Annotated in this window: 53 protein-coding genes and 2 pseudogenes (2 of these 55 only partly in view); 21 read left to right on the forward strand and 34 right to left on the reverse strand. The window is 50.4% G+C overall.

Features of this window, described 5'->3' with window-relative positions; all coding sequences use genetic code 11:
- From cyoE to IPJ88_07645, 7 genes are all read right to left on the reverse strand, one after another.
- On the reverse strand, nt 1–164 hold the 5' portion of the coding sequence (gene cyoE / locus IPJ88_07615; GenBank protein QQR91579.1) for a protoheme IX farnesyltransferase. Its footprint begins 721 nt before the window's first position; 164 of the gene's 885 nt are visible here — the first part of the coding sequence; it begins with the start codon at nt 162–164; its stop codon lies beyond the left edge, outside the window.
- Nucleotides 164–1,150 carry a heme A synthase gene (locus IPJ88_07620; protein ID QQR91580.1) on the reverse strand — a complete coding sequence of 329 codons (987 nt, stop codon included), beginning with the start codon at nt 1,148–1,150 and terminating at the stop codon, nt 164–166. Before IPJ88_07620 ends, cyoE begins: the two co-directional genes overlap by 1 nt.
- 472 nt (nt 1,151–1,622) lie before the next feature.
- A complete protein-coding gene (gene atpC, locus IPJ88_07625; protein ID QQR91581.1) occupies nt 1,623–2,048 on the reverse strand; it encodes an ATP synthase F1 subunit epsilon in 426 nt (141 codons plus the stop codon).
- Between the two features lie 2 nt (nt 2,049–2,050).
- Entirely contained in the window at nt 2,051–3,493 is a 1,443-nt protein-coding gene (atpD, locus tag IPJ88_07630) for a F0F1 ATP synthase subunit beta (protein ID QQR91582.1), read from the reverse strand.
- Between the two features lie 317 nt (nt 3,494–3,810).
- Nucleotides 3,811–4,596, reverse strand: a complete 786-nt coding sequence (locus IPJ88_07635; GenBank protein ID QQR91583.1) for a hypothetical protein — start codon at nt 4,594–4,596, stop codon at nt 3,811–3,813.
- 301 nt (nt 4,597–4,897) lie between these two features.
- Complete coding sequence (locus tag IPJ88_07640; GenBank protein QQR91584.1) at nt 4,898–5,482, reverse strand: hypothetical protein; 585 nt, start codon at nt 5,480–5,482, stop codon at nt 4,898–4,900.
- Between the two features lie 331 nt (nt 5,483–5,813).
- Nucleotides 5,814–6,089, reverse strand: coding sequence for a hypothetical protein (locus IPJ88_07645; GenBank protein QQR91585.1), 276 nt, complete (start codon nt 6,087–6,089; stop codon nt 5,814–5,816).
- A gap of 371 nt (nt 6,090–6,460) precedes the next feature.
- Between IPJ88_07645 and IPJ88_07650 the strand changes: the two genes are divergently transcribed.
- On the forward strand, nt 6,461–7,345 hold the full coding sequence (locus tag IPJ88_07650; GenBank protein ID QQR91586.1) for an alpha/beta hydrolase: 885 nt from the start codon (nt 6,461–6,463) through the stop codon (nt 7,343–7,345).
- A gap of 175 nt (nt 7,346–7,520) precedes the next feature.
- Here IPJ88_07650 and IPJ88_07655 read toward each other — a convergent pair whose 3' ends face one another.
- From IPJ88_07655 to IPJ88_07665, 3 genes are read right to left on the reverse strand one after another with little or no spacing between them, the layout of a single operon-like run.
- Nucleotides 7,521–8,114 carry a DedA family protein gene (locus IPJ88_07655; GenBank protein ID QQR91587.1) on the reverse strand — a complete coding sequence of 198 codons (594 nt, stop codon included), beginning with the start codon at nt 8,112–8,114 and terminating at the stop codon, nt 7,521–7,523.
- 25 nt (nt 8,115–8,139) lie between these two features.
- Nucleotides 8,140–8,856 (reverse strand): DUF1003 domain-containing protein, encoded by a 717-nt coding sequence (locus IPJ88_07660; GenBank protein ID QQR91588.1) that lies wholly within the window; start codon nt 8,854–8,856, stop codon nt 8,140–8,142.
- Between the two features lie 3 nt (nt 8,857–8,859).
- Nucleotides 8,860–9,471 (reverse strand): hypothetical protein, encoded by a 612-nt coding sequence (locus tag IPJ88_07665; protein QQR91589.1) that lies wholly within the window; start codon nt 9,469–9,471, stop codon nt 8,860–8,862.
- Between the two features lie 121 nt (nt 9,472–9,592).
- Between IPJ88_07665 and IPJ88_07670 the strand changes: the two are divergent.
- From IPJ88_07670 to IPJ88_07685, 4 genes and pseudogenes are all read left to right on the forward strand, one after another.
- Nucleotides 9,593–10,544, forward strand: a pseudogene (locus IPJ88_07670) (Gfo/Idh/MocA family oxidoreductase).
- Nucleotides 10,545–10,630: 86 nt separating this feature from the next.
- On the forward strand, nt 10,631–11,368 hold the full coding sequence (locus tag IPJ88_07675) for a glycosyltransferase family 2 protein (protein QQR91989.1): 738 nt from the start codon (nt 10,631–10,633) through the stop codon (nt 11,366–11,368).
- Nucleotides 11,365–11,730: a DUF2304 domain-containing protein gene (locus IPJ88_07680; protein QQR91590.1), complete on the forward strand. Its 366-nt coding sequence runs from the start codon at nt 11,365–11,367 to the stop codon at nt 11,728–11,730. Before IPJ88_07675 ends, IPJ88_07680 begins: the two co-directional genes overlap by 4 nt.
- Before the next feature lie 11 nt (nt 11,731–11,741).
- Entirely contained in the window at nt 11,742–12,725 is a 984-nt protein-coding gene (locus IPJ88_07685; GenBank protein ID QQR91591.1) for a glycosyltransferase, read from the forward strand.
- 21 nt (nt 12,726–12,746) lie between these two features.
- On the opposite strand, the gene IPJ88_07690 is transcribed toward IPJ88_07685, so the two are convergent.
- The 12 genes from IPJ88_07690 to IPJ88_07745 all read right to left on the reverse strand — a co-directional run bounded on the left by IPJ88_07690 (nt 12,747) and on the right by IPJ88_07745 (nt 25,678).
- Nucleotides 12,747–15,362, reverse strand: coding sequence for a hypothetical protein (locus IPJ88_07690; GenBank protein QQR91592.1), 2,616 nt, complete (start codon nt 15,360–15,362; stop codon nt 12,747–12,749).
- On the reverse strand, nt 15,359–16,240 hold the full coding sequence (locus IPJ88_07695; protein ID QQR91593.1) for a PD-(D/E)XK nuclease family protein: 882 nt from the start codon (nt 16,238–16,240) through the stop codon (nt 15,359–15,361). The genes IPJ88_07690 and IPJ88_07695 overlap by 4 nt, the downstream gene beginning before the upstream one ends.
- Nucleotides 16,141–16,902, reverse strand: coding sequence for a hypothetical protein (locus IPJ88_07700; protein QQR91594.1), 762 nt, complete (start codon nt 16,900–16,902; stop codon nt 16,141–16,143). Before IPJ88_07700 ends, IPJ88_07695 begins: the two co-directional genes overlap by 100 nt.
- Nucleotides 16,869–17,963, reverse strand: a complete 1,095-nt coding sequence (locus IPJ88_07705) for a hypothetical protein (GenBank protein ID QQR91595.1) — start codon at nt 17,961–17,963, stop codon at nt 16,869–16,871. Before IPJ88_07705 ends, IPJ88_07700 begins: the two co-directional genes overlap by 34 nt.
- An 82-nt stretch (nt 17,964–18,045) precedes the next feature.
- Nucleotides 18,046–18,843, reverse strand: coding sequence for a hypothetical protein (locus IPJ88_07710; protein ID QQR91596.1), 798 nt, complete (start codon nt 18,841–18,843; stop codon nt 18,046–18,048).
- Between the two features lie 113 nt (nt 18,844–18,956).
- Nucleotides 18,957–19,883 (reverse strand): ATP synthase F1 subunit gamma, encoded by a 927-nt coding sequence (gene atpG / locus IPJ88_07715; protein ID QQR91597.1) that lies wholly within the window; start codon nt 19,881–19,883, stop codon nt 18,957–18,959.
- Complete coding sequence (locus tag IPJ88_07720) at nt 19,880–21,538, reverse strand: F0F1 ATP synthase subunit alpha (protein ID QQR91598.1); 1,659 nt, start codon at nt 21,536–21,538, stop codon at nt 19,880–19,882. Before IPJ88_07720 ends, atpG begins: the two co-directional genes overlap by 4 nt.
- A 25-nt stretch (nt 21,539–21,563) precedes the next feature.
- On the reverse strand, nt 21,564–22,109 hold the full coding sequence (gene atpH, locus IPJ88_07725; GenBank protein QQR91599.1) for an ATP synthase F1 subunit delta: 546 nt from the start codon (nt 22,107–22,109) through the stop codon (nt 21,564–21,566).
- A 42-nt stretch (nt 22,110–22,151) separates the two neighbouring features.
- Complete coding sequence (locus IPJ88_07730) at nt 22,152–22,781, reverse strand: ATP synthase F0 subunit B (GenBank protein ID QQR91600.1); 630 nt, start codon at nt 22,779–22,781, stop codon at nt 22,152–22,154.
- Entirely contained in the window at nt 22,778–23,242 is a 465-nt protein-coding gene (locus IPJ88_07735; GenBank protein ID QQR91601.1) for an ATP synthase F0 subunit B, read from the reverse strand. Before IPJ88_07735 ends, IPJ88_07730 begins: the two co-directional genes overlap by 4 nt.
- A gap of 629 nt (nt 23,243–23,871) precedes the next feature.
- The gene (locus IPJ88_07740; GenBank protein ID QQR91602.1) at nt 23,872–24,276 is read right to left on the reverse strand and encodes a polymer-forming cytoskeletal protein; all 405 of its coding nucleotides are present in this window, start codon (nt 24,274–24,276) and stop codon (nt 23,872–23,874) included.
- Nucleotides 24,277–24,361: 85 nt separating this feature from the next.
- Entirely contained in the window at nt 24,362–25,678 is a 1,317-nt protein-coding gene (locus IPJ88_07745; protein QQR91603.1) for a homoserine dehydrogenase, read from the reverse strand.
- A gap of 114 nt (nt 25,679–25,792) precedes the next feature.
- Here IPJ88_07745 and IPJ88_07750 point away from each other — a divergent pair, with 114 nt between their 5' ends.
- The 4 genes from IPJ88_07750 (at nt 25,793) to IPJ88_07765 (ending at nt 29,854) form a co-directional block, all read left to right on the forward strand.
- Nucleotides 25,793–26,032: a hypothetical protein gene (locus IPJ88_07750; GenBank protein ID QQR91604.1), complete on the forward strand. Its 240-nt coding sequence runs from the start codon at nt 25,793–25,795 to the stop codon at nt 26,030–26,032.
- A 33-nt stretch (nt 26,033–26,065) separates the two neighbouring features.
- Nucleotides 26,066–26,911 carry a 50S ribosomal protein L11 methyltransferase gene (locus tag IPJ88_07755; protein QQR91605.1) on the forward strand — a complete coding sequence of 282 codons (846 nt, stop codon included), beginning with the start codon at nt 26,066–26,068 and terminating at the stop codon, nt 26,909–26,911.
- Nucleotides 26,912–26,913: 2 nt separating this feature from the next.
- A complete protein-coding gene (locus IPJ88_07760) occupies nt 26,914–27,666 on the forward strand; it encodes a 16S rRNA (uracil(1498)-N(3))-methyltransferase (protein ID QQR91606.1) in 753 nt (250 codons plus the stop codon).
- A 274-nt stretch (nt 27,667–27,940) separates the two neighbouring features.
- The gene (locus IPJ88_07765) at nt 27,941–29,854 is read left to right on the forward strand and encodes a hypothetical protein (GenBank protein QQR91607.1); all 1,914 of its coding nucleotides are present in this window, start codon (nt 27,941–27,943) and stop codon (nt 29,852–29,854) included.
- A 401-nt stretch (nt 29,855–30,255) separates the two neighbouring features.
- Here IPJ88_07765 and IPJ88_07770 read toward each other — a convergent pair whose 3' ends face one another.
- The 8 genes from IPJ88_07770 to recN all read right to left on the reverse strand — a co-directional run bounded on the left by IPJ88_07770 (nt 30,256) and on the right by recN (nt 40,014).
- Nucleotides 30,256–31,203 carry an EAL domain-containing protein gene (locus tag IPJ88_07770; protein QQR91608.1) on the reverse strand — a complete coding sequence of 316 codons (948 nt, stop codon included), beginning with the start codon at nt 31,201–31,203 and terminating at the stop codon, nt 30,256–30,258.
- A gap of 45 nt (nt 31,204–31,248) precedes the next feature.
- Nucleotides 31,249–32,451, reverse strand: a complete 1,203-nt coding sequence (locus IPJ88_07775) for a GGDEF domain-containing protein (GenBank protein QQR91609.1) — start codon at nt 32,449–32,451, stop codon at nt 31,249–31,251.
- Between the two features lie 329 nt (nt 32,452–32,780).
- The gene (locus IPJ88_07780) at nt 32,781–33,362 is read right to left on the reverse strand and encodes a M23 family metallopeptidase (protein ID QQR91610.1); all 582 of its coding nucleotides are present in this window, start codon (nt 33,360–33,362) and stop codon (nt 32,781–32,783) included.
- Nucleotides 33,363–33,709: 347 nt separating this feature from the next.
- The gene (locus IPJ88_07785; protein QQR91611.1) at nt 33,710–35,401 is read right to left on the reverse strand and encodes a S8 family peptidase; all 1,692 of its coding nucleotides are present in this window, start codon (nt 35,399–35,401) and stop codon (nt 33,710–33,712) included.
- A gap of 284 nt (nt 35,402–35,685) precedes the next feature.
- Nucleotides 35,686–36,513 carry a hypothetical protein gene (locus IPJ88_07790; GenBank protein ID QQR91612.1) on the reverse strand — a complete coding sequence of 276 codons (828 nt, stop codon included), beginning with the start codon at nt 36,511–36,513 and terminating at the stop codon, nt 35,686–35,688.
- Entirely contained in the window at nt 36,513–37,355 is an 843-nt protein-coding gene (locus tag IPJ88_07795; GenBank protein QQR91613.1) for a hypothetical protein, read from the reverse strand. Before IPJ88_07795 ends, IPJ88_07790 begins: the two co-directional genes overlap by 1 nt.
- Nucleotides 37,356–37,432: 77 nt before the next feature.
- Nucleotides 37,433–38,194, reverse strand: coding sequence for a hypothetical protein (locus IPJ88_07800; GenBank protein QQR91614.1), 762 nt, complete (start codon nt 38,192–38,194; stop codon nt 37,433–37,435).
- A gap of 101 nt (nt 38,195–38,295) precedes the next feature.
- On the reverse strand, nt 38,296–40,014 hold the full coding sequence (recN, locus tag IPJ88_07805) for a DNA repair protein RecN (GenBank protein QQR91615.1): 1,719 nt from the start codon (nt 40,012–40,014) through the stop codon (nt 38,296–38,298).
- Between the two features lie 113 nt (nt 40,015–40,127).
- Between recN and IPJ88_07810 the strand changes: the two genes are divergently transcribed.
- From IPJ88_07810 to alaS, 3 genes and pseudogenes are all read left to right on the forward strand, one after another.
- Complete coding sequence (locus IPJ88_07810) at nt 40,128–41,306, forward strand: hypothetical protein (protein QQR91616.1); 1,179 nt, start codon at nt 40,128–40,130, stop codon at nt 41,304–41,306.
- 8 nt (nt 41,307–41,314) lie between these two features.
- Complete coding sequence (locus tag IPJ88_07815; GenBank protein QQR91617.1) at nt 41,315–41,683, forward strand: hypothetical protein; 369 nt, start codon at nt 41,315–41,317, stop codon at nt 41,681–41,683.
- A 17-nt stretch (nt 41,684–41,700) separates the two neighbouring features.
- Nucleotides 41,701–44,380 (forward strand): annotated as a pseudogene (gene alaS, locus IPJ88_07820) (alanine--tRNA ligase).
- Here the strand turns inward: alaS and IPJ88_07825 are convergent.
- Nucleotides 44,375–45,346 (reverse strand): PD40 domain-containing protein, encoded by a 972-nt coding sequence (locus IPJ88_07825; protein QQR91618.1) that lies wholly within the window; start codon nt 45,344–45,346, stop codon nt 44,375–44,377. The pseudogene alaS and the gene IPJ88_07825 sit on opposite strands and share 6 nt — an antisense overlap.
- 219 nt (nt 45,347–45,565) lie before the next feature.
- Here IPJ88_07825 and IPJ88_07830 point away from each other — a divergent pair, with 219 nt between their 5' ends.
- On the forward strand, nt 45,566–47,212 hold the full coding sequence (locus IPJ88_07830; GenBank protein ID QQR91619.1) for a hypothetical protein: 1,647 nt from the start codon (nt 45,566–45,568) through the stop codon (nt 47,210–47,212).
- Between the two features lie 85 nt (nt 47,213–47,297).
- Here the strand turns inward: IPJ88_07830 and bioB are convergent, their stop codons facing one another.
- Nucleotides 47,298–48,284, reverse strand: coding sequence for a biotin synthase BioB (gene bioB / locus IPJ88_07835; protein ID QQR91620.1), 987 nt, complete (start codon nt 48,282–48,284; stop codon nt 47,298–47,300).
- Nucleotides 48,285–48,486: 202 nt separating this feature from the next.
- On the opposite strand from bioB, the gene IPJ88_07840 reads away from it, so the two are divergent.
- Both IPJ88_07840 and IPJ88_07845 read left to right on the forward strand, forming a co-directional pair.
- Nucleotides 48,487–49,104, forward strand: a complete 618-nt coding sequence (locus IPJ88_07840; GenBank protein ID QQR91621.1) for a hypothetical protein — start codon at nt 48,487–48,489, stop codon at nt 49,102–49,104.
- Nucleotides 49,097–49,486, forward strand: a complete 390-nt coding sequence (locus IPJ88_07845; protein QQR91622.1) for a hypothetical protein — start codon at nt 49,097–49,099, stop codon at nt 49,484–49,486. The genes IPJ88_07840 and IPJ88_07845 overlap by 8 nt, the downstream gene beginning before the upstream one ends.
- A gap of 12 nt (nt 49,487–49,498) precedes the next feature.
- Here IPJ88_07845 and IPJ88_07850 read toward each other — a convergent pair whose 3' ends face one another.
- The gene (locus IPJ88_07850; protein ID QQR91623.1) at nt 49,499–50,698 is read right to left on the reverse strand and encodes a pyridoxal phosphate-dependent aminotransferase; all 1,200 of its coding nucleotides are present in this window, start codon (nt 50,696–50,698) and stop codon (nt 49,499–49,501) included.
- A 225-nt stretch (nt 50,699–50,923) separates the two neighbouring features.
- On the opposite strand from IPJ88_07850, the gene IPJ88_07855 reads away from it, so the two are divergent.
- The 5 genes from IPJ88_07855 (at nt 50,924) to IPJ88_07875 (ending at nt 55,660) form a co-directional block, all read left to right on the forward strand.
- Nucleotides 50,924–51,442, forward strand: a complete 519-nt coding sequence (locus tag IPJ88_07855; GenBank protein QQR91624.1) for an OmpA family protein — start codon at nt 50,924–50,926, stop codon at nt 51,440–51,442.
- Nucleotides 51,443–51,610: 168 nt separating this feature from the next.
- Nucleotides 51,611–52,429 (forward strand): tetratricopeptide repeat protein, encoded by an 819-nt coding sequence (locus tag IPJ88_07860; protein ID QQR91625.1) that lies wholly within the window; start codon nt 51,611–51,613, stop codon nt 52,427–52,429.
- Nucleotides 52,430–52,647: 218 nt separating this feature from the next.
- Nucleotides 52,648–54,510, forward strand: a complete 1,863-nt coding sequence (locus IPJ88_07865; protein QQR91626.1) for a PEGA domain-containing protein — start codon at nt 52,648–52,650, stop codon at nt 54,508–54,510.
- A gap of 32 nt (nt 54,511–54,542) precedes the next feature.
- Nucleotides 54,543–55,196: a dTMP kinase gene (gene tmk, locus IPJ88_07870; protein QQR91627.1), complete on the forward strand. Its 654-nt coding sequence runs from the start codon at nt 54,543–54,545 to the stop codon at nt 55,194–55,196.
- On the forward strand, nt 55,193–55,660 hold the full coding sequence (locus tag IPJ88_07875; protein ID QQR91628.1) for a hypothetical protein: 468 nt from the start codon (nt 55,193–55,195) through the stop codon (nt 55,658–55,660). The genes tmk and IPJ88_07875 overlap by 4 nt, the downstream gene beginning before the upstream one ends.
- A gap of 11 nt (nt 55,661–55,671) precedes the next feature.
- On the opposite strand, the gene IPJ88_07880 is transcribed toward IPJ88_07875, so the two are convergent.
- A complete protein-coding gene (locus IPJ88_07880) occupies nt 55,672–56,268 on the reverse strand; it encodes a FliM/FliN family flagellar motor switch protein (protein QQR91629.1) in 597 nt (198 codons plus the stop codon).
- Between the two features lie 748 nt (nt 56,269–57,016).
- Between IPJ88_07880 and IPJ88_07885 the strand changes: the two genes are divergently transcribed.
- A protein-coding gene (locus IPJ88_07885; GenBank protein QQR91990.1) for a serine/threonine protein kinase crosses the window boundary here: on the forward strand, nt 57,017–57,671 show its 5' portion. Its footprint extends 245 nt past the window's final position; only the first 655 of its 900 coding nucleotides appear in the window; it begins with the start codon at nt 57,017–57,019; the stop codon falls past the right edge of the window.

Raw genomic sequence — 57,671 nt, forward strand, 5'->3', positions numbered from 1 at the left:
AGGAGTGTGGCTAAGGAAGTGATCAGCGAGACTTCGACAGGCGCAAGCCCCCAGCCGCAAGCCGTGGTCAAAAGACCCATGCTGGAAATGCGAGGTTTACTACGCGCAAATAAGTCTCGTAGGGAAAGACTCCTAGAGTTTTCAGAAACGAGTGTATTGTCCATTAACTAACCACCTTTGCCGTGTGAGGCATTGGAAAAGACTCTGGGCGGATTGTGCTTGGCGTAGCCGCCTGACGCAAGGCCCTAAGCCAAAGAAATATCCAGACGGAATTAGCCAATAAAAGCGTGCCAACAGAGAGGTGTGCTGAGACGGAATGAAGGTTGAGCGCGTATTTGACGTTGCTTATTCCGAGGGTGATTTGCAGCGCTAGCAGTGCGAATTGCATCCATGCGAAGCGTTGTAGGGCTTTGATTTTAGGCTGTTTTTTTAGTGACCACAGGATATTGCTTGCTGAGATGAGCACAACAAGCGAGACCAAAACTGCTGTAAAGCGATGAAGCATGTGCAAACGCGCGGGTGCCCATGCAGGCCAAAGTTGACCATCGCATAAGATCACATCGGTGCCGCAGGCCATTCCAGAGCCGGTGTGGCGGACCAACGCGCCAACTATCATCTGCAGATAGATAAGCAGGACAGCAAGCGCAGACCAGGCGTAGGGAGCGGAAAGGTCGCGTTTGATGCTATCTTTAAGCTGCTCGCCCTTACTTTCAAAGGCAATCCACAAGATGATTGATAGAAACAAAAGAGAGGTGGCTAGATGAGCTGAGGATACCAGGAGCGGTAAGTGGTAGATGACCGTAAGTCCGCCCAGAACACCTTGAAAAATCACCAAGAAAAGCGCGAAAAATCCCAAACGATGCAGAGTGAATCCCTGTGTTTGCTCTTTTTTCTTAGCGCTACGACGATTTGTCCAAAGTAGGACAGTTAAAACGATCGTGAGAAAGCCCACCAAGGTCGCTAGCATGCGATGTCCGTGCTCAATCGCAACGTGGCCTTTCATTTCTGGGAAGAGTTCACTAAAGCACAGAGGCCAGTCGGGGCAGGCTAAGGACGAGCCGGTACTGTGAACGATTCCACCCCAGGTAATAAGTACCCATACGATAAATGCGGTCGCTAGTGCTAAATGGCGTGTAAGGGATCGGGTCATGGCCACGCAGTGATACACCACGCAGAAAAATTGTCACGGGCAACTATGTCAACTATCCGTAAATATTATGAATTTAAATCATAGCATTGGCTGAGTGTTGTGTTGGCAGGCGTAGCGTGGATCAGAGCTGCTGCATCCGAGCCTTCAAGACTAACAGCTGCGGATGGCATAAGACTCACTTACTCCTGTTAGACTACTGTGCGCTACATGCAGACGCTCGGATGCAGCAGCTCTGATCCACGCTTACAAGACTAGACCGTTCTTCCGTTGGGAACGGTTCATCGTAGTTAGTACATGCTTTGCAGTGGTGGGTTTCGAAGGAGGGCACTGCGCAGGAGCGTCTGCATGTGGCGCACTAAGATCATCTCGGGAATGAATAGCGTTTATGGCATCCGCAGTGTGTGGTCTTGAAAGGTCCGGAGCGCTGCCCTCCTTCGAAACCCACGCCTTTGCTAACAAGCATAAATCACGCCTAGTTCGATCCAATATCCAACCTGGCTTGGCACCATGCGATGTCATGTTCCAACGCTTCGATCTTGTTGGGGTCGCTATCGGAATGAGCGAGCAAATCTTTTAGCTCCAAGCTGGCTTTTTCGTGTTCTGTTCGCACGTTCTTGGCGTCAATTTCTTCTTGAGCAGAGAAACGGTCGGTGATGATACGAACGCGATCGGGACCCGCCTCAGCAAAGCCGGCACCAATTGCTGCGCGATGCACATGACCACCTTGCCTGTAGCTAATAATGCCAATCTTCAAAGAGGCCAAAAGAGGTAAATGCCCCGGGAAAACGCCAAACTGTCCCCAGACGCTGGGTGCTTCGATGTAGTCGACCTCAAGCGATAGTGCTTGGCCGAGCGGCGTAGCAACTTCCAGATGCAAGCTTGTGGGAAGTCCGTTCATGTTTAGTTTGCCGATTTGGTGAGTCGTTCTGCTTTGGCGCGAACTTCATCGATGTTGCCGACCAAGTGGAAGGCCTGCTCGGGAAGATCGTCGAGTTTGCCGCTGAGAATCTCTTCAAAAGCTGAAAGCGTTTCCTCCAATGGAACGTACTTTCCTTCTAGGCCGGTGAACTGATGAGCCACGAAGAAGGGTTGCGATAGGAATTTTTGAATCTTACGTGCGCGATCCACCACCATGCGATCGTCTTCACTAAGCTCGTCCATACCAAGGATTGCAATAATGTCTTGGAGATCTTTGTACTTCTGCAGGGTTTGCTGCACTTCACGCGCCACTCTGTAGTGTCGTTCGCCAAGAACATGAGGATCGAGCAGGGTTGAGGTTGAATCAAGTGGATCCACAGCAGGGTAGATGCCCATTTCAGCAATCTGGCGACTAAGCACGGTGGTTGCATCCAAGTGAGCAAAGGTCGTAGCAGGGGCAGGGTCGGTCAAATCGTCCGCAGGCACGTAAATCGCTTGCACTGAGGTAATGGAACCTTTGGTGGTTGAAGTAATGCGCTCTTGCAGAGCGCCCATTTCCGTTGAAAGGGTTGGCTGGTAGCCCACTGCGCTTGGGATACGTCCGAGAAGCGCGGAGACTTCGGAGCCGGCCTGGGTGAAGCGGAAAATATTATCCACGAAGAGAAGCACGTCCTGGCCTTCTTCATCCCGGAAGTGCTCGGCGACGGTAAGTGCACTAAGTGCAACGCGGGCGCGCGCACCAGGCGGCTCGTTCATCTGGCCGTAAACGAGAGCGGTTTTTGAAACAACGGGCTCACCGCTTTCAAGCTTGGATTCACTCATCTCCAAAAAGAGATCGTTTCCTTCACGGGTACGTTCACCAACGCCGGCAAAGCAAGAGACGCCGCCATGTGCTTTAGCCACGTTGTTGATGAGCTCCATGATAAGTACTGTTTTACCAACGCCAGCACCACCGAAGAGACCGATTTTTCCGCCCTTACGATAAGGAGCAAGCAAATCGATAACTTTGATGCCCGTTTCGAACATTTCAACTTTGGTGCTCTGCTCAACAAACTTAGGTGGCTCACGGTGAATGGGTGCATACTTGGTTGCATTGACGGGACCGCCACCGTCGACGGGTTCGCCCACGACATTGAGGATACGTCCCAAGGTTTCTTTGCCAACTGGCATGGCAATGGGGCTGCCTGTGTTTGTGACGAGCATGCCGCGAACCAGGCCTTCAGTTGCATCCATTGCGATCGCACGAACGGTGCTTTCGCCCAGATGCTGTGAAACCTCCAAGACGAGATTGTGCTCTTTATCGTTGATTGAAGGGTTTGTGACCTTCAATGCGGTCAGGATTTGAGGGAGTTTTCCGGCTTCAAATTCAACATCGACCACTGGGCCGACAACCTGTTTAATTTTCCCGTGTGCTAAGTCTGGCATGCTTTTTTTACCCCAATAACGCGTTTGCGGGGCGCTGGCGCCCGCTCAACTTCCACTCAATTCTAGGCGGCGCTGAACTAGCATGTTGGGGTGTTTGGGTCAACGCGCGTGATACGGCTTTTGTCGTCTGAGCAGGATCGTTGCCATCGCTGGACAGCTCTGAAATACGTCATGATTTCAATAGAATTAGTGCTGACTGCGTTGCTTTGCGGGTACACTGTGGCAGAGCAACCTTGCGGGGCGTTGCCTTGGCCGCGAACGACGAGCTAGCAGCCAGTCTTTATTTGGTCACTGTGGCTTTTTCTTGAGCGTGAACACTAGGGGCCAATCGCAATTGTTTTGGAGATGGGACCTGCCTTAACCTTGATTTGTCCGTGCGTTCCCTGTCTATCCGCAATGACCTGACCTGTGATCGTGAGGCTCCCGTTGTTGATGTGTTCGATATTGATTTCGGTGCCCTTCGGCGTTCTTTGAAGTACAAATACGCCAGTAGTAGAACCACTCATAGCTAGCAGCGAACTTGCGATATCGCGCAAAAAAACAGATTTGATACCCCAGACCATAAAAGGTTTAGCACTGGGTGCACGCAGCATGACCCTGCCGAAATAGTATTGTGGAGGAAGATCTCGGAAGCGAATTCTAGGCGTTTGCAGTACTGCTTGCCAGTTGATGGGCAGATTATCTTGCAAGGTAATGCGCAAAGGTTTCAAATCAATAGTGCCATTGCGCACTGATCCAGTCTTTTTCTTAAAATCATAGTCAAGATCCATTTGACTCTTGAAGGATGTTTTTAGATGAACGGTCTTCGTTGCAATTCCAAGATTGCGTGTTTCGATGTGGAGATGACCAGAAAGCTTTCTGCGTGCATCGAAATCGAATGCAGTATGGGCAAAGGTCGTGCCGTTAGCTAAATGCAAACCAGCGGACGAAAACCAAGGGTTAAGCCAAGCCGTTGAGGGTAAGCTAAATTCGGTTACCTCAGCCTTACCAGCCAAACTAGAGAAAAAGCGCTGTGGCTTGAGGCTGTGGTGGGCATCGAGACGGATCAATCGAATGCCTGGTATCGCTTTGGTCTTCACTTTGAGATCCTGTGTACGATGCACTTGTGCTCCATGCAGTGCGACACGTGTAAAACCAATGTTTCTTCTCGCTCGACTGTGGAGCGTCAGCCTGCCTTTTAGTGACAGACCGTTTTTTGTGAGACCGGCGTTCGTGGAGTGAAAGCTTAGGTGACTGCCATCCTGCACAACCCCATGGTTAAACATAAGATTGAAATCCAGTTTGCCCTTCCCGCTCAAAGGCCTAAGCTGGTGGCTACTGTAGTAGGGTTCGAGCATGTCAGGGGGTGTTTGAAGATGACCTTGAACCTGGGCTAACAGATGCGGCCAGGGGTTTAGCTTCGAGTTAGGCGTGAAATCTGTGTGCACGAGTTGTCCACGCGCTTTCAATGACACTTCCTCGATGAATAGCCGTTTCCCAATCGTTACCTTGCCGCTGCTGAGCCTTAAAACGTGAGTCAGAAATGCCCAGTGCTCGCAGAGGTTTGTAGTAAAATCCTCCCTCAAGGGATGCGCTGCCAGTATAGTGTTGTTCCTCAATCCAAATTTCGCTCAATGGTGCAGAGAGCTGATCAACGCGCGCTGTCCACAAATCATCAGGAGTCACGCTCGCAATCATGCTGGGTGTTCTAAAAGGTGAACTGCAGCCAAAGATCTCAGGAAGACGGGATAGTTCGGTAGAAGTCAGTGTGCCAGCATCACGAACCGCGCGAATACGAAAGCGCAAAGCTTTGGCTCGGGCATTTCTTACATGCATTTCCTTGAAAAAAAGATCGGTAATAGAAATGCTTCCTTGCACATAGTTGCTTTCGATCTGCATCTGTACATGACTGTCATGAACCGAAAGCAAAAAACCGCGTACGTAGACTCTGCCTGGCCATGGACTTAACGCGGCTCCGTAGCGGAGGGTTGCGTCTCCGGTTTGATTCACAGCATATGTTAGCAACCCGCTCCATAAGATTGCGTGAACAAGGATAAGATAGTGCAACCAAAGTGCAGTGCATCCAAAGGCCGTCGAAAGAATAAAGGGGCGCACCTTGCTAAATAGGCATGATGCATTCGGTAGCTTCGAGACTAGCTTGGCACAATGAATCCTATCAGTTCCTTTATGTTTGTTGGTTGTAAGGTGCTTTAAAAAACTTAAGACCTTCAAAATCCAGCGTGTCACGTGTCGTTGGTGCGACATGCCCCGAAATTTGGAAGCACAACTCAATCGACCTTGTGTAACAAGACTACTCTTCCCGTGTTGTTCCTAGATGTTGTCAGTAATCATCATCGGACTGGTTGTCTTCAGGGCTGTCATCGGCGTCCCCTTCGACTGAATCATCTTCCCACGTTTCAGCGCCTTCAAGACCGTCGTTCGCTTTGTCACTTTCTTTGATCTCCTTTGAAGGTTCGAGCTTTTCAAAAGAGTCAGGTTCATCGGGTGTGCTTGCTTCCGGTTTTACCGAAGCAGCACATGCCAGTGGCGAAAATACAAAACTGCAAAAAAACAGAAGTAGGAATTTTAGTTTCTGTTTAAAAATGCTGTTGGCCATTGTGCCTCCTCCCAGGGGATTGTTGCGGCTCGAGTCGATCACGAAATCTGAATTTCTCCCCCGTGTGATGGTGAGTCTGGCAAGGTAGCCCGTTTACGGTCCGGTTACCAACGGAGGCTCGAATCAAAGGTGAATTACCTGGTTTTTCAACCGGAATGACAGCTTGCTCTTCGCTCACGGTATCATGTAGATAGGACCTGCTGTTCTGAGTTGGGTTTGAAGATGCAGCGCTATGAAGTCTTCATATGAATGGTTTAAAGATGTTTTTTTTGCTTAGGATAGTCGGTGTGCTGTTTTGTGTGAGTCTTACGGGATATGCGTGCAGGAACACGTCGAACTATATTCCGGTAACACCGTCTGACGTTGGCCCTGTGACAGACAAGATCGAAACGCGTAATTCTATATCATCGCGCATCTACCGCGGGGTCACTTACAACTCTCAAAGTCCTCAGCAAAAACTCGACATTTATCTTCCGACTGACTCCTCAGATATGCGATTGCCTGCCTTGTTATGGGTTCATGGCGGAGGCTGGGCAGGTGGTTCTCGGCTTAGTGAGAGCGAATTTGCGTTGCGCCAACTCGAGCGTGGGTATGTTGTAGTCGGCGTAGGTTATCGACTGAGTTGGGAGGCTCCGTACCCAGCAGCGCTTGTCGATGTGCGAAATGCGGTACGCTTCCTCAAGAAAAACGCATCGGACTACCACATCGATCCTAATCATATTGCGATTTGGGGTGCATCGGCTGGTGGTCATCTTGCAGCTTTGGTTGGAACGACCGGCCATATGGATAATGCTGCAGTGGGTGACTATGTTGGTATCTCGTCGGAGGTTCAGGCGGTGATCGATTGGTGGGGTCCAAGTGACTTTCTTGCGATGTCTCACCAGTGGCCCGCGCGGTGTAAGTCTCATCGCGATAGTACTGCAGCAAGTTCGCCTGAATCACGGCTGCTCGAATGTCCCGTTCTCGAGTGCCCCGATGCGGCGCGCGCTGCCAACCCGATCACCTACCTAAGCGCGAAGACGCCGCCCTTTTTGATCATGGCTGGTGATAGCGATTGCACGGTCCCGCCAAAGCAGTCGGAGTTGCTCTGGGCGGCACTTAAACGCCACCATGTGTCTGTCGAGTTCGCACTGATCAAAGGTGCTGAACATGGAGGACCTCGCTGGTACGATCCGGCGGTGCAGGCCAAAGTCGATACCTTTTTGGATCGCTATTTGCCCAGTCCCTGGCTCTCAGCGATTTCTGCGTCTCCATGACAAGCGGGTCCACTGCAAATTCGACTGTTATCTTAACATGATGAAAGAATAAAAAGTATTGCACGGAGGCCCAACCTTGAAAGAAACGTCTCTTGCAGCTTTATTGCTTGATCTCCCTATCCTTATCCCTTGGTCTTGATTGCAATGCTTATCGCCGTCTTTGTATTACAAGTCATTATTCTAGGTGTTTACGAGAAAGTGCGCCGAACATGAGAAAGCCTAATATTGCGATCACGGCGGTGCTTGCGAGCCAGTGTTCAGTACTTGATACACCTTTTTGTACAAGATCCAAGTGTTCGGAAAATAGGTAACCGAGGCTAACCATCAGTGGGACGCTGATGCACATGCCAAGCATATCCCAAAACATAAACTTTTTTAGAAGCATCCCGTGCATTCCAGCCATAGCAAAAACTGCTGCGCGTATGCCGGCTAGATGTCGCGCCACAAAAATTATCACAGCACCTCGTTTCTGAAACATGGCACTAATCCGAGCCTGGCGTTGTTTTGGTAAAAGTTTTCGAAATAAGGCTTTATCGAGCGCCTTGCTACCTAGATGCTTAGCGGTGCTAAAAAGCAATATATCACCGCCAAGTACACCAAGTGCGCAGCCAAGAATTGTCCAAGGAATGAAAAGATGGCTCCGATGACAAAGAGCTCCGGCGAGCAGAAGTAGAATATCTTCTGGTAAGGGCAAACCAAGGCCGGTTGCAATCAGGGCAAGGACGATAAGCGCCAAAGAAGCATGACTCACAAGCTCAATCCACATCATCGTGTATTCCTTCGTAGGCCTTGGCTCAGTCGCGGTTAGCTCGAAGCTCGGAAAGCAGGTCCAGTTGGGTTTGCTGAATTTCAACCATATGCTCCCACTGCACGTGCAAAAGATGGTCGATTTTTTCGTGCAGTGCAGCGATCTCGATTTCGGACTTAAGGTTAGTTCTAAAGTCGGCGTCTGCTTCGAGCCTATCACGCGAGGAGACACGATTTTGACTCATCATAATAATGGGCGCTTGGATGGCAGCAAGACACGACAAGCCAAGATTAAGAAGAATATAGGGGTAGGGATCAAAGGCTTCGGCTCGAAGTACGATGGTGTTGAGCGCTATCCAGGCACTAAGGCAAACACTAAAAGCGATAACAAAAGGCCAAGAGCCGCCCACGCGCGCCACGCGATCGGCAACGCGTTGCCCAACGGTTAATTTGGTTTCGAATTGCTCGTCTAGATGTTCAGCAATAGAAGTGTGCGCTGTAGCTACGCGTAAGACTTCAGCTTCCATGCTCGAGAGTTGGCCGCGTTCTTTTTCTAGCTGGGAAAGCACATGAAGCTGCCGTTCGTTATCCAAGCACGATTTACAAACGTAGCCCCGATCGTTCCAGTCCTTAGAATGACGCTCGGCCATGAACTCAGAGAGTGAAGGCCGAAGCGCAGCAGGTACGGCGCAACGGTGCTTTGCCTTGTCTTGCTCGCAGATCATGCATTGCACCATCTCGGGTGGTTTAGTGGTTTTATACATGGGTTATTTCCATTGTCTTTGACCCTCCATAAGAGCGACATCATTGATTTGCTCGCCTGTCGAGAGTTGGCAGTCACCTTGACCACTTCCAGCAAGACCGTTCGATGGAGAAGCAAGTACAAATCGGCAGCGCATGCGGGTGCCGTCTTGGGCTCGAAGTGTTGCAATAACGCGGCCTGAATAGTGGGTCACAAAACGTTGGTAGTATCCGTCACCCCCCATTCCATAGGTTCCCCACGGTGTATTCCAGCCGTACCAGCCTGGATTCCATCCACGCCAATAAGGTGCATAATCGGTTTCAACCGTTTCACTGGTGACCTGCATAAACTGACCCCAAAAGATTTTCCCGGTAGGCAAGATAGCGCGCACCTGTCCTCTGACCACACTCGGGCCATCGGACTTCCAGTCAAAATGCACCGGGCCCAAAGCTTGGCGCGTTGAAGTTGCGGAGCCATTTTCCGCACCGGAAGAACGGTTTTGCTGTGAAGCGGATTCCAGTTCTCCGGTACCCGTGCCTGCGCTTGCGCAGCCACCCAAAAGCCAGAGGGCAAAGGTCCACAGAACAAGAAAAACACTCACGGCCTTGCTCTTCAATTTGTCCAATTTAATCGTCATTTCTCAAATTATACCTCGAGGGTAGTTTTTCAAACGTGACGGGTTTATATCGCATTTTCATAAATTGTATTTAAGCATGTCAATACAGAGCTTTATTGCTCTGGGGTAGAAGGATATTTCAATGAGCAAAAACTTCGCATTGATTGGCGCAGCTGGTTACATCGCGCCACGTCACCTGCAGGCTATCTACGATACAGGTAACCGTCTTGTCGCTGCGACGGACCCCAAGGACTCGGTGGGTGTGATCGATCGGTTTTTTCCCGAAGCTTCGGTTTTTTACAGAGATAGAGCGCTTTGATCGGCATCTGGAAAAACAACGTCGAGAAAATACTAGCGCTAGAATTGACTATCTTTCTGTTTGCTCACCAAACTATCTTCATGATGCGCATGTTCGTCTTGGTCTGCGTTTGCACGCAGATGTGATCTGTGAAAAACCTTTGGTTCTTTCACCATGGAACGTTGATGCGCTTGCCGAGTTAGAGCGAGAGTTTGAGAAAAAAGTTTCCACTGTGCTTCAACTTCGCTTGCTTCCATCGTTACAGAACTTGCGACAAGAAATTCAAAAAAGCGATCGATCTAAAAAGAAAGATGTTTTGTTAACTTACGTTACACGCCGTGGTCCTTGGTATGGAGTGTCGTGGAAGGGAGATGTTGAAAAATCAGGAGGCGTTGCGACAAACGTTGGTATTCATTTCTTTGATCTTTTGATGTGGGTCTTTGGTCCGTGTGCTACTAGCGAGTTACACATAAGCACCGACAGCAAGATGGGTGGTTTCCTTGAGCTAGAGCACGCTAGGGTCCGGTGGTTTCTATCGGTTGATAAGAATGATTTACCCAAGGGCTACCTTGAGCAAGGTAAACCCGCATATCGAGCGATTACCGTCGATGGCGAAGATCTAGAGTTTTCCTCTGGCTTCACTGAACTTCACACCGAGGTTTACCGAGATGTGCTCCAAGGCGGAGGCTTCGGCCTCGATGAGGTGCGGCCTTCCGTTGAGCTTTGCCATAAGCTTCGGCAGCAAAAAGTAGTGAAAGGCGATCTTGTGCATCCCATGGTAAAAGCTATGATTTAGAGCTAGAGCCGCTTCGTGGGGCGGTTCGTTAAGCCACATGACGCTGCAGTGTTGTTGTGGTAAAGCAAGCCCTGGCGGATGATCTGATGTCTGAGGAAGCTAAAGCAATAGTTGATATCGAGCAGGACTTAGCGCTGCGCGAGCTATCTACCGATGGCGTATTTATTGTGATGCCTGCTTACAATGAAGAGCAGGTGATCGGGGAAGTTGTCAGTAATCTTCGTCAGTATTTTAAAAACATCGTTGTCGTCGACGATGGTTCCAGTGACGATACTGTGCTTGCTGCACAGCGGTCTGGAGCGGCGGTTCTACGTCATGTTGTCAACCGTGGTCAGGGTGCTGCCCTTCAGACCGGCATTAGTTTTTCACTTCTGAAAGGTGCCGAGATTATCGTTACCTACGATGCGGACGGACAACACGAGCTTGCTGATGTGTTTCACCTCATCGAAGCTGTTGCAAAGAAGGAAGTTGACGTTGCCTTGGGTTCGCGTTTCTTGAAAGACAACGCATCTTTGCCGCCTTCGCGCCGTGCACTGCTGCGCGTGGCCGTTTTGTTCTCGCGGCTTACTTCAGGGCTGAAGGTCTCGGATGCGCACAATGGTATGCGTGCTTTTTCTCGAAAGGCTGCCGAAAAGATCGAAATCACACTTGATCGCATGGCTCATGCCAGTGAGATTCTTGACGAGATACGTATTCATCATTTGAGCTATCGAGAAATTCCCGTAACGATTCACTACACGGAATATTCGCGTGCAAAAGGACAGCGTGCGACTGCCGCCATAAGCATCGCTTTGGATTATTTGCTCGGAAAGTACATCAAATGAGTATTTTTCAAATTGTCAGTCTAGGTATCTTATCTCTCCTGATTGTCACGACATTTTATCGAGGTGTTGTCACGCATGGTCGAGCGGGCGTGTGGCTTCTGTGGTTTATGCTGTTTGTTGCGACCTTTATCGCGATTTTAATGCCAAACATGACTGCTGACATTGCGCGCTTTGTAGGTATTGGTCGCGGCACTGACTTGGTGCTTTACTCTTTTGTGGTTGCCTCCCTTATTGCGTTTTTCCTTATCTTCGTGCGTATGCGACGTGTGGATCGGGAAATCACTAAATTGGTTCGCGATATTGCTATTCGGCATGCCATCGAACCCGCTGACACCTCTTCAACACAAAACCGACAAAGCTAGAAACTCGTCGCATGTCTTCACTTTCGGTTACACTTGTTATTCCTGCACGTGATGCGGCTCAGACGATTGGCCCCTGTCTTGATGCGCTGCTGCCACTGCAACAAAATGCGTTGCTTTCGGAGATTATCGTCGTAGATGACGGATCAAAAGACGAGACCGCATCCATTATAAAGAGCTATCCCGTTCGCTACCTTGAGGGCGCAGGTCGTGGCGCAGGCTCGGCACGCAATCTGGGTTGGAAACAAGCACAAAGCGACCTTGTATGGTTTGTCGATTCAGATTGTGTGGCTGAAGCAGGTGCTTTAGAGCGTTTGCTTCCATATATGCAAGACGAAAAGGTGGGTGCTGTCGGCGGAAGTTACGGCAACATGAACACTCATTCGCTTGTTGCGTCGCTGATTCATGAAGAGATTGTCGAACGTCATTTGCGGATGCCGAATCGTGTGAGCTTTCTTGCAACGTTTAATATTCTCATTCGTAAAAAAGTGCTCGAACAAGTGGGTGGTTTTGATGAACGCTTCTTAAAGGCACAAGATGTAGAGCTTGCATACCGAATCATGGAAGGCGGTTTTACACTTGCTTTTGATGCGGAATCGCGAGTGAAACACTATCACCTTACGGCTTTGCTTAAGTATCTAAAGGTCCAAGCCAAGCAAGGCTATTGGCGCATCTGGCTTTATAAGAAACACCCAAAGCGGGCAGGCGGTGATTCCTATGCTGGCAAGATTGACTATGCGCAGCCCCCGCTTGCCATGTGCTGCCTTGCGACATTGCCGCTTGTTGTCTTGTCATGGTGGCCACTTATCGTTTCAGCGATGCTCTTGCTACTGCTGCAGCTACCGATGGCTTTGGCGTTGATCTCCCGAACAAGGAAATTACGCTATCTAAGCTATCTTCCATTTGGCTTTATTCTAGCCTTTTGGCGCGGTGTCGGCATGAGTTTAGCTGTGCTTTCGCTTCTGCTACCTTCGAAGCAATCGGTATCCGTTGGGTAGTTGCGCACAGATGAAGCGACTCTACTGAGACTGTCCTTTAAACAACGCTTGTTCATGCCACTGTCGCCATGTTTCGTAGTCAGCTTTGCCTTGTTCCGGAGCACTTGCTTTGGCTTGGAGTAAGTGTGCTTGTGCAATACCTCCTCTCTGTATCTTTTCTAGCTTTAGCAGTGAAGGATCCCACCATAACACTTCGTGCTCACCTTTTTCAGGTCGATGAAATCCAGGTCGAATGGTAAGATGGGCTTGCATGCGAAGCGCTGCAGGGCGTTCAAGTACCGAGTCCTTGCCAAAGGCGGGCAAAAGTAAGGAATGCTTGTAGCTACTAGGTTGCTGCTCGTGGGGGTAGAGAGCAGGATGCATCTCATCAATCCAGCCCGCTGTTTTTGCATCGCCAACGACAGGGGCGATGATGCTTTGTTCGGCACATGCTACAGCGCGCCTAAGAGCGCTAGTATAGCAATCCTGCTCGCCTGGGGTTGCTTTCAAATGAGCAAAAGCATGAAAGCATTCGCTGGCTGTTGGTTCGCAAAGAATCACAATCGGATAACTTGCGTAGTGCGGCTCCGAGCATAGAAAAAAATGAATTCCAGGGTTGCACTCTGCTTTTGGAATCGAGAAGCCATCGAGCTGCTTTAGCAAACGGTCGAGTCGATTACGAAAAGATGCTGGATAGCTATGGTCGATATGTTGGGCTTGTTCTTCCAGATACCTGATGTTGATTAAGCTCTGCGTGGCTGTCTGCCAAAAACTCACATTTTCATAAAAATGAGTGGCTCTGAGCAATATACGAAGGGTTTCAGCTAAACCACGTATGTTTCGTTGCGAGTGAAGATCACGGAGAAGGTCTAAAGCGCTATTGAGATCTTTCCTATGGCCGATTTCGTCTTTATCTGTTTCTTCTTCGACGGATATCGTGTCGAAGGCTCTGCTGCGTTCTTTTGAAAAAAGAGCGAACAATAGATCATCCCGAAAAGCAAACAACGCGCTGCGAAGCGAAGCTAACATTGCGTATCGATCGTGAGGCCGGTCGATGCATTCCAACGCTGCAACAAGGCAACGCACCGCTTCTTCGTTTTTAAAAGTGCTTGACGATAAACAGCGGTGAGCGATACCGCGCTGCATTAAGGCTTCGGTATAGGGCGCCATGACATCGCGCGTTCCGTCTTTCGAGCGAATGAAAGCTAGGGCGACATGATTGCATTGAATAGGAATGCTTGTTTTTGGATCTGCGGGATCGGGAATAAGCCAGCCGCTCTCGTGAATCATGTAGTCGATGAAAGCAGCGACGGATTGGGGATAGCTTTGTTCAATCTGAAAGGGCAGTATTTTGCCGAAATCGGTATAAGGGTGAGGAACTGGCAGTGCAACAATTGCTGGCAGCGTATGCTCTGTTGCTAAAGTGCTCTTGTCTAGAAGTCTAAGCGCCGAAGAGAGTTTATCCCCCGCAAGATCTTTAGGTCGCAGCGTTTCGGGAATATAGAGCGTTTGTCCGGTGAACGAAGCTTTCAGGTTGTCTGAAACTTGCTTATCGCAAGCGAGCAGAGTTTGCTCTACCACTGTCCACAAACAGTCATTGTCTAGTGGTAAATAGTGCGTTCTTAGAAAGACTTTCGCTTGTTGAGAGAAATCTTGAATATCAACAAGACACAGCGTTCTAAAACACTCCCGTGATTTTCGTCTAAAGTCGGAATCTTCTTCTGTGCGTTCTTGCAAGGCAGCGATTGAGTCATTGGCATCTTCAAGAAAATTCTCTTGTTTGTACCTTGCGAAAAAATCGTGAAAATCTTTCAAGTCGATTTGTAGTTTTGTTTCGCAATAACTTAAGTAGTTCTGCGCGAATTCTTGCACGCAATTCTTCAAAGCAAGCCGCTTGCTAAGGACAGTGTTGCGGCTAAGTTTTCCAACTTTCTGGCCCGAACCCTTCCAGTCCCAGCTCTTTTCATGGGCAAGTTCAAGCAAGTAAGAGCACAGCAGTTCGTTATTGCTTGCATCAAGCTCGTGGCACAGTCGACAGCGCTCGGCAGCCAAAAGAATAGTGTTTAAGCTTTCCCTCAAGAAACCATTTGCCTGTTCCGCGTGTGGCTCAAGCTGTGAGCTGAAGCTTTGTAGTTTTTCGAAACATTGAGCAATTTGTGTTTCTAAACTCCAGTCTGGTGGGAGGCTGGCTAAGCCTAGTTGGTAGTCAGCTTGTTTGCTCGTTTTTACGACGAGTTCACGAATTATTTCAATCGGGGAAGACTCTTCGAAGCGCAAGGAGCGCAAAAGCAAAAAGCGACGTATTCCTTCGGGGGGCTGCTCTGAAATTGCCCTAAACCACAATCCAAATGCATGATGAAGGTGTTCCGTATGTGCTGCTTCATCCAAAAAGAGCAAAGCTGCATCTTTCGGATTTCTTGGAAAAAGAACTGATCGGAGATGGTGTGACCAACGACTCAGGCTCTCTACAATGCACAGTGAACTAAACATGTCACTTATCACGGCGCGAGACGCTTCGTTTGGGCAAAGAATCAGATTGATTTGTTTTTGCTCGATACGGTCCTTTAGGAAATCGTGGACTGCACTTAGCTTCGTTGTATGAAGCCAACAGGATTCACTTGTCTTTGAGGCTGATGCAAGGCTTTGGGTGGAGCTCATGGCGTCTGCCTTAGGCGCTGCAATGTTAACAATGCTTTTTTGTCTCTTAGTTCATTCGTGCGCCATTCTTCATCTTGGCCGCAGAGTGTTTGATAGTCGCAAAAGCGGCATGCGCCTTTTTCTGGTGCCGCCACAAAAAAACCTTCGCTCAAGGCATGGTCGAGCGATTGGCTAAGCAAATGAGCATAGTCTCGTGCCAGCCTTGTTGTTTTTACTGCGTGTTGGGTAAATCTGCCTCGAAATGTACTGTAATAGAGCACGCCTTCTTCGACTTTTTTGTCTTTGAACAGTTGCTCTAATGCCAAAGCATACAAAACGGGCTGTAGAATTTGTCCACCACCGATGATGAGGCCTTCTTTGCTTTGTGCTTTTCCGGTCTTATAGTCAACAGCGCGCAAAGCACCTTCTGCATTTTGCTCAACAAGGTCGATCGAGCCGCGAAGCTGAAGCCCGGATGGCAGCGCAACCGGAGATGCCGAGCTGTGCTCGTCTTGGGCCGCACGAGGGTAAAGTCCAAATGACAGTTCGAAAAATACCGGCACCCATGCTTGTTGCCTAAATAGGCTGTGGAGCCAAAAATGCAAATCGACACGAAAGGAACTAATTTGTTGTTTCCATAAATAGTCTGAAACTGGCAAGCAACGTGTTTGGTATTCTGCTTGGACGCTATCAAGCACAGCATCGAGTGTGCTTTGAATGCTTGAAAACTGTTCGGCCTGCAACGGGAGCTTTCCGTCTTGCCTTAGAGTGCTCAAGAAGCGGTAGTGAACTTCATGAATTAAACTGCCGCGCTCCAAAGGATTGAGGTAGCTGCTCTTTTCAATAGCCATTCGCGGTCGGATGGCTTGCAGTGCATAGAGAAAAAACGATAAGGGCACGCGGCGTAGTGCTGCAGTGCGGTGGGTGAAAAAGAGCGCGCCCCAAGTTGATGAGCCGCAAGTTCTTGCATGGCGCTTTTGCAAGCTTTGCTAAAGCCGTCTTCTCTCGTCCAAGGCCCTTTTCGATAACGCATGGCTCTGCGCCGTAAGGAACGTGCTAGAAATGTGTTGACGCTCAGCCAATGCCGTCCCTGGCCTGTGGATTGTTCAGGGCTCTGCTGCGTGAGCTTTTCAATGTATCGCTTAGCGAAACTACTCTGATCGGGAGCGTGCAGATGCAAATCAGAAGCTTGGTTCGCGCTAAGGGCGTTTTCGTCTACGCTCCAAAGTTCGATGTTGCAGTGTTGAGCGATATCGAGTGTTGTGCTCGCGTCTCGTAGATCCACTACAAGATCAAAGTCGCATCCAATCAGATCATCGTCCTTTACAAAGTGCAGCCCAGCTTTTGCTTCACTTGTCTCTTGCCGTGTTGCAAGTAGGGGCTCTAGAAGCGCGCAAAGCTCATCGAGCGTTTTGCTTTCGGTGCTTGAAGAGGATTCAATCAAAGAAAAGATGCCTTCAAGGGAGCCCGGGTTTCGAAGCGCCACGAGGGCAAGCTCTCGTAATGATCCAGCCCAGTCCCGTAAACTTAATTTGGCTTGAAATCGGTCCAAACATGCCATAATTGGCATGATAAACGCATTAAATCCGCCAATTTGGCATTCTCCCAGATCTGAGCCCCTTCGATCCATTCTTTATCCAAAAAAGTATTTTCCCAGCTGGGGTCAAGTCCCGGAAGTGGATCCAGCGATAGATAGTCGCAGAGCGCTTCTCGGCTAAAGTTGCTTTGCTTAAATCGCAACATGGCAAGCAATGCCAAACCTTCAATAGACACTTGAGCTGTTTGCGCTGGGCTATGCAGCGGGATCTGAGCATCGATGCACTGACGCTCAATAGCCAAGCGCAAGCTTTCGTTGTTGCCACAAGCCATAGCCATTCGGGAAAATGCAATGCCTTTATGAGCTTGTTCAAGTAAAAGCGTAGCCAGTGATTCTTCAAGTGGTTGTGTATTTTTTCGGGCGAAAGAATATCGCTTGGGCGAGCTTGAGTCGTTTTGTTCCGAAGCTTTCTTCGCGAAGAGCTCTTCGCTGGTATGAACTTCCGGATAACACGTCATCAAAGACTGTAAGAAAGCGAGCTCTTTTGGGGATGTCAGTTGACTTGTCGTCCATATCCATAAACTTTCATTGGTAGGGTAGCTTTTCTCTTTTTTGTCCTTGAGCGCTTCTTCGGCCAGAGAAAAGGCCATGGCTTCATCAAGTAAGGATGCTTTAAGAAGGGCTTGCTCATACCGAACTGACAGATCCTGCAGATAGTTCGTGCTCTGCTTCTTATCGTTAAAGCCAAGACGGTAGCGGTCCAATGACTTTGCGAGTTTGTCGGGCAAATGCGGCAAATCCAATATGTCAGCAATTAGAAAAGCGCGTTCGCTGGGTGTGGCGATGTTAAAGGTGGGTTTATTCTTGGAGTTTTTGCCGATGGCCAGTGCAAGATCTATAGCTGTGGTTACCTCGATCTTAATTTGGATAGAATTGTTATGTTTGAGTTGTTCAGCGAGCTGGATCGCGGAAGCCTGCGTTGGCATGACTAGCGTGAATGTTTTATCGACAGGTTGACCCGCCAAAAAAGCAAACAAGGCTGTCTTGTGTTGGCTGATGGATTGTTGGGAGCTATTTGAAGGCACTGCCGAGAGAGCCTACGCTAAGGCGCCTATCTTTTTAAGGGCCAGGTGGCGGATGACTGAAATCATCTTGTCTTCGGAGCGCTCAAACCGGACAATAGGGCTTTGCTGAGCATCCTGCCCACCCGTTGCTGCCGCAGAAACACGTTGCGCCACATACAGTGCCCGGCCAGGACCAAAGAAAATAGCTTTGTCCTTCAGAATAACATGTTCCGTTAAGCTCACAGCCTGTGCACACGCACACGCCATTGTCACACACTTTATCGGTGAGGGTGCAGTTGGTATGGCTGCTGCCGCAGCTCGTATCGCTGTTGGTTGGAGGCGGAGGAGCGACATAGCCGCTGCCATCTCCAGCGTTGCCAGTGCCGTCATCCACCGGATCGGGCGGCAGTTCGTACGATTGCGCGACGCATTGACCGGTGCTGGGCTCACAAAAAAGCTGGCCTCCCATGAAGCTACGAAGTTCATCGACACTCATGTCGTCAAGTTCATTTACGGCGCAGGCTTCTTCGACTGCAGCACATTCGCTGTCATCTTCACACGCTGCGTTGCAACCGTAGGAAAAACAGCTTGCATAGTAGCTGCAGAATTGCTGGCCATTGCTAGTCGTTGCTGATGGGTTGTTGATGGGGTTATCGCTTTCGCTGGCGATGCATTCGCCCTGAAAGCAAACCTGATCGTTTTGGCAGGGACTGTTGCACTCGCCGCAGTTGAGACGGTCGCTATTGATATGCTTCCAAGCGTTGTACTCAAAACACCATTTCTCGCCGTTCGGGCCGAAAACTGAGCGATCGGCTTGAGGCACGCTATCGCAAGCCATCACCGACAACAATATGCCCAGCACACTGAAGTAGAAAAACCGGCTTTGTTTTGAATTAAGCATCTAAGCGTCCTCGATTGGGGGCTTACAAAGAAGTCCCTTATCCTACAGTGACGCATATTTACTTTTCGGCAAGCCCGCACAGAGGGTTTTGCTGAAATTACAGTGGTTTTTCCCTAAGATTTTAGAGCTTCGGCCCCGCCGATGATTTCCATGAGCTCTTTGGTGATAGCGGCTTGGCGGGCACGGTTAAACTGCAAAGTCAGTTTTGAGATCATGTCACTGGCATTTCGACTGGCATTGTCCATGGCGGTCATGCGTGCGCCATGCTCCGAAGCGACTGATTCAATTAAGGCACGATAGATTTGCGTGCGGACATGCAAATCGATCAAACGATCCAACAATGCTTTTTTGCTTGGTTCGTAGATGAAATCGATTTCGTTATCTTCATCGCCTTCGGTGTCGGGACAGACCGGAAGCAGTGCTTCGATGGTGACCTGTTGGCTGATGGCGCTTTTAAACTCGTTGTAAATCAAATACACGGCGTCAAGATCAGCTTCGAGATGAAAATCGTTTTCGTCGTTTAAACGACCGACATTTTCAGGATCAAAGCTTGGCGCGTAGGACTTCATGAGAGTACGGCCGATTTTGTTAGCTTTACTGACCGTCAGGTTTTCAAACACATCACGAAATTCGTGTTTGATGTTAACTTCCCGACGCCGAAAATAGTCGCGACCTTTGCGTCCAATGGCGGCCACCGATACTTCTTTGCCTTCGGCCTGTAGTTTTTTGTAAAGCGTGTGAGCTGCTTTGTTGATGCTGGCGTTAAAAGCGCCTGCAAGACCACGATCGCTGGTGAGTACGACGAGCAGTACTTTCTTCTCTTCGCGACGTGCTAGCAGTGGATGGGCCTCAGCGCCACCAGCGCGGGCTGCGACCGAACGCAGAACAGCAGCGGTTTCACGTGCATAGGGGCGAAGTTCAAGGATGTGTTGCTGTGCGCGACGCAAGCGAGCTGCCGCGACCATTTTCATCGCCTTGGTGATCTTTTGCGTGTTTTTAACGCTCGCGATCCGTTTACGTATGATCTTCAGACCACTCATACGCCGTTCTCTTCAAGCACAAAGACCTCTGCAAAAGCTTTCAAGGCTTTTTTCAGTGCATCTTTGACTTCGTCGTTGAGTTGTTTCTTCTCGCGAATCAGCGTTAACACTTGTGGATGATCGCTTTTCACGAAGGAAAGCAGCTCTGTTTCATAGCGACCGAGAGCATCGACTGGGTAAGCATCGACATAGCCCTGCGTGGCGGCGAAAATCATCAGAACCTGCTCTTCAACCGGCGCTGGCACGTATTGATCCTGTTTGAGGATTTCAACCAGGCGCGCTCCGCGAGCGAGTTGGTTTTGGGTTGCTTTGTCCAAATCGGAAGCGAACTGAGCAAATGCTGCCATTTCACGGTATTGGGCAAGTTCCAAACGAAGGGTGCCTGCGATTTGTTTCATGGCTTTGATCTGAGCGTTACCACCCACGCGCGATACGGAAATACCCACGTTGATAGCAGGACGCACGCCGGAGAAGAATAAATCCGATTCAAGAAAGATCTGACCGTCGGTAATCGAAATCACGTTGGTTGGAATGTAGGCCGACACATCGCCTGCTTGCGTTTCGATGATAGGCAGAGCGGTAAGTGAGCCACCGGAGTCTGGAAGTTTTTTGACTTCCACACTGTCGCCTTGACGTTTTGCCGCTTCTTCAGCCTGATCCTTGCCTTGAGGTCCGACATAGATCTTATTGGCCATGGCGCGCGAGGGCTCGCTGCCCTTATCAACAATCACCCATTCGTCTGCCATTTTCGCGGCACGCTCGAGCAAGCGGCTGTGTACGTAAAAGACGTCGCCGGGATAGGCTTCACGGCCAGGCGGGCGGCGAAGCAAAAGCGAGAGCTGGCGGTAAGCCACGGCTTGCTTTGAAAGATCATCGTAGATCACAAGAACGTGCTGACCACGGTCACGGTAGTACTCGCCCATCGCGCAGCCTGTGTAGGGCGCAATAAACTGACGTCGCGCCATTTCCGCTGCAGTCGCGGCAACCACGGTGGTGTATTCCATGGCCCCGTGCTGGGTGAGCTTGTCAACAACCTGCGCAACCGTTGATTGCTTTTGACCGATGGCCACGTAGATGCAGTGCATGTCCTGGCCTTTTTGGTTGATGATGGCATCGATAGCGACTGCGGTTTTACCGGTTTGACGGTCGCCAATGATGAGCTCTCGCTGTCCGCGACCGATTGGAATCATCGAGTCAACTGCCTTAAGACCCGTTTGCATGGGTTCCGTGACGGGCTGCCTGACCATGATACCGGGGGCTTTAATTTCAACACGACGGCGATCTTGGCTTTCAATCGGGCCTTTGCCGTCAATAGGCTGTCCAAGCGCGTTGACCACGCGTCCAAGAAGTTTTGGTCCAACGGGAACGTCAATGATACGTCCAGTGCGCTTAACGGTGCTGCCTTCGAGCACTTCAATGTCGGAGCCAAGAAGAGCCACACCCACGTTGTCTTCTTCAAGGTTAAGTACCATGCCCATCAAACCACCGGGAAACTCCAACAGCTCTCCGGCCATTGCAGCTCTCAGCCCATGAACGCGTGCAATACCATCACCCACAGTGAGTACGGTGCCTGTTTCTGAGACCGCAACCTGTGTTTCATATGAGGCGATCTGTTTCTTTATAATGTCTGAGATTTCTTCAGCGCGCAGTTGCATTCTACTAGTCTCCTATAGGACGTTTTTATGGGTTTTGGCTGTCTAAGAGTTCGTCTTTCAACTCTGCTAAATAACTACGGGCACTCCCGTCAAAGACTTGATCGCCGATGCGGGTTACCACGCCGGCTAAGATAGTGGGATCGATTTTGCTTTGCAGTATGATTTTCTTCCCGGAAACTGCTTCGAGAGTATGACGAAGCTGCTCATAGTAACTGTCGGGTAGTTTTGTGGCAGTAGTGACTTCGGCGCGGAGTCTGCCAAGACTCTGTTCTGCGAGCTCTTCAAAACGCTCGACGATGTCGGGAAGCAACATCATGCGTTTGCGATCCGATAGAATCCACAAGGTGTTGCGTATGGTTTTGCTTAGGCCCATGCGCTCTGCGATATCGGCAAACACAGCGCGGCGTTGCTCCGCATTGATTCCGGGGTTATCGACCAGTTGATGAAGATCCGGGCTTTGTTCCCATAGTTTGCAGGTTGTCTTAAGCTCTTGCTCGAATTGATCGAGTTGATTGTTTTCTTGGCCAAGTTTAAACAAGGCTTTGGCGTAGCGAGAGGCAATCACGGACATGTTAGGCGACTTTCCTTTGCGCTTGTTTTGAGCTTAGGTTTTTCAAAATTGTTCAGCAAGTCGGTTTTGATCACTGTCTGAGAGTTCGCGTTTTAGGACTTCCTCAGCGGATTTCAGCGCTGTTTCGATGGCTTCTCTGCTCAAATCAATCTTGATTTGTTTCATGCGCTGTTCGATTAAGAATTCGGTTTCGCGACGCATACGAGCGGCTTTTTCTTCAGCGGCTGAAACGAGGCGATCGCGTTCTGCTTCACCTGCTTTGGTCATTTCGGCACGCAATTTTTCGATTTCTTGATCGAGTTTCGCGAGTCGGTCTGCGTATTCTTTTTGGGTGGCCTCCGCTTCGGCCTTAATTTTGGCAGCTTCGTTCAAGCCGGATGCGATTTGCGCTTTGCGTTCCGATAGCATGGCGTTCATCGGCTTGGCGCCGATTTTCGTCAAAATCAAAAGCAGTAATACAAAGTTGATGAGCATGGCCCAAAACTCAAGCGAGGAGAATACCGCCGAGATGCCATGATTTTCGTGTTCAGCATGACTTGCTTCGTCGCTGTGTTCGGTGCCTGCGGCCGGAGCTCCTTCGCGATATTCATCGGCAAAGCACACCGTTGGAGCATAGAGGGCTACGATCACCACAAGACCGGAAAAACTGCAGATGCGGGCTCTGGATGTCATGCGACCTCCCTACGAAGCACTTTCTGTGCGATTTGTTTGGCCATATAGCTAATACTCTGTTCCAGCTCTTTGCGTGCTTGGTTGGCTTCTTTGCTAAGTTGCAGCTCGGCATGCTCAAAGTTGCGTTGGGTTTCTTGGCGAACTTTCTCGAGGATGGTGCGTTCTAGACTCTGACCCTCGCTACGTAGACGATCGCGTTCCTTGCCAGCTGCAGATTTTACCTTGCGGAGTTGGGTATCGTAGGCCTCGGCTTTATCCGAAGCGTCCTTTGTGAGGGCTTTGGCTTCGGCCTTGGCACCGTCAATTCCGCTTTCGCGGGCATCAAACAGCCTAACCAAGGGGCGAAATACCAGCTGGTTGAGAATTAACAGTGTGGCGAAAAAAATCACCAGTTGGATAAAGAAGGTTCCGTCAAGATCAATGACGGATCCGCCCGAAAGCACTACAGCTGTCAGTCCCATGCGCGCCTCATGTTGCCCGAACCGGAAATTACCGAGAAAAACGGGATAAAATGCGTCGCTTATCTAGCAGTACCACCCCTTAGCGTCAAGCGTGGAGGAGGGCGGCTTTGTGTTTGCAAGGGCTTTCCGCGAGCTTTGCGTAGCTTCGGCTTACCTCCTCGCTTCTCGTCGGCAAGTACGGGTGTACGTGCCTCCTCGTCGCTGTGGGGGCGCTCGAAGCTACGCAAAGCTCGCGAAAAGTTATGTTCGCGAAGGGAGCTACCGCGCTTTTCTGGTTGGACAAACCAATTCGTTCGAAGGTGTAGCGTCAAGCGTGGAGGAGGGCGGCTTTGTGTTTGCAAGGGCTTTCCGCGAGCTTTGCGTAGCTTCGGCTTACCTCCTCGCTTCTCGTCGGCAAGTACGGGTGTACGTGCCTTCTCGTCGCTGTGGGGGCGCTCGAAGCTACGCAAAGCTCGCGAAAAGTTATGTTCGCGAAGGGAGCTACCGCGCTTTTCTGGTTGGACAAACCAATTCGTTCGAAGGTGTAGCGTCAAGCGTGGAGGAGGGCGGCAACTTGTGCGCAAAGGCTTTTTGCGAGCTTTAGCCTAGGACTGTTTTGGGGGTAGCTCTTCAGGCTTGTTCGGAAGAAACTATTGCAGAAGCTTTTTGGCGATCGGGTAGGGGGCTGGCTCGCCGCGTTCTGCTTGGGGCATGGTGCATTTTCCCTCAAATACTACGCCTTTTTCGATGAGAATCTGTGGAGCGTGAATGTCGCCTTCGATGCGGGCGGGTTCATGAGCCTCGACCAGGCTGCGGGCATGGATGTTGCCCCGTATGGTGCCACTGCGCATGATTAAGGTGCCCACGTGGATTTGCCCTTGGATTTCAGCATTTCCAGCTAGGATTAAGGTGCCTTTGCCATGGATTTCGCCAATGACTTTACCCTCGATCCGGACTTTGTCCTGAAAACATAGTTTGCCTTCAAACACGGTTTCAGGACCGAGTAGGGCGGCTAATTGACCTAAACCGGTCAGATCTTGAGGATCGTGTTGCACCCCGGGATTATGTACACACTTTCGCGAAGGTCAACTGGCAAACGATGTAGTGCTGGCGCTGCGCTAGCGCGTGCTCGACAGCCCTTTATTCATTGACGATGCGAATGCGGTGGGAGGGGGCAAGTATGGTGTCGAGTTTATCGACTTGAGCTAGCGCCGCGGTGAGGTTTTTCTCGAGTGCGACATGGGTAAGAATAACGACATCAACTGGTTTGCTTGAACCACTTGCGACGCCTTCTTGCACGATTTGCTTGATGGAAACATTGTGCTCACCGAGGATGCCAGCGATTTGTGCAAGCACGCCTGGTCGATCGGTGACTGAAAAGCGCAGATAGTAGCATCCTTCGTGTTCACCCATAGCCTGCAATGCTTTTTGTTCAATGGCATCGTTTGCAATGCCCCAAGTCGGCACCATGCCGGCGGAGTTGTTGCAAACATTGCGTGCGACATCGACAGTGTCACCCATCACACTTACCGCTGTTGGCAAGGAGCCCGCGCCGTAACCCGAGATCATGCAGGGCCCTAAGCCCTTGGCCTCGATGTGAACGGCGTTCAAAGCGCCGTTGACCGAGGCAAGATCGCTGTCTTTCGCGATAAGCGCTGGGTGCACGCGCAAATCAATTTTTCCCTCGTCGTTTAGACGTGCAATGGCAAGGTGTTTGATGACGTAACCAAAACGTTCGGCAAACTGCATGTCTATCGCGGCAATGGTTTGGATACCTTCGGTAAGAATATCTTTTGCGGTTACTTTCGCAGCAAAGGCCATGGTTGCGAGAATGGCGAGTTTATGCGCTGCATCGCCACCGCCGACATCCAAAGCAGGGTCGGCTTCAGCATAGCCGGCTTCTTGGGCCTGCTTCAGGGCAAGATCAAAATCGATGTGCTGTGCGCGCATCTGTGAGAGCATGTAATTGCTGGTGCCGTTAACGATACCGCGCAATCCAATGACTTGATCTCCGGCCAGGGCCTCGCGCAAAATGCGAATGATCGGTACACCACCACCCACGGCGGCTTCGAAGTAAAGATCTTTTTTGACGCTCGCGGCTTTTTCAACAAGTTCATGTCCATGTTCTGCAATGAGTGCCTTATTCGCAGTCACAACACTTTTGCCATGATCGAAAGCTTGAAGGATTAAACTTCGTGCGGGCTCAAGGCCGCCCATGAGTTCAATAACAAGGTCAACGTTGGGGTCCGTAATGGCGGCTTCGGGGTCATTGCCGAGCAGTTGTTTGTTAATCGAGACGTCTCTTTTTTTTGATGTGTCCTGTACAACAATATGACGGAGCTCGAGTTTTGCACCAATGCGTTTGGGAAGGGTTTGGCTGTTTGCGTCCAAAAGACGCAGCACGCCGCTGCCCACAACACCACAGCCCAACATGGCAATTCCAACAGAGTTTTTCATAGCTATGGCGGTTAGAACACACTTCAATCAAAACGAAAACCCGCTTTGTATTCATCGAGGGTTTCTTTGCTCTGTTCAGCTGGCGAGCTCTGATGGTATGAGATTTAGCAGGCGATGACTGAAGATTTAATAACGCTTGGTTTGTTTACGGGTGTGGGCGCTGCATGGCTTGCCACGCATTTTGCCTTGGTGTTTATGACGGTGCTTGGGACAAAAATAAACCTGATTTGGCGCCTTTTGGCGCTCGTTCCACCGCTTACGCCGATTGCCGCGTGGGTGAAAGGATCCCGCGTTTTTCCCGTGCTTTGGTTTTTGTTGGGGCTGAGCTACCTGGTGCTTCGTTATGCGTTATAAGATAGGTTGCAACAGTGAGCTTGGGGTAGTCGAATGAGTACAGTGCTGCGTTTTCCGTATCTTCGTGTGATGGTTGCTGGTGACGAAACAGACATCGTTGCTGAAAAACTATGGGCGTTGGGGGCCTTGGGTATCGAGGAGCGTGATGCTGAGACCTTAGATGCTGCAAGCGGCGCGGGAACTTTGCTTATTGCGCACTATAAAGACGAAACAGCTGCCAAAGCCGCGCTGCATGAACTGTCAGGTGCTTACGAGGTCGAGCTCGATGAGATTGTAGGGGACGAATGGCGTGATGCTTGGAAGCGCTATTTTAAAACCCAGATTTTTGGCAGGCGGTTGTCTGTCCGTCCGCCGTGGGAAGCAAGGGTATCGGACGAAGCAAGGCACGACATCGTGATGGATCCAGGGCGGGCGTTTGGCAGCGGAATGCATGCTTCAACACGCTTGTTGCTTGAGTTTTTAGATGAACACATTTACGGCGGGGAATCTATTTTGGATGTGGGGTGCGGCAGCGGCATTCTTGCGATTGCTGCGTTAAAGCTAGGCGCAAGCCATGCCTTTGGAACCGATATCGATCCGGATGCGTTACGTATTGCCGCGGAGAATGCGTTTGCAAACGATGTTGCTGGCAAGTTCCGGGCGTGGACCGACGATTTGAGTGATCTAGCTAAATTCGATGTTGTGCTTGCTAACATTCAACTTGCCGTGCATGAGCAGTTGGCCAAAGCCTTGCTTGAACGTCTTCAGACGGGTTCGGTGCTTATGCTGAGTGGCCTCTTGGTCAGTCAAGAACACGAAGCGCGGGCTATTTTTTCAGAGCTTACTTTGCAAGATCGTGCTGAAGAAGGCGAGTGGCTTGCCTTAGTGTATGAACGATGAGCATGCGGCGCTTTTACCTTCCATTGCTGCCGGAGGCAGCCGCTACCTTTATCGCTGATACTGAGCTTAGTCGGCATATGAAAGTCTTGCGTCTCAAAGTAGGCGATCAACTTTATTTGTTTGATCAAAGCGGCAAACAAGCGACCGCTACGATTGAGCAAAGCTTACACGATCGCTATGTTTTACGAATCCTGGAGATAAAGTGTGGCCCAATGGCAGTCGAGCATGAGCTTGTGCTCGTGCAGTGCCTTCCTAAGGGAAGCAAACTGGATACCAACGTGCGTATGGCAACTGAGATTGGTGTCTCAAAAATAATTCTAGCCATCTCCGAACGAACTGTATCGCGTCCTGACAGTGGACGGGCTGGAGCTAAGTTAAAACGGCTGGAACGTATTGCTGAAGAAGCAGCAAGGCAGTCAGCGCGTAGGTCGGTTCCTGAGCTTGTAGGTCCTTTGCCCTTGCTTGATATAGCAGATGAACTTCCCGAAGAGGGACGACGCTTGGTGTTTTGGGAATGTTGTGAGCTCGGACTTGATACCTTGTGGCCCGCTTCCCAAACCGTGCAAAAAGCCTCGGTTGTGATCGGTCCTGAAGGGGGCTTGGGAGAGATGGAAATTGAGGGTTTAGAGGCGATGGGTTTTTCGCAGGTGGGTTTAGGTCCCACGATTTTGCGTGTGGAAACGGCTGTGCCGGTCATTTTGGCTTTGGTAGCGGAACGGATGGGCATGCTCAAACGTACAGGCGTTGCACAGTAACTGGTCAGTACGTGGCGCCTGAAGGCGCTTTTTCCGAGGTTTCCGTATATTCGGCTTAGGTCCTCGGACCTCGTCGTCAGGTACCGATGTACCATCCTCCTCGGTCCTGTGGGCGCGCTCGAATCTACGAAAACCTCGAAAAAAGACTTGTCTTCTAGCTTTGTTCTCATGTTCGCAATACTTTTTTGTTAATTGGTGACTTTTGTCACGGACTGACCGGGTGGCGTTGCACAAAGCTTAGAGCTCGGCAAGTGAGCATGATAAGGTAGGATCCATGGGTAACGGTGCCTCTATCCCTCCAATCGGAACGCCTCTTGCATTGCATCGGGCCGCCGAACAGCTTGCCCATGCTGTTGATCGCGAAGAGGTCCTTGACTTGCTTGAGCGCTTTGGTGGCCAGTTTTTTGAATTTTTTGTCGTATTTAGCATCAAGGGCAAGTACGCCCAGGTGAGGCGCGCGGTTGCGCTCGATGACGGCTTGAGTCGTGCTGCGCAGGGTTACCAGTGCTTGCTGGAATCGCCTGGAAGCTTTCGTGAGGTTTTTCAGAACGGCAAAACCATGGTGGCCAATCTCAACGCTGCTGAATCCGATAGATTGGTGGCAGAGGCACTGGGCCGCAGTCATGCGCAACCCTCCTTGATTGTCCCGGTCACGGTGCGAGGTCGTGTTGTTCTGCTGCTCTGTGGAGATCGTGGTGGGCACGACTTCGAGGTTGACTCGTTTTCAAAGCTAATTGCTTTTGCTGCACATGTTGGAAACGCTCTTGAAATGCTTATTCTGAGGAGCAAGCTTCAAAGCCAAAACAACTCTGAGCTACCAAGCCAAACAAAAAAATCAGTGGAGCCGCGTGAGACCAAGCGCATGAAATCGCTGAAGCCGCTGTATTCGACCATACCAGCTAGACCAAGCGTCAAGCACAAGGAGAGGGCTGAGCGATATGTGACGCCTTTGGTTGGCCCTCCCAAGGACACAGAACCACTGAAGGAAGCAGAAGCCCTAAAGGAAACAGAGCCATCCAAGACCGTCGATCCGCCCAGGACCGAAACGTTGAAGCCTATGCCTGCGGCACTACCATCCGAGCCCGTCGAGGAAAAACCACCTGAGGAAACTGACTCGATTCAACCAAGACGGAGTTGGCGCACGCGTCCACAGGAAAAACTTGGTTTATCAAGAAGTGCACCGCCGGTTCCGCAATGGGATAAGGAACTCTTTCCAAGTAAAACGCAGCCTTTGACTGAAGGCAAAAGTCAGTCGGCTGCTCCGGATAAACGGCCGCCAGAAGGTGCACGATCATCGCATATACCTTCTGTGCCACGCGTGGGGGAAGCAAGCGATCGTATTCGTTCACTCGTGCGTGAACTTTCTGCCTGTAACCCTGAGCAAGTCGACGCTACCATCGCCATGGCTCTAGCGGAAGGAGAAGCTCTGCTTCCTGAATTAGTAAAACGCTTTCCAGGAGAGCTTTGGTTTAATCGTCATTCGAAATACACACGGCTTGCACGAGGTAGAGACGTTTCAGCTATTGCTAGGGCTCTTGTGTCTTTTGGTTCACATGCCGTGCCCTATGTAGCCGCCTTGTTGGATCCTAAGTCTGATGATGAATCGCGTTTTTACGCGGTGCTCGTAGCAGCTGATTTAGGCAGTAAAGAACAGCTTATCGAAGCACTTGGCCGTTTGGTCTTTGATCAAGACATCGGCATTCGCAATCTGGTAGCCGATGTGCTTTGCAGTTTTCGTGGAGTTCGAGAACTTGAGGTTGTGCTGCGGCCAATTCGTTCGGTGGCTCAAAGTGCAGGAGAAGCTCCAGCACGGCGCCGCATTGCGGTACGCATTTTAGGTGAACTGCACGATGAACGTTCTGTGAAATTGCTCGTGTCTCTGCTCGGTACGGATGAACCAGCACTTATGCAATCCACCCAGCGTGCACTTGTCTTGCTTACACGTCATGATTTCGGAACTTCAAAACGACGTTGGGCTGCCTGGCTGGCGCGCCATGGAAAAAAGCAACGCACTCAATGGTTGATTGAAGCGCTTATGCAAGAAGATGAAGCTTTGCGCAGCGCTGCCTTTGATGAGTTGCGACACGTCGTGGGACAAGGCTACGGTTACGATCCGCACGGACATAAAAAAGATCGCAAAGCAGCCTACCGAAAGTTCCTAGCCTGGTGGAAAGAACGCCACGGCTAAGGATTGCATGCGAGAGGTTGGTTGTTTTTGTATTGGATAGCGTTGCGTGGAGCCGAGGTGCTGCATCAGAGCCTTCAAGACTACAAACTGCGTATGCCTTAATTTTATTGTTCGCTTGGGAAATCTTAACACGCCACATGCAGACGCTCTGATGCAGCACTTCCGCTCCACGCTCACAAGACTAATTTGGTCTTTCCTAATCTGAGTACCTGTCGTATCGACATAAGGTTAGCAAGTGATAGGTCCCCAAGGCAGGTTCTGGGGATGAGCGTCTGCATGTGGCGCACAAAAGCGAATGTTGGGAGTGTTGGAGTTTTTAAGTCTTCCGCAGTTAGTGGTCTTGAAGGCTCGGGAGCAGAACCTGCCTTGGGGACCGCTTCCCAGCAAACAGAGTAGGGATATTAAGAGGCCGTTTTTTTTGTTATTTTGGCGACGGGAATAGTTGCTCGGCCGAACAGGAAACCTTGGAAGTAGTGGCAGCCCAGTTCTCGAATGGCGTTGGCTTCCTCTTCGGTTTCAATCCCCTCGGCAATCGCAAAAATGCCTTCTTCGTTAGCCATATCAACAAGTCGACCCAGTAAACGAAGGCGCCTTGGCGAGGTATGAACTGAACGAACCAGTTCCATATCGATTTTAACAAAATCGGGTTCCAATAGGGCAAGGGAACTAAAATTAGCATGACCAGCTCCCAAGTCGTCGATGGCTACTCGGTAGCCACGTTTACGGAGTTCTCGTAGATGTTGCTGGAAGCTTGGTATGTGTGTGATCGGAGTGCGCTCGGTAATCTCGTAAACAATGCGATTTGCATAAGCTTTCAGAGGTGCTGATGGTGCGATTAGTTCAGGATCTTCCAATTCGGCGGGGTGAAGATTGATGAAAATTAAACTGTCTTCTGGGAAAAAATCAATGGTTTGTGCAATGCGTTTGCGAACTAAACGTCCAAGATCCCAAATGCGCCCGGTTTCAACAGCAGCTTGAAACAGGTCTTGAGGGTTAAGTTTAAAATTGCCACTTGGTCGAGAAAGCGCTTCGTAGCCGATGGCTTGTTTTGTGTGTGGATCAACGATGGGCTGATACGCCATCTGTAGTTCTTCATTTTTTAAAAGCCCATCAAGCTGCTCGATTCGGTAGGAAAAGGCATTTTTTGCCACCATTTTTCCATCCACAGTCCGCTGCAACATGATTTGCTTGTAGGTCAGTCCATCATCAAGAGTATCAAAGAGGTTTTGCTTTAGATCGGTGGATGAGATGAAAGCGTCAATGCGTGATAAAGCTGAACCTCGTACTGAAAATACAGACTCTCCGTCTCCCGTACATAGGATGCGCAGAGATTGTGGTGAATCCACCATCGTTTGCCCGAGAAAATCGATTCCGGATTCGCCGTTGACCAATTGTTAACAAATAATGATGTCAAACAAGTTCGCTTTGCATTGCTCGGTTGCTTCTTTAAGTGACAGCGCATGGACAGCTTTATAAAGCGGCGAGAGCTGCGAACTGATATGTTTGGCGCAAGGCGCATCTGAACTGACCAATAGCACCTTGGGTTTCTTGAAAGCATCGTGCTTTGGTGCCGTTTTAAGCATTTCATTGTCGTAAATTACCACGCGATCTCTGCCGGTTTCTTTGGCGAGATGCAGGGCTTCTTCGGAACGAGAAATCACTTCGTCGAGGGTGCGGCCATGGGCCGGGAAAATAGCAACCCCAATGCTAACGCTTTGGTTTAAGCGCATGCTTCCGTGTCGGCCTTCTAAAACGACGTCTCGGATAGCTTTTGCGCAACGCTGCGCTACTTCGCGCACGGAGTTACTGTGTGTTTCAGAGAGTAAGACGGCAAATTCTTCGCCGCCGACACGTGCTACGGTATCGCTTTTCCGAAGTGTGTTATCGAGAGCGTTGGCGAATGCAACGAGCATTTTGTCGCCGGTTTTATGACCGTAGCTTTCATTGATTTGCTTGAAGCCGTCGAGATCGCAAATGAGAATTGCTAAAGCTCGGTCGTGTCGTCTCGCTAGCTCGAGTGCTTTTTGAGCATGTTCAAGGAATGCATTTCGGTTTAGAAGGCCTGTTAACGAATCATGCATAGCCAAGCGATCCACTTGTTGCAAAGCAATATTGAGGTCTCGAGTGCGCTCCTCAAGTTCACGTTGCAGGCTTGCGGCTTGGGCTTGGTACAGAGTCAATAAATCCGTGCTTTCATCACGCTCGTCCAAAAGCGTTTTGTGAATGATCTGGATGAGAGCTTCAGCGCCGTCTTCTTCACTTCGTATCGGAATGAACGACACATCCGAGGTCCAGTGGCTCCCTGTTGCGTTATTGATTTTGGCCTGCGTAATTCGTTGTGGATAGCCTTTTTGCAAGCATTCGAGCATCATACTTTTGCCTGCTGCGCCATTGATAGAAACGAGCTCGGTAATTGATCGCCCTTCGCTGCTTTGCCGAATGAAATCATGAGGACTCAAGCCACTCGAGGCAACAAAGGCTGCGTTATGAGCGATGGGCTCCAGACTCTTGTCCAAAACAAGCGCAGCTTCGCCCAGATGACGAATGTAATCGCTTGGACTAGACGGCAGATTTTTATTCTTTGTGTTGTTGTCCAATTGCTACACCGGCTAAAAAAGGATTTCTTATGCGAAAAACAAGCTAAGTTGGCACTCGCCATCGTGCCTATACCCATTTCTATTACTATAGATCGATTTCGTGCATAGTGCAATATTTTATTTTCACTGTAACGAAAAGGCGTGAAATGCTCAGAAATTCCATAGCTTAGCTGCCAAGTTACAACTGGACCTTATGCCAGACAGGGATTTTTATAACTTTTTAGTCGGATAGTCGTCGTGGCAAGTCCCAATCAAGGTGCCGGCTTTAAGATCTGTTATTCCCGCGAAAGGTTCCGGTACGACGCTTGAGGCGGCGACGGGCACGCTATCTAAGAAAGTTGGGTAGGACGCATGTTGCGCGCCTTTGATTTTTTATGGATTGAAAAATGTAGATGATCGCCGTGATCATCATGTAAGCCGGAATGGCCTGCAATGCCAATCGTATCTCCTTTATTGAGATGTTGGTGTACTGCGGTATCGATTTGTTTGAGGTGCGCGAAGAATAGATAGTAGGTTTCGTCGCCGTAGTCGACCTGTAAGGTGACTCGGTTGCCAAAACTTGCATAGCTTGGCTCGATTAGCGGATCTCCCTCTTGAAAGACACTCACGACTTTGCCAGCTACAGGTGCAACTACGGTCTGATTAAACGGTGTTTTGGGATCGGATAGATCAAGTGCGTAAAAGTCGTTGTTTCTGCCGACGAGTGTATAGCCCGCATGATAACCGCTGCCGTAGCCTCCCGTGACTTCGAGACAGTCTCGGGCAATCGGCTGATCGAGTGGAAGCTCAGCGGGCCACGCCGCTGCGCCACGCTCCGGGGCTGTGAGCGGACTTTGGTCTTGGGTAAAATCATCGATTGGGGTGACGCAGGCCGACATGGCCGCGATCAAGGAAAAAACTACGCACTTCATAATGTGACTACAAAGAGCAAAAAACATGCCTAGACAAAAAAGCAGCAGCGAAATCGAGAAGAAAGGAAAAAACTAACAATTTCCTAGAGAATTAGATTTTTTCAAGTGCTGAGTGGATTGATGTACAGTTTTTGGGTGCGTATCGGATAGCGGGTATGGAGTGGAGTTCCCCACATGGAGACATATGACTCCAGAAGGGACACTTTGTTTTCTGCCGAACTAAAATCCATGTTCTCGTTCGAAATGTTCAGATTCCACGGATCCGTTAACCTCGGTGCATGATCGACATTTCTGTCTTTAAGCATTCAGGGTATTGCTGAGAGCTCCATTTTTAGAGAGTAGTGCAACTATCGGCCAACTATCGGTAAGTAAATCGTGCTTGCGGCTGGGAGCGCCGTGAAGGAAGTCTGTTCGGAGACGCAGTGATCAAAGTAATCGCAGATCGTTGCGCGAAGATAGACTGGACCAGGTTCAAAAACAGCTACCCATTCGCTTGGCTTGCCCGTGGTTGGGGCGATGGTGCGCTGCACTTGGCCGTTCGGTGCATCGAGTTCTTCAAGTTTGATGCTTCCCAACGCACAGGTTTCATAGTTGGCGGAGATGCGCACTGGGTTAGGGACCTCGGCGCCTGGGCTTGGTTCAGCGAAACTAAGAATGGGTGGCTCGGCCAGGTTCTCGTATCCCAAGATGCCTGCGCTGCCAAAATTGCGCATATAGAGAAGACGATTCGCTGTGCTGGAATCAACGTCTAGCAAGGCATCCGGGGTGGCTGTGCAGTTAACCACAGCTGCAACGCCTTCGGGATCAATGCTGCCCCCATCCATGTTGCGAACTCCTTCGAGCAACAAAGCCACCGAACCAGCGACGTGTGGCGAAGCCATGGACGTTCCGCTCAGTATCGCTGTGCCTCCATCGCGTCCCGCCGATAGAATGTCGACGCCAGGTGCAAAAACATCCACGCAGCTTCCTTGGTTTGAAAACAAGGCAGCTTCATCTTGGATGTTGCTGGCGGCAACGGTAAGGGCCCCGGGTACATTGGCGGGCGAACGCTCGCAGGAAATAGGTGCTTCGTTGTTTCCAGCCGCTACGACCACCGGAATTCCGGCCTGAATCAGGTTGTTTACGGCTGCATCGATCAACACGTTTTTCGGGCCGCTGATGCTAATGTTTGCCACGGCAAAATCTTCTGGACTGTGCACGGTTAGCACATGCTCCATGCCTGCCAGCATCGATGCCACGGTGGGTTGACCACCAACATCAACGTTGATGGGCACCAAAGTCACACCTTTGGCAACACCGTAGTTGACACCGCCGAGGGTTCCTGCGACGTGCGTGCCATGGCCTACCGTATCCACTTGACCGGGATCGGGATAGGCGTTTTGCTCGTCAATACGATCATCGCCCGGATTAACGCAGACCTCGCTAAAGGAGTCCAAGCATCCAAATTCTGGATGTGGGTTAATGCCCGAATCGATCACGTAAGCCCGAACGCCGTAGCCAAAGATGCCTTCGGACCAGATGAACGCATCGTTTGGATTTTCGGCGTCCCAATCCGGCTGATCAATCCTTGCTAGGTTCCAGATAGCGGGTTGTTGGATTTGATCGAAGAAGCTAGGGCTAGCGATGACCTTTGCTGCACCCACAACTTGTGGGATGGGCCATGGGTCCAATTTATAGTTCTGTTGTATATAGGATACCGAAGTGTCGGTTGCGATTGATCGTAAAGTGCTTTGCCCATTGCTAGCGTCTCGTACAAGGATGGCTGAAAGCGACGGAAAACTATCGAGTACTTGTAACGTTTGATTTGGTGCGTCGGGGTTGATGGGATTGCCGTGGGCAAAGCTTGCATACAGGCCGCTTTGGCTGTTGAAGACAACGACGTATTCTCCGTCAATGGCTTCGTATGCGGCAGGGGCTTTTGCTAGCTTTGCATCGAAACTTTGCGCTTCAGCATTTTGATCAATTGATGAAGGGCTAAGACCGCAGCCAAGCCATGCAACGGACAGCACAGAAACAATAAATCCACGAAGTAATGCCATGTTTAAACTCCCAAATAGTTTGCGTGGTGTGACGGGCTTGCAAGAAATAGACCAGGCGAAATTACGCTAGAGCGTCAGAACACAAGCAAGATCGCTGCAGGTAGCTCGACTTCAGAATCGTACTCTTTAACACTGCGATGGGTGCTTAATGGATTTTTCCATGCCCTGAGCTCAAGAGGGGAAACTGCGCTCTTTCACCTACATGTTGCCGAGGACGCAAGACCTCGTTTCAGTGGAACAGCTGTCAGTATGCCCTTGTCTTAACCCCAGCAAATGTACTTTGTCTAGAAGTCAACGACTGCGAAGTTGGTGTCGTGGACCCAGGCGTTATCGCCGATAAGGAAGAGGCCTAAGGGGCCAGCCGTTTCAATAAGAGACCAGCTGTGGTCATCCGGATGGCCATCGTAGACGCCGTTTTGGTTTTTGTCGGCGTAAAACTCGATTTTGTAACGATGATTGGCCTCCGCAATGCCAGGCACGCCAACTAAAATGGTGTTGTTGGTGAAGCCCGCGATGCGAAAGTAGCCTCGGGTAAGATCCTCGATATCATCGGAAATCTGCATTTCAAGACGTTGCTTTCCATCGGAGTGCGGAAACAAATCACGCAGTTCCATGAGAAAGGGGTTTCCCACGTCTGTGGTGGGTGGATCATCGAGGGTCTGAAATGCATCGTCGGCCTCGAACTCGAACAAGCCGCTGGGGCACATGTCGCGAATCCAGCTTGGCGTTCGTTGTGACGGTTGACCATCGGTCGTCATGCTGCTGTCTGTCGGAATAAGGGTATCTTTGATGAAGAGATGGACCTTGTGTTCGCCCGGAGGAATTGCGTTTGGCATGTACACCTCAACCGTATCGCCTTCGAGCTCGGTGTTGTGGCCGTAAACAACTGCGCGCGATACAATGGTGTGTGTTTCATTAACAATCCGCAATTCGATGCGGCTGAAGGCAAGGTTGCTTTGGCTATAAGCTTCAAGGCCGCTTAGCACGGCTTCAAAGTCGCGCGTTTTGTTGATGTCTCCTGTGCAGGCATCTTGAAAGCGGCTCAAGTCGTTCACGACAGTGCATTGAGTAAGCAAAATAGGAACAAGACAAAGGAGTAGAGCTCGTATCATTAGAAACGACCTTTCAATGCGGCGCCACAAAAAGCCATTGTGCAGCCCGCGCTAGCAGAAAGGCTTTCTTTTCTAGGAGATTTTTCGCTTGAGCCATCCAGCACCAAGAGCAGAACGGCGCCCGTGATTGCAAATCCAGCTCCGCCAAATAACAGCACGTCGCTAAGTGTTGTGAAGGTTTGGGCGCTATCGCGTTTTGATGCAAGATCGTAGTCCGAAGGACAGATGTTGCCGGGGCAATTGTCTTCAATACTCGACGTTTTACCAAGGGAAATGATTCCTGTCACAGCAGCTGTTGCAAGTGCTGCTGCGCCGACGCCAATCAGTATCCACGGCAAAACATCGGCGGTAAAACTCGTTTCTTCCGTGCTATCATGCTGCGCTTGAGCGGAGTTGGTCTCAGCGCTGGTTTCTTTTTGTTCGGCAGCGCGTTTTGCATTTTCGCGTTCAGAAACGAGTTTCTTTAGGGACTCAAGCTTTGCTTCGAGTTGTGGCCTGTCGGGTGCATTGGGCACTTGCTCAAGGTATTGCTCGAGATAAAGTGCAGCTTGTTCCGGCTCACCGGCATCACGATAAGCTACATAGATATTGTATAAAATCTCTGCTCGATTCGATAGGCGATAGGCTTCTTGAAACTCTTTAGCCGCCGAAGCGAAGCTTCCTGCTTCGTACAAACTTTGAGCAGCTTTAAAATGTGCCTTGGCGGCATCACCCACTGTTTCGGCCTGCGCTTGGGTTTGCTGCGCGGTCTCGGTGCTTTGTTGTCCATAGGCAGAGGAGGAGGCAAGAGCCAGTGCCGCGACGGTTGGGAGCAATGTTCGCAATGGGCTAAAAAGGGTCATAAGCCCAGTGTTTACTTGGAAAGTTCTCGTTTGGCAAAAGGAAGAAATCAAGGCCTGCAGAGTAGGGCTGCTCGGATTCACTCTGCGCCTAGCGTTGCTGCATAATTGGCATCACCGAGACAGGCTCCGCCAAAGAGAACCAAACAGTCGTCTTCTTCTTGCGCCGTTTCGGCACCGTCCAGGCAGAGGTTAAGGTCTTGGACGAATTCCAAAAGGTCGCGCGCGCCTTCGTTCAAATAGTACATGACGCAGCGTTCATTGCTGCAGTGTCTGCCGTTTTCCTCATCCCAATGCGCTGTTGTGAGCGCCAGACCATTGTTTACAAGGCCGATGGCGTGGCCAAGTTCGTGAACGAGTGTGGTCTGCTCGCCAAAGTGCCTAACTAGGTCGTCGACCGTGGTATTGTTTAACTGTGGAGCCGTGCTTTGAATGACGGGCTTGAACATAGCGACCATGCCGGTTCCGCCAATGGAAATACCGAGCACGCCATGTTGCCTTTCATTGTTTTCAAAAAAATAACCGTCCAAAAACAGAATATAAAAACTTGGTACTTCTTTGCTTGAAATGTGATCACGATGTGTTTTGGCTAGCTTGATGACATCATCAACAGTGAAATCCGGATCCTCGGCTTGTCCAATGTTTTGCATGTCCTCGATGGTGGTCGGGATAGTGATAGGCCGAGGTCGAGCTTCAAAAAGTTTCGTAAAGTTTAGCGCCATCAAGCTCCACGGCGAGCCTTCACCCCCTACATTCACCGTGTAGGGTTCAGCGCCTTGCTGATAATCGACCTCGATAATCATCGAAGTCACTTGGCTTCCAAATAGCACAGAGGTGTCCACCAGGTTGGAGCGGGTATCTTCCGTGCATGCAAAAAATGGCGAGAATAAAGCGATAAGAAGCCATTTTTGGCATGATTTTAGTCTAAAAGTTGCCGTTTTTGTCATGTTCGCAATGGGGTGGTTTTGGCTTCACTCAGAAGTTCCTGAGCGGCTGCTCGTGTCTTGTCGCTGATAGTGATCCCGCCGAGCATTCTTGCCAACTCTTTTTCGCGATCTTTTTCTCCAAGCGCACTGATCTCGCTGTGAGTGCGTCCATCGGCGACGAATTTATGGACGCGTAAATGCCGATCGGCATAGGCAGCGATCTGGGGTAGGTGGGTGATACAAAGCACTTGATGGGCGCGGGATACTTCGTGCAACTTTTGGCCAATCACTTCGGCAATCGCGCCTCCCACACCGGCATCGACCTCATCAAAGATGTGCATCCCTGAGGGACCCAACCCAGTGAGCACTTTTTTGATTGCGAGCATGGAGCGGGACAACTCTCCGCCACTGGCAACTTTGCGTAAGGGTCTGGGTTGTTCGCCTCGATTGGGAGCAATCAAAAATTCGACTTTGTCGATGCCAGCGGCTGAAAGCTGCGCGCCGTTCACGTCCATGTCTTCTGAGCTGCCTCTTAGAGGGCTACGCAAGATTTCGATGTGCACCTTTGCATCACCCATGCCCAACGAACTCAGTTCTCGGGTCATTTGTTTGGCAAGTTCTTTGGCCGCTTTGCCACGTCGTTCGGAAAGCTCTAGGGCAAGCTTTGCTGCTTTTTGTTTGGCCCTCTCACGTGCCTCTTTGTGTTCTCGAAACACACTTTCAAAGTTTTCAAGCCGGGTGAGTTCCTCAAGGGCTTCATCGCGATAACTGAGCAAGGCGGGTAAGTCCCGGTTGTGCTTCCGACAAAGCATATCCAAGCGTTCCAGGCGCGTTTCAATCTCATTTAGTGTGTCTGGATCGTTTTGAATGGTGTGAGCGTACTTTCCAAGGTTGCGCGCGACTTCTTCAAGCTGAGCATGCAGGCTTTGGAGAAGTTCGTGTTGTTCATTGAGATCGGGATCGAGACGTGAAGCTTCATCTATTTGGTTTGTGATTTTTGAAAGCTGTTCACACAGCGCTCCATCTCGCGCGTACAACAGGTCTTCAGCTCCGCCAGTCAGTTGCATGAGGCGCTCGGAGTGACGAAGCTTGTCGCGTTGCGATCGAAGCTTTTCGTCTTCACCGGGCTTCATGTCGAGTGCATCAATTTCTTGAACATGGAAGCGTAAAAGATCTTCGTGCTCGGTGCGTTTGGCCAGTTTTTCACTCAGGGCTAGAAGCGCAGCATCCCGTTGCATGAATTCGGCATACGATTCTTTCATTTGTACAAGCTTGCTTTTGAGTTGTGCAAAGGCATCAAGATAGCCGAGATGCGTTGATGCATCGACGAGGCTATGGTGTTCATGTTGCGAAGCAATATCTGCAAGACCAGAGGCTATCTCGGTCAATTGCCCAACGGTAGCTAGTTTTCCTCCGATATAAACCCGAGAGCGCCCTTGTTTTGGCAGGACTCGTCGCACCAACAGCTCTCCATCCGAGGGAAGACTTTGTTCCTCGAGTATTTTGGCGAGTCGTTCGTCATCGGTGATGTCGAACAAGGCTTCTATTTCGGCTTGCGTTGATCCATGACGGATCCATTCCGGGTTACCGCGACCACCAAGGACAAGTTGTAGAGCATTGACCAATATCGATTTGCCAGCCCCTGTCTCGCCAGTAATAACATTCAGACCTGGACCAAACTCGACTTCGAGTTGCTCGATGATCGCAAAATCATGAATACGCAAAAAACATAGCATCGTTAGTGTGATCTAGCACACAATCCGTGACTTGGGCCAAGCGGAAAAAAACAGTTGAGATATCGAAGATTTTTCGACATGTGAGGTGGCTTTTTCTATGCTAAGAACTTGGTATGCCTCTTGGCTTCGTGCACCCTTCGAACATGCTTGAAAACAAAATACTCATCTTGCGGATCTTGGTTTTTGCGATGGTTTTTGTTTGCGCATCGGCGGCGAACGGCCAAGCACAGGACTTGCAACGTATTGCGTTGATTCAAATCACCGGATCAGAGAGCAACAGCATCAAAGAAGCCCTACGCACCAACCTTGCTTCACAACCGGGCTTAGCCATGGTGAGTGATCCTGAGTTAAGCAATTCAGCTCGGACCTTGAACCTTGAGCAGGTTGACGGTCCATACACTGGCACTGATTTACCAAAGTTAGCGCAGTCCTTGGGTATCAGCGCTTTTATCGAGGGTCAGGTTTCTCATGCGAGGCGTAAATGGACATTGGAACTTACCGTTCGTGACTCCGTGGGTGATATCAGTGGTCAAGCATATTGGAGTGGCCGTACGCTTGCAGCATTGAAGGTCGTAAAGAAAGATGGTTACTCCAAACTGGCGGGCTACCTTACCCAAGCGATGCAATCCTCAGCAAGCCTGGGCAGCAGTAACGGAGCATCTGCAAACACAAGCGTCTCAGCAGGTGGCGCGTGGTGGCAGAGTTCAAATGAAGAAAAGAAAACGTACTCCGGTCCCACGCAAGACTTTCATGCCTTACGTATCAACGTGCTTGCCGGTAGCTTGTATCGCTCGATGAAAACCTTAGTGCTGACGAGCTTTGCTTTGTCCAGACCTCTTGAGCAACGCTATTACAAAAGCCGAGCCCCAGGGAACATGGAGGTGGGTCTCGAAGCGGAGTTTTATCCCCTTGCCTTACCCTTCGCGTCGCTGCCCAAATTTCCTTATCTCGGCATTGTGACAAGTTTCAGTTATGGCTTGTTTCTGAACGGCACAGCGTGTGAGGTGCTTTCGGTGCCTGGCGCACCGTGCGATGCCGGTGACCTTAAGGACATTCAAACAACACAATGGGAGTTTTTGGCTGCTCTTCGAGGCCGTTATCGTTTTGGCAAGAGTCGCTTTGATCCTGAGATCCAGCTTGATGCCGGTTTTGGCATGTTCACTTTTGCCTTCAATATGGACGACTTGCTCGAGCTTTCAGGGCTAAACCCAGCGGCGGTGGTTCCGCCGATGCGCTACCGATATCTGCATGTTGCGGTGGGTGGAAGCTATGGGCTCACCCTCCGTATCTAACCCTTGGCTTGCGGGCTGGTCTGCGTCCTGGTTTTGGCGTAGGAGGCGATGCTCTGAAGATATGGGGCACTGGCGATGAAAAAGGGCCGGACAGGCCGCAAGGCTATTGGTTCGAGCTCGAGGCACGCTCTGAAGCGGACTACGTCTTAAGGGGACTGCATTTTGGGCTTCGGCTCTCGTATTTTATGTTTCAGACCAAGTTCTCAGGGCAGCCGACCTGTGAAGATCCGAGTCCGCCTTGCGGCTTTGGTGAGCCTTGGCTGCCTTGGCCCGTCAATGCGACGACGGGCGCGGTGGGCGGTTTGCTTGAGCCCGTCAACGATCATTATTTTCGCGCGAGCTTAATGGTTGGATACACCTGGCCTCCTGGGCCATGATCCGGTAGATCACGGCCATGTCAAAGCGAAGTGCAAATGAAGTAAGAGCAGCGTTTTTGGATTTTTTCAAACAGCGCGATCATGAAGTGCTGCATTCGGGCTCTGTTGTTCCTGCCAATGATCCGACCCTGATGTTTGCTAATGCAGGCATGGTGCAGTTTAAAGATGTGTTTACCGGTCGAGAAAAGCGTCCTTACAAGCGCGCCACCACATCTCAGCGCTGCATTCGTATCAGTGGAAAGCACAATGACCTTGAGAACGTCGGGGTAACCGCAAGGCATCACACTTTTTCGAGATGCTTGGTAATTTTTCGTTTGGCGATTACTTCAAAGAACAAGCCATAGCCTACGCGTGGGAGTTTATTACCAAAACCTTAGGACTTGAGGCCGAGCGACTGGCCGTGACCGTGTTTGGCGGTGAGCAAGGTTTACCGCGTGACGATGATGCCGAAGCGCTATGGACAAAAATCACAGGCCTCCCCAAAGAACGCGTAATTTCCTTTGGCGCGGCAGATAATTTTTGGCAAATGGGTGATACCGGACCTTGTGGACCCTGCTCCGAGATTCATTACTATCAGGGCAATGGAGCGATAGATCTTCGCGGTGTCAATCAAGAGCCGGATGCGCAGGGAAATGGTTGGATGGAGATTTGGAATCTGGTCTTTATGCAGTTTAACCGTGATGAGAGCGGATCGCTGCATGCCCTTCCAGCCCCTTCAATTGATACCGGTGCGGGCCTAGAGCGGCTCAGCGCGGTGGTGAACGGTGTTAGGAGCAACTACCAGACCGATTTGTTTGTGCCTTTGTTGGAGCTCACATCCCAAATCGCGCAAAAGAAATACACAGCAAGTCATGATCCCGATGATGTTTCTATGCGGGTGATCGCCGATCATGCTCGGATGACGGCCTTTGTAATTGCGGAAGGCATTTTCCCTGATCGCGACGGTCGTGCTTATGTGCTGCGTCGGGTAATGCGTCGTGCAATTCGTCATGGTCATCGTTTGGGAATCAACGAATTGTTTTTACATCGCATCGCGCTTTGCGTCGTCGACCTCATGAAAGAGGCCTATCCTGAGCTTCAGGAACGGCGTGCGCTTATCGAAGAGATTGCGATTCAAGAAGAGGAGCGCTTTCGGCGCACGCTGCAACGTGGGCTTGATTTGATTGAGCAGAACCAGCAATGGGACAAAACAAAAGACGCTCAACGAATCCTACCGGGTAAAGTAGCCTTTGAGCTGTATGACACTTTTGGCTTTCCACTTGATTTGCAACAAGTGATTGGCGAAGAGCAATCCTTTGCAGTGGATGAAGCTGGATTCGATCGCGCGATGCAAAAAGCACGTGAAAAAAGCGCTGGCTCCAAAGTCGGAGAAGCTTCGGTTGCGCAGCTTTATCACGATATCGTTTCAAAGCATGGCGACAGCCAATTTGTCGGCTATGAAAAGGAGGAAGCGGACTCCAAAGTGCTTGCAGTGCTTGTTGATGGCAAAAGCGTTTCAGAAGCCTCTGCGCCGGCGGAAGTAGAGCTTGTGTTTGCACAAACGCCTTTTTATGCGGAGTCGGGCGGTCAAGTGGGGGATCGCGGCCTTGTAACTTCGATTAAAGCTCAAATTGAAATTAGCGATACTCAAAAGCCAGTGGGAGCATTGTTTGTGCATCGTGGGCTTTTGAAAAATGGGAGCATCAGAGTTGGTGATTCAGTTCATCTTAAAGTTGATCACCAAGCACGTGCTGCGACACGGCGAAACCACAGCGCAACCCACCTTTTGCATTATGGATTGCGAACGGTGCTCGGTCCGTCTGCCATTCAAAAAGGCTCGCTCGTGGGACCAGAGCGCCTTCGTTTTGATTTTGCTTGTGGCAAGGCGTTAAAGCCGGAGCAGATTCGTGAGATTGAAAAACTGGTCAACGAAAAATCTTTCTCAATGCACCCATTACCACTGAGGTGCTAGCTATGGCTGAGGCCAAAGCCAAAGGCGCCATCGGTATTTTCGAAGAAAAATACGGCGATGTCGTTCGTGTACTCACGATGACTGATGATTCGATCGAGCTTTGTGGGGGCACGCATGCCCATCAAACCGGAGACATTGGCTCCTTTGCCATTGTTTCTGAAAGTGGTCTTGCGGCCGGTGTACGCCGCATTGAAGCTGTGACCGGGTACAATGCATTGGCTTATTTCCAAGGCCTTCAAGACGAGATAGCGCAAGCGGCGCAGCTTCTAAAAAGCTCTTCTGTGAATTTGACGGAAAAAATTGAACGTTTGTTGGAGCAGCAAAAACAGCTGTCAAAAGAAAATGAAGGTTTAAAGCGAAAACTGATTTCGGGTAGACAAAGTGACCTTAGCGCAAACGCAAAAACGGTAAATGGTGTTAAGGTGCTCGCTGCTGTGGTTGATATTCCCGATGTTGCCAGTATTCGAGCCATGGCTGACAGCTTGCGTGATAAAATGGCTCCGGCGGTGGTGATGCTTGGGGCAAAAGCCATCGATGGTAAGGCGATGTTGGTTTGCACCGTTTCCAAAGAGCTCAATCCCAAGCTTGCAGCTGGCCAGTTAATCAAAGCTGCCGCTGAAATTGTCGGTGGCCGTGGTGGCGGTCGTCCAGACTTTGCTCAAGCGGGCGGACCGGATGCGGCACAGCTCGATAAGGCTGTGGCAGTGCTTTACGACTTAGTTGCAGCTGCGGGTGGCAACTCATAACTTCCGGTCGGCTCCGAAACCGAAATACAGGCCTCCGTTGTAGTTGAAGTACAGCGTTGTTCCGTCAGCCGAGAGCTCGGCTCCGGCCTCATCGCCGGTGGAGTTAAGTTGTGTGAGGTTTTCCGGTGGTCCGAAGGGCTCGGTGATACTGTTTCGTCTCGCCACCCATAAGTCATTTGCGCCGAGTCCTCCGGGACGATTTGAGCTAAAGATAATTTCAAGCTCGTCGGCTGAAAGAACGGCATCGCGATCGTCGTCGCTGGTATTTAGCTCTGCAATGGGAGAGCCGGCTGAAGAGAAGCTGTCGTTCGTCGAAGCGCGCGTTGTAAGCCACAGATCAGCGCCGGTTGTCGAGGGGCCAAGCTCTATCGAGTAGTAGAGACGCAGGCCATCGCGAGATTCAAAGATGCTGCCTTCGTTATCACCGGCGGAAGTGAAGCCAAGGTTGGTCGCACTATCAAATTCAACGCTTGTGGTGGCTCGCTCTGAAAACCATAAATCAAATCCCTGAGATCCAGAACGGTTTGATGCCCAATACAAGCGCAAGCCATCGAAACTGAGCATGGGATGCAAACTTCGTTCTGGGTCGACGCCGTTGATCGTCGTGTTTACGAAGGACGGGTCTCCAAAATCGCTTTGCAGATCGGGGCGTACGCTTTTGTAGATCCGATAGGGACTCGTCCATGCCGGTCGGTTGCAGGAGAGGTACATGGTGAGCCCATCCGCAGAAAGGGTAGGGAAATAGTTGTGAATGGTCCCATTGAGTGTTCCAAGGGTTGCTTGGCCGGGACTGGAAAAATCAGACCAAGTGCAACTGCCAAGACCACTGTCGCTGGTCGCACTATCGCTATCGGGGGTGTTTGAGTCTGCATTGCCAGCATCGACACTCACGAAAAGCTCATCATAGTTGATGCGCCCGCATCCGTACATCCAGAGCAACAAGACTATCCCAATCAAGGTGTGCATTGGATAAACCCTAAAGCAGATTTTACTGTGCAGAAAGTCTGTCTTCTTCGGTTTTGTGGATAAGAACAACAAATGTGTCTGATTGTGCTTCATCGATCGTCGTAATAGAAAGTTAAGGTTAAGGTCGTCTATTCGTTTAGCATAGCTTGGAAATCGTGACTTTTTTCAACAAAAACGACATTTTAGCGACCAGACGGACTTGGATGCTATACTTGCGGTATGGCGCAAGACGCGGAAGCCGAACACGATGAAGAACTATCTCGTCTTTCTGACCTTCCAGGGGCTCAGCAGTGGGAGGAGCGTTTTGCTGCGCTTGCAGCTCAAGGCAAAGCAAGCCTTGAGCAAATCGATAATGACCTTGAGCAACTCGCATTAGGCATTGATCTTGAATCGTTAGCGCAAGCTTCTGAGCACAGGGTTGCTGCAGCGCCGAGTCGAGTGAGCGTAGTGCCCGGATCGTCCGATGATCTTGCTTCACTGCAAGCAGACGATAGGCCCAGCTTGATTGAGCATGACGAGATATCGGCTGCGATCGAATATGCCGCTGAGCTCAAAAACGCGCAAAGTGAGATTCCGGCGAGAGCCTCTTCGTGGCCTCTGCCTCGAGTATCGGATGTTCCTACCGCTCAAGAAGGGCATGGTTTGGATCTCGAGCTTGAGGATTCTTTCGCCGGACAACCCGAGGATGAGCAAGCCCTGTATGTTGCAGAGCCAATGCTGCAGGCAGAGGACCTTCAACACAACGAGCCGGATGATGATTTATCGTCACTGCTTGCGAATATTCCTAGTCCTACGGTAGCGCCCGGGTTGACGCCCATCGGCGCACAAGACCTTGGCTTTAGTCCCGATAGTACAAAAATTATAGAAGACGAAGTGCGCTTGGAGGAATTGGAGGAGGATGATTCGCTTTTTGCTGATTCTGAGGACGAGGAACACGAAATACTGATCGATTATGGAAGTGCTGAGACTTCGGTTCCTGATTCGATCATCAATGAAAGCGATGATTTGCTTGCGACAGACTTGCAGGCAAGCTCAAGTGCTATTCATGCATCCCAGCCGCTCACACCAGACGACTTTTTCTCGCTCGAGCCAAATATTGGGGATACTTTGGCAGAAGATCCAAGTAGCGATATGGGTTTTTCTGAAGATAGTTTTCCTATTCATGCAAAAGCCCTGGCGTTTTCTGCGCCGCCGAATTTACCTCAGACTTCGTCTCCTCCTGCTGAGGCAACAGAGTTGGAACCCGAGCGCTTTGATAGTTTCGAATTGGAAGCGGTAAATGACTCGGTGCTGCCGCAAACCCCTGTTCCTTCAAAAGAGGAGGAACTCGAAGCGCTTATACGTGCAGATGAAGAGCTGCCAGCATTGGATGACGGTCTATCTAAGATGGCCTCTCTTCAGGATATTTTGATAGAGGAATCGGCTGAGCTGCCATCTTCAGATGCAGCTTCAAAGCTTCCCAAGCTGCCTGCTCCGCCTAAGAATCTTCGCGGGATGTTTGCACCACCACCACCTGCGCGAGCTGTTACACTCGAGCCTGGTGCGTTAAAAAGCGACTATCCAGGGACCGAGGTGATGAGCACCAAAAGTATACAAGCCATCGCAGCGGCACACGATACCCAGGAAAACAAAGAGGAGTTTTTCAATCTCGATGTTGACGAGAGCATGCTCGATGAAGCAAGTGTGCTTTCCGATGCGAGTGCCGAGCAAGCAGCACTGAAGCACATGTCTGAGTCGCAAGACTGGGCGGAAGCCACTTCAGCAGATGAGCTTGATATTTCAGACGAAACAGATGTTGAAGAAGTGAGCGAGCAAGACGAAGACTCGTCTTCGGGTTTTTTCGGAAGGCTGTTTAAGAAAAAATAGCAAAATCTGCATTGTCATCGATTGTTAACACCACACACGTTTAGTCGAAGTCGAAGGCGGCTGTCGTGATTCAATTACAACAGTCTTACGATGCGTGGTGATGGTGTTGCTCGGTGGGCTCTAGGGGTTTGAGACCAGCGAGTTCGAGCAAGGCCATGTCTTCGTTCGCATCGGGATTGGCTGTGGTAAGAAGTTTTTCCCCGTAGAAGATCGAGTTGGCTCCTGCGAGGAAGCAAAGCAACTGTGCTTCTTTACTCATAGCTTCTCGCCCTGCAGATAGGCGTACAATGCTTTTAGGCATAACGATGCGTGCGGTGGCGCACATGCGAACTAGTTCGATGGGATCGACGACCTCTTGCTTTTCCAGCGGTGTGCCTTCGACTGGAACCAAGGCGTTGATGGGTACGCTACTGGGGTGCGGCGTGAAATGGCTGAGGGTGAGCAAGAGCTTGCAACGATCTTCAATGCTCTCGCCCATACCGATAATACCACCGCAGCAGGTCGAAATGCCGGCTTTGGCTACGCGATCAAGGGTTTCAAGTCGTTCGTCATAGGTACGGGTTGTGATGATCGAGGGGTAGAATTCGCGCGAGGTATCGAGATTGTGGTTGTAGGCAGTAAGTCCTGCATCGGCAAGCTGCTCGGTTTGTTTATCGTCGAGCATGCCTAAGGTAGCACATGCCTCCATGCCCAATCCTCGGATGCCCCGAATCATGGAAAGGACGTTTTCAAAATCTTTGCCTTGTTTGGCGTTGCGCCAGGCTGCTCCCATGCAAAAACGACTTGCGCCGTTTTCTTTAGCCCGCTTGGCGGCTTTGAGTACTTCGTGCACTTCCATCAAAGGTTCTTTTTTCGTGCTCGTTTCATAGCGTCCACTCTGTGGGCAGTAGGAGCAGTCTTCGGAGCAGGCGCCCGTCTTAATCGAAAGCAAAGTGCATAGCTGAACTGCATCGGGCTCTTGGTATGTCCGGTGAACACTTTGAGCACGATGAACCAGGTTGGTGGGTGGGAGGTCGTGCAGATGGCGGATTTCTTCCAGGGTCCAGTCGTGTCGTGTTTCTTGTGTAGTCATGATGGTCGGCTATGTACGATCTGCACCCAAATGACACAAGTGCTTTTAAAAACAAAAAAACATGACAGATATGGCATGTTTTTTGCGATTTTACGCCATTTTTGTCATGTTGTGGAGTCAAAATCGCATTTGGTTCGACGAAGAGCACGCTTCGATACGAATAGATGCATAACGAAGCTCTATCCAGTATATAGAGCGCAGCGTGGACACCTTGCGTTCGGTATTTTTCTCAACCCTGGCTTTACTAGCCGCTGCGGTTGCTTTTTTGGATCTGACTTTTAGTCGGTTGGGCTTGCATGCTTTTCATGAGCGCTTCCCTCAACCTATTGTGCTTGCCAGTCTGGGTGGTGTTGTTTTAGTGCGCAACCTGATCACCTTAAGTGCCGCGCTTGCACTCGGCTATATGCTTTCGGTGATTTTCTTCGACAAGAACTTTGGCTCGGTGATGCGGCGAGTATCGTTGGGTTTTTTTTCGGTTGTTCTTGTCGTTTCGGCTCTGCTTCTCTTGTTTCTTCCGGAAGACTTTATTTTACCTTTCGAGCAAGTAAGGCAAGTTGTGCTCTCGGCGATGGTGGCAGGGTACGCCGTCGTTTTTCATATTGGATTTTCAGCATATAAGCGTCCGGGCAAGCGGGTTGCTCGCGCTCTTTTGTGGCTTCTTTCCTTAAGTGCCCTTGCTGCGTTGCTGGGCATACTTACGCTTTGGTTTCGTCTTCCGTTGCAATTGGCAAACCTTGCTTGTCTTACGCAGTGCATTGATGCGTATTGGAGAGTCGCTGTATTTGCTTGGGCTATTGCTCGGAGCCTTTTGGATGTTTAGTGCGCAAGGTTTTTCCTTCAAAACATTCCGTGGCATGACTACCGTGATTGTCACTTTGCTTATCGTCTTGATGTTTTGGACGGTGCGTAGTGAACTGGGCAACGGTTTTTCAGAAGTGCTTTATGCGACCTTTCGGTTGGAGTGGCTTTTCCGAGCTTATGCTCTTCTTTACGTGATTCCAGTCGCCGTAGCCTTAGGCACTGCCCTTGGCAGTTTTGCTGGATCCACGCAGCATTGGCGGCTCAGTGTCGGGCTTTTGTTGCTGGTGTGCGCTGGCTTTGCTCCGGCCACTGTAGACCGCCTGCTGGTTTTTGTTTTAGCAATGGTGTGCTTCTCAGTGGGCGCTGCCCCTCCGATGGAGCAGACTAAAGCTACCGCCTAAATGTAGAGCTGTTTAGCTTTTTAGCGTGGCAACGGCTTCTTTGATGCGTTTGCATCCTTCTTCAATCAGCTCGATTGAAGTCGCGTAGGAGAAGCGCAAAAAGCCGGGTGCGCCAAAGGCACTTCCGGGTACCGCGGCACAACGTGCTTCATTTAGAAAAAAGTGTGAGACGTCGAGATCGGTATTTAACTCGCCGCTGGATGCTTTTTTGCCGATGAGCTTTGTGACGTCGACAAAAGCATAAAAAGCGCCATTGGGAAGCCGGCAGCTCAGTCCTTCGATGGCGTTAATACTATTGACCAGAGCGTGGCGACGCTTATCGAAAGTTGCAAGCATGTCTTTTAGGATGGAGTCATCGCAACCAAGCGCAGCCATCGCGGCATATTGAGCGATGGCGGTCGGGTTGGTTGTGGATTGGCTTTGTAGCTTGTCACATGCCTTGGCCACTTCCTTCGGCGCTAAAATCCAACCAATGCGCCAACCAGTCATGGCGTAGGTTTTGCTTACTCCGTCAACGATGATGCAACGGTCTTTGAGATCGGGAGCAACGTCAATGAAGGACTGTTGTTTGAAGTTATCGTAGACAAGTTGGCTGTAGATTTCATCGACGATGACCCACATGTCGTGTTTGCGTACAACCTCAGCTATGGCGTTAAGCTGCTCGGGGCTGTATGCGGCACCGGTCGGATTGGATGGCGTACAGAGAATAAGCGCCTTGGTTTTTTTGCTGATGGCTTTTCGGAGCGCTTCTGGACTAAGCACAAAGTTGTCCTCGATGGTGGTAGCTGCAATGACGGCTTCGGCGCCTACGAGTCGGACTTGCTCGGGGTAGCTGACCCAGTAGGGAGCGGGGATAATGACTTCGTCGCCTTCTTCGAAAAGGGATAGAGCCAGATTGAATAGAGAATGTTTGGCTCCGACGGAAACCACGACTTCCTCCGGACTGAAGGTATGAGCCATGCGTCGCTTTGCGGAGTCGGTGCAGATGGCGCTGCGCAACTCTGGCATGCCTCGAACTGCAGTGTAGTGTGAGCTTTTGGCGACGTCGGCGGTTGCAGCATCGCGAATGCTTTGTGGCGTTGGAAAATCTGGCTCGCCTACACCAAAGGCAATTACGTCAATTCCTTGGCGTTTGAGTTCGGCTGCACGTTGCGATAGGGCGACCGTGGCGGATTCTTCGATTCGAGACAAACGGGAAGCAAAGTTGGGCATAAAAGGGCTCCTGTACTGAGCAGGCCAATAGCTTCTTGCGCTGTGTTTGACAAGTCTGCGGTGCTGGATTACGCGTCGGGGGTAGCGGAGGGACGTTGATATGAAAAATGGGATAATTTTAGCGTGGAGTGTAGTGGGAATGCTGGCCCTTGCGGCTTGCGGCCCGGACTATCCCAAGTGCGATGACGATGAGGATTGCAAAAAAGCGAGTATTGCGTTAATGGCATGTGCCAGCAGTGCCGCAATGATGGTGACTGCGCAGCGGGTCAGCAATGCAATGCCGGTCGTTGCGATCCGATTCCCGGTTACTGTCGCTCAGATGATGACTGCGGACCAGGCGAGGCTTGTCTCGAGAATCGTTGTCAGGGTCCACAAAGCCTCGATGATGGCTCGGCAGGTGCAGCAAATGGTGACGGGCAATGCAGCATTGAAACAGTGTATTTTGATTTTGATTCGTCTACGATTTCAGCAGCGGCACGTAGCAAAATCGAGGGTAATATCCGATGCATGCAGACCAAAGGCATCACAACTGTGCATCTAACGGGACATTGTGATCCACGCGGAACTGAAGAGTACAATCTTGCGCTCGGAGATCGACGTGCACAGAGTGTACGTAAAATAGCGGTATCGATGGGTATGGCCAGTGGCAAAGTCACAGCGTCGTCCATGGGTGAAGAAATGGCGCAAGGCGAAGATGAAAGTGCCTGGGCTAAGGATCGCCGAGTGGAGTTCACAACGAAGTGAGCTAGCGTTGCAACGCTGCTTACTTAGCGCTCCAGAGGAGGGGATTCACCGAAGTCCCCTCCAGCGCGCTTTGCGCATTGGCCCCCGCCCTAGAGTGCTTGTTTTTGAATCACAGCGCTCAAGGGTGTATATCGCACAGTTGTCTGGGGTCCTTTAGGGAGAGCATGAATGGTTGACTTGAGGATAGTTGTTGTTTTTGTGGTTTCGGGGCTGCTTTCGGGGTGTTTCTTGTGGACGAGTCGTCCGGAGGGCGATGATCTGAAAACTCGGATGACAAAGCTCGAACAAGGTCTTATCGCCGAGCGGGACAAGCTTGAAAAGCAGTTGCTTGAGGCTAAAGAAAAAATCCAGAAGCTCGAGGAGCTTTTGGAACGTGCAACCCGCGTATTGAGCGAGAATAAAACCGATACCGAGCTGCGAGTCCAAGAGCTGGAAGTTCAAAGCGATTCGACGCAGGGCATGTTGGCGGAGATACGTAACGCTCTTGATCAGTTGAAAGAAGAAGTGGCGGCCAACGAAAAGCGGCTTTCATTAATTTCGGACAAAATGGGTGTGGAAGAGCCCTTGGCAAAGGATGAAGTCCCGCAGGACAAGGCTGCTCATTTTGCCGCTGCCATGGCCGCTTACAATGCCAAATCGTATTCCAAAGCACGCTCCCTTTTTGTGGAGTTTGTACGACGGTACAGCAAAGATGCTTCTGCAGATGATGCGCAATATTGGATCGCGATGAGTCATTTACGGCAGGAGCGACCAGCCACAGCCTTGGGTGAGTTTCGAAAAGTAATTGCCGAATATCCAAAGGGCGATGTCATGGATAAGGCGTTGTTGAGCATGGCCACCGCGTTTTGGGAGCTGCATGCCTGCACCGACGCAAAAAACGCGTTGCTTGCACTGATCAAACAGTATCCAAAATCAAGCTTTCGCGATGCGGCACAAAAAGAACTAAGTCGCGTGCGCGCGGCTCCGCGCGGCTATTGTACATCCTAGAGAGTTGAGCAGACGTGTTGATTCAATGCTTACTTGGACGAAAGCTCTGATTCTGCGCGCGGTAACATCCTAGCTCTCTAGCTACACTATCCTGTTGAATTCCCCGCCGATAGGGAATAAACCGGTAATCTATGCGACTCCGAAGCCATCTGAGATATTCCTGCGTCGCCGCAAGCATGGATTTCCTTGCTCCAAAATCATTCGCGAGATTTGCTAAGATGACTTCTAAAGTGATTTGGGGATTATGTGTGGTTGGTGTGTGTGTGGGCACCGCCCAGAATGCATCGGCGCAAAGCACTTTTTTGGTCGATGTCGATTCAACTCCGCCTGGCGCGACAGTTTACGTCGACAGTACGCGGGGGGATGCTCTTGGAACGACGCCTCTGTCGAAGGTCTCATTGCGGCGCGGAAATCACGTGTTGTATTTTTTGCACGAAGGCCATGAAGAGCTACGTTTGTATGTAGACGTTAGCAGCAGCGGGCAGCGTTTTTCTGCGTATCTTAAGCCTTTGGCGCACCTTGAGTTAACAGCTGGCAACGATTCTTCAAAGGGCGGCAAAGTAATTATTGATGGCGAGGAAGTGGGAAGTCTGCCTTTTGCCGCTTCGCTTAAGTCTGGCCGCCACATGGTGCAAGTGATCAAAGATGGCTATGAAAGCTACAATCAATGGTTAGAGCTTGTGGCGGGTCAGAAGCAGAGTATCCCTGTGGCTTTGGAGGCCATAAAAAAGCAAGCAGGCTCGATTCTTGTCACTAGCAATGTCGCCGGGGCTGAAGTGTTCTTAGACGGTGTGTCAAAAGGGCGAACTCCGTCCGTCATTCGTGATGTTCCAGTTGGCACCCATACTGTTCAGATTCAGGCGATGGGCAAGCTGCCGTTTAGTGCTCAGGTGGTGGTGAGCGCCTCAAAACGCGTCTCCGTTAATCCTACCTTGGAAAACGATAGACATGGAAATTATGGGGAAATTGTAGTCAACGCTTCTGTTGGCGGTGCTTTCGTCAGTGTAGACGGACAGGCGAAGGGCTCTGCTCCCGTTGTCGTGCGAAAAGTCAATGCGGGACGCCACAAGGTAAAAGTTCAAGCCGAGGGCTATCTAAGCTTTGAAGCTTCATGTTTGGTCCGGATAGGCGAGGCCTGCGAAGTGAATGCAAAGCTTGTTGCCGTGGGCGTGCCAGTAAGAGTTGAAGCCGATGTCGAGTCTGCTAGGTTGTTTTTGGACGGTAGGGCGGTGAGTTCATTGCCTTTTGAGGGCCACTTGCCAGAAGGCAACCATAGTCTTGAAGTGCGTGCCGAAGGGTTCGAGCCATTTGTTGAACAAGTGTTTTTTTCCGAATCAAAGACGACACGGCTTTTTGACGTTTCGCTTAAAGAATTAGGGGCTGAGGGCGAGCATGCGTGGCAGGAGCGCATTTCTCGAATACAGCAACGACGGCGTTATGGGGCCACATCTTATTCTGCGGTGCCCTTGCCCGTGGATCAGGCCATCCTGGATCTGTCTGCTGGTTGGCCTTTTTTGGGTGAGCTGCGCTTGGCGGTTGGGATTTTGGAGAATCTTCAAATTGGTTTTGCAGGGCGAAGTTTTGGTCGTCTGACGGAGTTTGAAGCACGAGCTAAATGGGGCTCTCGCGTTCTTGAGTATGTTGCATTTGCGGCTCAGCTTCGTTTGGGCGGTGGCCTTGGGCCCAGCGAACAGCGCACGAATCCCAGCACAAGCGAGAAAAATACCTATAATATCAATACCTGGTTTGCTGCTATCGAAGGAATCGCCTCCATTAATTTTAGTGATCGTGGTGCATTTAGTCTGTGGCTCGGTCTCGACATGTATACAGATCGTTATGATTTTAGTGGTTTGGATGGCAACGTCGTACTCAGTCCTCGACCTGGCCGACAAGATCAGAGCCGTCTTCGTTTGGGAGGCTCACTTGAACTTGCCATGTCTCGCAACTGGAACGTGTTTGCCGTACTCGAGGGTGTTCTTTGGGGCCCCTCTGCCGACCGGCGAATTTTGGGAGATATCCTAAATATTGGTAAACAAGACACTGAGCTTTATTTTAGGGTGGGCGGCACTTACAAGTTTTGAGTGTCGCGGCATTTCGAGATAGGCTGGTGGAGATGATTGAAGGACATTTTATTGTCATAGAGGGCATTGATGGCGCGGGGACGACCACCCATAGTACTCTATTGGCAAAGTTATTAAGGGCCAAAGGTTTGCCGGTTTTCCTTACGCACCAGCCAAGCCAAGGCCCCGTAGGTGCGATGCTTCGTCAAGTGTTAACGGGAAGACTTGTGGTGCCTGGAGTACAAATGAATCGACCGCCCACTTGGAGCACGATGGCTTTGCTTTTTGCTGCAGATCGGATGGATCATTTGCAAGCTGAAATCATCCCCAATCTAAAAGACGGTGTGACTGTTATCTGCGATAGATACGATTATTCGTCTGTGGCGTATCAGTCGCTTTCAGCTGGCGACGTTCCCGGGGCTGCTGCTTGGGTGCGTGATTTGAACCGCTTTGCTCGAAGGCCGGATTTGTCCATTGTGATTGATGTTACGCCCGAGGAAGCCGCACGCAGACGATTAAGTCGTATGGTAGGCCGTGAGCTTTACGATGAGGATGAATTGCAGAAGGACCTAGCGTCTTTTTATCTTAATATTCATGAACATTTTCCAAAAGATACGATTCGGCATGTTGCTGGCGATCGAAGTATCGAAGAAGTGCGTGCAGAAATTTTAGAACAGGTTAATCTATTGCGTGGAGAGACGGGATGACTCGCCTTGGAATATTGATCGCGGTGCCGTTGTTTGTGGTGTGCACGGTAGCTTGCTCATCAACGAAGCCTTCGCCGGCCCATCCGCAAACGCAACATGCGGTTCCGGCTCAAAAAATCATTCCGGAAACGCCTGTTTCCGAAAAAAAGCTCGATCGCTCACTTCTCATTGCTGTGTTAGATGCGGGACTTGGTCGTTTTTTACAAGGTGTACAGACAAAACCTTTCTTTAGCCGTGGGCGCTTTGCGGGTTTTCAAATTGTATCAATATATCCCGAAGATAAAAGATTTTCGGATATTGATCCCAAGGTCGGCGATGTTGTGCTTCGCATTAGTGGCAAACGAATCGAGCGACCTGAGCAAGCCTTAGCGGTCTGGGAGAGTTTGCGGGTTGCTAGTGAGCTTCGTGTGGCTTTTTTACGTGATCAAAAAGTGCAAGAAGTGCGCTATCCGATCGAAAATTGATGGTTTAGAGCTTAGAGTGGATTATTTAGCGCTGTGATGCGTACAGCCATTTGCCCTTCAATTTCAACAAGCTCGCCGTCTGCGATTTTGCTGTCTGCGACAAAAAGAGAAACCTTGGGGTTAAAAACCAAGCCAGTTTTGATAAGTTGCCCCACGTTGATGCGCTGCAAATCTTCGAGAGGAAGCACGAATCGACCCATTTCGCAACGTATGTTTATCGGTGCATTTCTAAAGTCTGCATGTGTGGTGCGCTCTTCGCTTTTGTTTTGGGCTTCCCCCATGATTTCTCCTTTGTTGATAGCAGTTATGTGTAAATCGCCTGTGTGTTTGTTGTAGTTGCCAAACCAATATGTGCTTGGGAAGGTCTCCGTTTGTAAAACGCATGGCAGAAGATATGTGTTCGGTGCTTCTTTTGTATCAAACCAAGGAAGGCCCAAGCAAAGTGCATCGCCTAGCGCTAGATGCTTTAAATCAGAGGCGCCTATTTCGGTGCTTGCGATGGTGACGGATACCGGTAGTTCGCAACGATTGATGTTGAGAGTGTTTTTTTGCTTTGGAAGCTGCTTGGTAGTGAATTTTCGATGATATCTGGCGGGAAAAAGACCCAAAAAGCGGCATGGCTTTGCTCTACTTGGATATCGAACGAAGCCGCTATTCTCATCGATCCTTGCGGTTCTGATTTGAAAAAAACTTGGCTGTTTGAGCAAACATTGTGTAGTGACCAAGCGCCCTTAGGCGTCAAGCTTAGTAGTTTTGAGCTTAGGTAAGCTACAATACCTTCCTCCATGTCTGAGAGTAAGTGACAGCCTGTGACCAGGAATTGATCTTAGGTCATTACCCAAGCATCGTTCGATCATCCAGATTGCAAAGGAGTTGTCTAAGGCGATAGCTGTTTTTTGCTTCGATTTGTTAGAGCAAAGTGTAATGAAGCTGAGGGCTCTATGGTCTCTGATAAGTGAGAAGTCTTTTGTGAGTTCTACCCTTTGCAAGGAAAGCTTTATGTCCGCATCGAACAGATCGAAAAAGAGCTGGTGCACATTGGGGTGTTGAGCGAGCATGTGGCCGAACGCTGATGCGCGGGTTACGAGTGTGGCTTCAAAGTGACTGAGCTTTTCGGCGTTCAAGTGTGTGTCATCCGCATACATATTTCGGTTCTAGCCTATGCTACGGCCTTTCGTCGAGAGCGTGATGAGTGCGTTTTTGGTGATGGTGTGGGGAAAATCACAGTAAATAGTCCCAGGAATTGAACGCTTCGACAGAAGCGATGATACACTAGGGCAGGTGGCAGTAGATCCTTACATCGACAAAGTCATCGAAGGTCAATATCGTATCGTTGGCCGTATCGGTACCGGTGGTATGGGGGCGGTCTACAAAGCAGACCAGCCCTCCATGAAGCGTTTTGTTGCGATCAAAATACTTCATACGCGCTATTTATCGAGGCCCGACCTGATATCGCGCTTTCGTCGCGAAGCTCGGGCGATGAGTCGTCTGACGCATCCCAACACGGCCCGAGTCTATCTGCATGGGCAACTCGATGATGGAGCGGCTTACATGGTGATGGAGTACCTGGAGGGCAAGAACCTTGCGCGCTTAGTGCAGCGCGATGGTCCTTTGGATCCTGTCCGAGCCATCCAAGTGATGATCAAAGTGTGCGGGGCTCTTGATGAAGCGCATCGAGAAGGTATGGTACATCGCGACCTAAAACCAGAAAATATATTTCTCAGCGTGGATCCTGAAAAAGGCGATATTCCAAAGGTCCTTGATTTTGGCCTGGCCAAAGTAACCGAGCAAGAACTAAACCCTGGCTCCATTTTTCTGACGCGCGAAGGAGCTATTTTTGGCACCCCGGAGTTTATGAGTCCGGAACAGGCGCAAGGACGCGTTCTTGATGCGCGCTCGGATATCTATTCACTTAGCATGATTTTGTACGAAATGTTAACGGGAGAGTTGCCGTTTTACGCTGGTCAAGCTACCGAATACATGCGTAAGCACATCCACGAAGCACCCATTC

The organism is Myxococcales bacterium (assembly GCA_016699535.1).
Taxonomy (GTDB): domain Bacteria; phylum Myxococcota_A; class Polyangia; order Polyangiales.

Coding starts and splice junctions, on each gene's coding strand:
- IPJ88_07745 (QQR91603.1), bottom strand. CDS start 25,678: ATGAAAAACTCTGTTGGAATTGCCATGTTGGGCTGTGGTGTTGTGGGC.
- IPJ88_07780 (QQR91610.1), bottom strand. CDS start 33,362: ATGAAGTGCGTAGTTTTTTCCTTGATCGCGGCCATGTCGGCCTGCGTC.
- IPJ88_07875 (QQR91628.1), top strand. CDS start 55,193: ATGACTCGCCTTGGAATATTGATCGCGGTGCCGTTGTTTGTGGTGTGC.
- IPJ88_07850 (QQR91623.1), bottom strand. CDS start 50,698: ATGCCCAACTTTGCTTCCCGTTTGTCTCGAATCGAAGAATCCGCCACG.
- atpG (QQR91597.1), bottom strand. CDS start 19,883: ATGAGTGGTCTGAAGATCATACGTAAACGGATCGCGAGCGTTAAAAAC.
- bioB (QQR91620.1), bottom strand. CDS start 48,284: ATGACTACACAAGAAACACGACACGACTGGACCCTGGAAGAAATCCGC.
- IPJ88_07825 (QQR91618.1), bottom strand. CDS start 45,346: ATGCACACCTTGATTGGGATAGTCTTGTTGCTCTGGATGTACGGATGC.
- IPJ88_07785 (QQR91611.1), bottom strand. CDS start 35,401: ATGGCATTACTTCGTGGATTTATTGTTTCTGTGCTGTCCGTTGCATGG.
- IPJ88_07720 (QQR91598.1), bottom strand. CDS start 21,538: ATGCAACTGCGCGCTGAAGAAATCTCAGACATTATAAAGAAACAGATC.
- IPJ88_07810 (QQR91616.1), top strand. CDS start 40,128: ATGCCTCTTGGCTTCGTGCACCCTTCGAACATGCTTGAAAACAAAATA.
- IPJ88_07760 (QQR91606.1), top strand. CDS start 26,914: ATGCGGCGCTTTTACCTTCCATTGCTGCCGGAGGCAGCCGCTACCTTT.
- IPJ88_07795 (QQR91613.1), bottom strand. CDS start 37,355: ATGACCCTTTTTAGCCCATTGCGAACATTGCTCCCAACCGTCGCGGCA.
- IPJ88_07665 (QQR91589.1), bottom strand. CDS start 9,471: ATGACGATTAAATTGGACAAATTGAAGAGCAAGGCCGTGAGTGTTTTT.
- IPJ88_07830 (QQR91619.1), top strand. CDS start 45,566: ATGGCGCAAGACGCGGAAGCCGAACACGATGAAGAACTATCTCGTCTT.
- IPJ88_07730 (QQR91600.1), bottom strand. CDS start 22,781: ATGACATCCAGAGCCCGCATCTGCAGTTTTTCCGGTCTTGTGGTGATC.
- IPJ88_07865 (QQR91626.1), top strand. CDS start 52,648: ATGACTTCTAAAGTGATTTGGGGATTATGTGTGGTTGGTGTGTGTGTG.
- recN (QQR91615.1), bottom strand. CDS start 40,014: ATGCTATGTTTTTTGCGTATTCATGATTTTGCGATCATCGAGCAACTC.
- atpD (QQR91582.1), bottom strand. CDS start 3,493: ATGCCAGACTTAGCACACGGGAAAATTAAACAGGTTGTCGGCCCAGTG.
- IPJ88_07660 (QQR91588.1), bottom strand. CDS start 8,856: ATGTATAAAACCACTAAACCACCCGAGATGGTGCAATGCATGATCTGC.
- tmk (QQR91627.1), top strand. CDS start 54,543: ATGATTGAAGGACATTTTATTGTCATAGAGGGCATTGATGGCGCGGGG.
- IPJ88_07680 (QQR91590.1), top strand. CDS start 11,365: ATGAGTATTTTTCAAATTGTCAGTCTAGGTATCTTATCTCTCCTGATT.
- IPJ88_07655 (QQR91587.1), bottom strand. CDS start 8,114: ATGATGTGGATTGAGCTTGTGAGTCATGCTTCTTTGGCGCTTATCGTC.
- IPJ88_07685 (QQR91591.1), top strand. CDS start 11,742: ATGTCTTCACTTTCGGTTACACTTGTTATTCCTGCACGTGATGCGGCT.
- IPJ88_07855 (QQR91624.1), top strand. CDS start 50,924: ATGTGCCAGCAGTGCCGCAATGATGGTGACTGCGCAGCGGGTCAGCAA.
- IPJ88_07710 (QQR91596.1), bottom strand. CDS start 18,843: ATGCTTAATTCAAAACAAAGCCGGTTTTTCTACTTCAGTGTGCTGGGC.
- IPJ88_07750 (QQR91604.1), top strand. CDS start 25,793: ATGACTGAAGATTTAATAACGCTTGGTTTGTTTACGGGTGTGGGCGCT.
- IPJ88_07690 (QQR91592.1), bottom strand. CDS start 15,362: ATGAGCTCCACCCAAAGCCTTGCATCAGCCTCAAAGACAAGTGAATCC.
- IPJ88_07845 (QQR91622.1), top strand. CDS start 49,097: ATGTTTAGTGCGCAAGGTTTTTCCTTCAAAACATTCCGTGGCATGACT.
- IPJ88_07645 (QQR91585.1), bottom strand. CDS start 6,089: ATGGCCAACAGCATTTTTAAACAGAAACTAAAATTCCTACTTCTGTTT.
- IPJ88_07735 (QQR91601.1), bottom strand. CDS start 23,242: ATGGGACTGACAGCTGTAGTGCTTTCGGGCGGATCCGTCATTGATCTT.
- IPJ88_07620 (QQR91580.1), bottom strand. CDS start 1,150: ATGACCCGATCCCTTACACGCCATTTAGCACTAGCGACCGCATTTATC.
- IPJ88_07700 (QQR91594.1), bottom strand. CDS start 16,902: ATGGCATGTTTGGACCGATTTCAAGCCAAATTAAGTTTACGGGACTGG.
- IPJ88_07755 (QQR91605.1), top strand. CDS start 26,066: ATGAGTACAGTGCTGCGTTTTCCGTATCTTCGTGTGATGGTTGCTGGT.
- atpH (QQR91599.1), bottom strand. CDS start 22,109: ATGTCCGTGATTGCCTCTCGCTACGCCAAAGCCTTGTTTAAACTTGGC.
- IPJ88_07765 (QQR91607.1), top strand. CDS start 27,941: ATGGGTAACGGTGCCTCTATCCCTCCAATCGGAACGCCTCTTGCATTG.
- IPJ88_07770 (QQR91608.1), bottom strand. CDS start 31,203: ATGGTGGATTCACCACAATCTCTGCGCATCCTATGTACGGGAGACGGA.
- atpC (QQR91581.1), bottom strand. CDS start 2,048: ATGAACGGACTTCCCACAAGCTTGCATCTGGAAGTTGCTACGCCGCTC.
- IPJ88_07790 (QQR91612.1), bottom strand. CDS start 36,513: ATGATACGAGCTCTACTCCTTTGTCTTGTTCCTATTTTGCTTACTCAA.
- IPJ88_07860 (QQR91625.1), top strand. CDS start 51,611: ATGGTTGACTTGAGGATAGTTGTTGTTTTTGTGGTTTCGGGGCTGCTT.
- IPJ88_07675 (QQR91989.1), top strand. CDS start 10,631: ATGTCTGAGGAAGCTAAAGCAATAGTTGATATCGAGCAGGACTTAGCG.